Source organism: Cupriavidus campinensis (genome assembly GCF_905397395.1).
Classification (GTDB): Bacteria; Pseudomonadota; Gammaproteobacteria; order Burkholderiales; family Burkholderiaceae; genus Cupriavidus; species Cupriavidus campinensis.
The window spans coordinates 111,005-168,675 of the sequence record NZ_CAJPVH010000004.1; the positions used below are offsets into that span (position 1 = coordinate 111,005).

Consider the following 57,671-nt stretch of genomic DNA (forward strand, 5'->3'; position numbering starts at 1 on the left):
TCGGTGCTGGTCATGGCGGCGCGTTCGCGGCTCGCGCTTCGGGATGGCAGACCCATCATGTTGATCGCTTCTCCTGATTAATGCGACGCAAACGCGTCCACGTGATTGAGTTCCGACGCCACGCGGGCGTGCCAGAGCGTGCGCCGCGCGGCGCGCTCGTCCTCGCCGATGGCCGGGGTAAACACGGCGTCCGGCGCAGTGGTGGTGCGGGCTTGCTGCAGGGAGTCCCACAGCAGGCCCGACGCGCCGGCCAGATAGGCGATGCCGCGCAGGCTGGCGCGGTCCGTCTCCTGCATGCGATGGATCGGCAGGCCGGTGAGGTCGGCCTGCATCTGGAGCAGCGCGTCGCTGCCGGAGAGGCCGCCGCCCACTACGAGGCCGGAGACGGCCACGCCGGCGATGTCGCGGTTGGCCTCGATGCAGGAGGCCACGGAATGGGCGATGCCGGCGAGGATGGCGTGGGCGATCTCCGCCTGCGTGGTGGCCATCGACACGCCGTTCAGCGCGGCGCGGGCCTCGGGCTGCATCTGCGGCACGCGCAGGCCGGTGAGCGCCGGGATGAACGTGACGCCGCCCGACGAGGGCACCGTGGCCGCCAGCGCGCTGATCTGCCGGGCGTCCTGGAACCAGTGCAGTTTGTTGCAGACCCAGTTGAGCGCGGAGCCGGTGGTGGCCACGAAGGTCTCCACCGAGTAGTGGGAGACGCCCTGATGGCGCCGCGCGGTCATCGTCAGCGTGCTGTCCGATTCGCCGCTGCGCGCGGGCAGGGCGGGGCCGACCATCAGGTCCACGAAGCTGCCGGTGCCGTGCAGGCACATCGACTGCCCGGCGTCGAGGCAGCCCAGCCCGATGGCGCCGGCAAGCTGGTCGCCGGCGCAGGCGAGGATGGGCACGTCGATGCCGAGCAGGTCGGTGCGCGTGCGGCCGAAGTCATCGGCGTCCTGCCGCAACTCGGGCAGCAGCTCACGCGGAAAGTCGAGTGCATCGATCCAATCCGTGAGGTAGCGGTGCTCGCCGAGCATGTAGGCGCTGCATGACGTGGCATTCGTCGGCGTGGTCACGCAGGCGCGCTCGGTGGAGAGGTGCCAGAGCAGCCAGCTGTCCACGGTGCCAAACGCCAGGCGGCGCGCGGCCCATGCCTCGGCCACGACGGGCGTCTCGCGCAGGTGCCGTGCCGCCCACAGGTAGGGCGACCGCACGCCGGCAGGCCGGCCGACGGCGGGGCGCAGGCGCGCATCCCATGTGCCCGCCAACGCGTGCAGGTCCGGCGCGTAGCGCGTGTCCTGCCAGACCATGGCCGGCACCAGCGCGCGGCCGGTTTGCGTGTCCCACAGCACGGCCGTGGCGCGCTGCGTGGCGATGGCGAGCGCCACCACGTTGAGGTTATCGCGCGCGGCCTGCGCCAACGTGGCCCGGCACACGGCCAGCGTCTTCTCCAGCAGGACGTTGGCGTCCTGCTCGACCACGCCGGGGCGCGGTGAATCCACTTGCAGCGTGGTGTATTCCAGGCATGAGACGTGGCCATCGGCGGCCACCACGGCGGCGCGGGTGCCGGACGTGCCCTCGTCGATGGCGAGGATGACGTTCCTGTTCTGGGTCATGACTGCGATTTCTCGATCACGGGTTGCAGGAAGCCGGCCGCCTCGCGCGCATCGCGTGCGAACTGCGGGGCATCGGCTTCGTTGTCAGGGTTGATGGTGGTGCGCGTGGGGTCCCAGCGGATCGTGAAGCAGATGATGCTGGCGATGAGGGGCACCACGGAGAGGATCAGGAAGGTGGTTTCCAGCCCGTACTGGGCGCGGAACAGCGGAAACACCAGCAGGCCCAGCGCCGCGCCGATGGAGCCGAGCGCGCCGATGATGCCGTTGGCGCCCGCGCGCAGTTCGCTGCGGAACGACAGCGAGGACAGGCTCTTGCCGTTCGCGCCGGGGCCGCCCGAGTGGAACAGGATGAACAGCGACGGCACGACCACGGCGACCCACATCGGCATCTTGCCGTTGAACAGGCCGAGCACCAGCAGCATCACGAAGACGGCGGCGAAGCCGAACGCCGAGGCGCGGCGCAGCCCAAGCTTGCGGCCGATCAGCGGGGACAGGAAGCCGCCGAAGATGCCGCACACATTGAACACCAGCGCGCCGATGGTGGCGTAGACAAAGTCCTTGCCGAACAGTGCGGCGCTGATCAGCGGCAGGTACCAGCCAATCGCGAAGTACTGGATCGACTGGCCGATCTGCACCGTGGAGGCGAGGATGGTGCGGGGCAGGTAGACGCCACGGAAGATCAGCAGCACGTTGGCCAGGCCGCGACGGGCCTGGTTGGTCACGGGAACGCGCTCGGACGGCGGGGCGGCCATGAAGGCGCGGCCATAGATGCGCGTCATGGCGCGCGCGGCGGCGTCCAGCCGCTCCTTGCGGGCCAGCCAGATCGGGCTTTCGACCAGGAACAGCAGTTGCAGGACGAGGATGACGACGCCGAAGATGGCCGTGGCGGCCACCGAGTAGCGCCAGATCGTATCGCCCACATGCCACGAGTGGAACAGCAGCGCCAGCAGCAGGTTGGAACAGACTGCCGTGTACCACATGCCCTGCCAGGTATTGAGGCGGCTCTTGAGCTTGACCGGCGTGAATTCGGCCAGCACGGCCATGGCGATGGCGAAGTCGATGCCGTACGCTGCGCCGACGAAGAAGCGGCCGACCAGGATCACATCGAAGCCGGGCGCGAACACCACCAGCAGCGCGCCGACCACGGCCAGCACCTTGGCCAGGATCAGCGGGCGCACGCGGCCCCAACGGTCGGCCATCCAGCCGCCCAGCGGGTTGAAGACGATGGCGACCCACGAGGCGAACGAGGTCAGCAGCGCCACCTGCGCGGGGGCAAGCTGCAAATTGCGCGTCATCGGCCCAAGGCCGGCGCTCAGTGCGGAATTGGAGAAAGCGTCAAGGAAGAGTCCGCCGAGGGCGAGCCACCACACCACGCCGGCGCGGCCACGTATGCCAGGACAGGAATCTATGAAGGCGATGACATCGTCGATGCCACGAAGCTTGATGGCAGAGGTTTGCACGGCGGTCTCCTTTTTTTTGGTTCTGTAAGAGGCCGCAGCAAACTGCACGCGCTAAGAGACCATCTTACAGATGGTCTCTTATCTAGATCTGCCCGGCCAATGTATGTCGCCGGGCAGGGCATGTCAACGGGGAAAACCCGATAGGTGGGGCGAAGCCGGGTGCGACTAGCGCGCGTCGCGCGGCTTGAAGATCAGCCCCTGCTGCGCGACGCCGATGACGCCCTGCTCGTCATGCAGCGTGGTACGGGCCAGGCCGATGCCGCTTTCCTGCACCGTGGTCGTCGATTCAGCCGCGACCCATTCCCCGCGTGGCAGCCGGTGCAGGTACATCGTCAGGTCGGCATTCGCAAACGCGAAGCGATCCAGCGGCACGGCCCAGCTGATGCCATTGCCGAAGTCCGCTGCGGCCACTGCGCGTGCCGCCGCGGTCACCGGCCAGTCGGCCACCAGCGGCACCGCCAGGCGGAACCACACGGCCGCGGGGCCGGGTGCCGTGACCGTGCCGGTCGCCACGCGGCTCTCCATGGCGGTGTAGTGGAACGAGGTCTGCGGCTCCATGCCCGGGATGAGGATCGGCGTGTGGCACGCATCGGGTGGGGGGAGGGACGGGGACTGGGGGGAGGACTGGAGATCGAGCGCGCGCTCGCGGATGTAGACCGCCGTCCCGTAGACGACCGGCACGCCTTCGTGGGACAGCTCCAGGCGCACGCGCCGTACCGATCCCCCCGGCTGCGGTTCGACCACCGCGCGCAACGGTGCCACGGGCACCGGCCGCACGAATTCGAGGGTGAGGCGAACCATCGACCAACCCGGCTCATGTGCCATGGCGCGGTCCGCCATCGAGGCCAGCAAGCCGCCGGGCGCGCCGCCGTGCTGGGCGCCGGGATGCCAGGGGCCGCGTGACAGCTCGGTGGGGATGACGGTATCGCCCGAGACTTCGAAAATGCTGTGGGGAATGGGCACAGAAGCAGTAGCCAAGACGGTCTCCGTGAGGCGCGGTGCGCGCCCCGGACGCCGGGGCGCTATGGCCGCCAACGATACACCACGACATGGCTGGCCCGCAGGCCGCACCGTTCTGTGCGGATACCGGCCATGAACCTTTCAGCCGTGAAAGTCGGTTGGTGCATTGCAATAAGCGAAGCGGCTTCGCGCAGGCCGCAACGGCCTGCCAATCGGCAATGCGGATCTGCTGCGTTGCAATATCGAATTGTTGCAAGATGAGGTGGTAATTGACGCCTTCATTGCGTTGACATTGCCGAAGGCAAGGTCTTACCCTCCGATCCACGCTAACTAGACGTTCGCATATAGAACGCAAGTTCGATATGTGGTCATTTCGGATTTCAGGAGACTTGCCTTGAACAAGGTTGCTGGGTTCTTTACGGAACTGATGCGCCGGTATTTGCCGGACCCCTTCGTGTTTGCCATTGGCCTGACGCTGCTCTCCATGGTGATGGCGATGCTGGTCGAGGGGCAGGCCGCCAACACGATCATCCTGAACTGGGGCAAGGGGTTCTGGAACCTGCTCGCGTTCACCACGCAAATGGCCGTGATCCTGGCGATGGGCTATGTGCTGGCCACCGCGCCACTGGTCGATCGTTTCCTGAACAGCATCGTCGCGCGTGTGCATTCGCCGCGCGGGGCCATCATCGTGGCGACGCTGGTCGGTGGTATCGGCAGCTATCTGAACTGGGGCTTCGGCCTCGTGATCGGTGGCATCATCGCCCGCAAGCTGGCGATGAAGGTGAAGGGCGTGCACTACCCGCTGATCATCGCATCTGCCTATAGCGGCTTCACGATGTACGGGCTGGGCCTGTCCGCCAGCATTCCCGTGCTGATCTCCACGCCGGGCCACCCGATGGAAAAGCTCATGGGCGTGGTGGCGCTCAAGGACACGATCTTCTCCCTGCCGATGCTGCTCACCAGCCTGGCCGTGATCGTCACGCTGCCGCTGCTCAACGCCATGCTGCATCCGCGCGATGCCAAGGATGTGGTGGAGATCAAGGAAGAAGCGGAGGAGGGCCGCGCCGCCGCCGGTGGCCATAGCATGGGCATCGAGAACACGCTGGCCGCGCGCATGAACAACAGCCGCCTGCTGAGCCTGCTCATCGGCCTGTGCGGCTTGGCCTACGCGGTGCTGTACTTCACGCAGGGCGGCACGCTGGATCTGAACCTGATCAACTTCCTGATCCTGTTTATCGGGGTGCTGCTCCTGGGCACGCCGGCTCAGTACGTGGCTAAGCTCAACGAGGGCATCAAGACGATTTCAGGCATCATCCTGCAATATCCGTTCTATGCCGGCATCATGGCGATCATGGCGGGCTCGGGGCTGGTGGATACCATTTCGCGCGTGTTCGTGGATATCGCCACGCCGCAGACGCTGCCGTTCTGGGGCCTGGTGAGCTCGTTCGTGATCAATTTCTTCGCGCCGTCGGGTGGTGGCCACTGGGTGATTCAGGGGCCATTCATGATCGAAGCGGCGAAAGCCATCGGCAGCTCGGTGGCGCAGACCTCGATGTCGGTGATGCTGGGCAACGCGTGGAATGACCTCGTGCAGCCGTTCTGGATCCTGCCGGCGCTGGCGCTGTCCAAGCTCAAGCTCAAGGACGTGATGGGTTATACGGTGATCATGATGTTCTGGGTTGGCGCCATCTATATCGTGGCGTTGCTGGCCTGGGGCATGCTGACGCACTGATGCTGTACTGACCGATGTACTGACAACCAACGCGGAGACAATCGCATGCCGTTCCTGATCGAGACGTTCGACAAGCCGAATCACCAGCACGTGCGGCAGGCCAACCGGCCCGAGCACCTGGATTACCTGGAAGCCAACAAGGCGCTGCTGCTGGCCTGCGGCGCCAAGCTCAACGATGACGGCAGCGATGGCGGTGGCGGCCTGTATATCGTCGACGTGGACTCGCGCGAGGCGGCGCAGGCATTTATCGAAGCCGATCCGTTCCACAAGGCGGCGCTGTTCGCCGAGGTGAAGATCGTGCGGTGGCGCAAGGCCTATCTGGACGGCGTCCGTCATATCTGAGCGAAGGCGTAGGCATGAAGCGATGGAAGCAACGGCCCGAAGGCGCCAACTGGGGCGACTTCGGCGAGGACGACCAGCTCGGCCGCCTGAACCTGATCACGCCGGCGCGCGTGCGAGCCGCCGCGCAGGAGATTCAAAGCGGCCGGACGTTCTGCCTGTCCCTGCCGCTGGACCTGCCCGGCGGGAACGTGCTGAACCCGCGCAGGCATCCGCCCGTGCTGCGTCCCACCTTCCGTGACGACGTGGCGTATGTGAACTTCCCGCTGGCCAAGGTCGATCCGCGCGCGCTGGACGTGCTCAGCGACGACCAGGTGCTGCTATCCATGCAGTACTCCACGCAGTGGGATTCACTGGCCCACGTTGGCGCGCTGTTCGACGCCGATGGCGATGGAGTTGCCGAACGCGTCTACTACAACGGTTTCCGACCGAATGCCGATATCGTCGGTCCGGTCGACTATGCCGAGGCCGACCACTTCGCGGCCCATTCCTGCGGGCACGACCACAGCCATGCCGACGCGCTGGGTATCGAGACCTTTGCTGCCCACGGGATTCAGGCGCGTGGCGTGCTGGTGGATCTGGCGGAGCACTATGGCCGCGAATGCCGCACGGTGGGTTACGACGACCTGATGCGCGTGGTTGACGCCGACGGCATCGAAGTTGGCAGTGGCGACATCCTCGTGCTCCGCACCGGCTTTGCCGAGATGCTGGTCGAGATGGCCGGCGAGCCCGATGCCGAACGGCTGCATCACAGCTGCTGCGCGCTGGACGGGCGCGACGACAGGCTGTTGCAGTGGATCACCGATTCCGGCATCGCCGCCATCGCCGCCGACAACTACGCCGTCGAACGTTATCCGGCCCGGCCCGTACCGGCGGAGCAGGGCCCCGTGCCGATGCTGCCACTGCATCATCACTGCCTGTTCAAGCTCGGCTTGCCGCTCGGCGAACTCTGGTACCTGCGCGACCTGGCCGCCTGGCTGCGCGCCGGGGGCCGCCATCGGTTTTTCCTGTCGGCGCCGCCGTTGCGGCTGCCCGGCGCCATGGGGTCGCCCGTGACGCCCGTTGCCACGACCTGATTCCTCTCTCTTCTCTAGGAGCCCACCATGCTGTTCATGGTTGAAATGACTGTTCGCATTCCCCAAACGCTCGACCCGGTCGTCGCCGACAAGATCAAGGCGGAAGAGAAGGCGTACTCCCAGCAGCTGCAACGCGACGGCAAGTGGCGCCACCTCTGGCGCGTGGCCGGCCTCTACGCGAACGTGAGCGTCTTTGACGTCAAGGATGCCGACGAACTGCACACGCTGCTGACCGCGCTGCCGCTGTATCCGTACCTGGATCTGAAGGTGACCGCGCTGGCGCAGCACGCCTCGGCCATCGCCCAGAACTGAGCCCCGGAGACCGCCATGCCTTTTGCTGAACTTGCGGACGTGAAGCTCCATTACCGGTTCGACGGGGATGAGAGCCTGCCCGTGCTGGTGCTGTCGAACTCCCTGGGCACCAGCCTCGACATGTGGCAGCCGCAGATCCCGGCGCTGACGCAGCGTTTCCGCGTGCTGCGCTACGACACGCGCGGCCACGGGCAGTCGTCCGTCACCGAGGGGCCGTACAGCATCGCGCAACTGGGCGGGGACGTGATCGCACTGCTAGACCATCTCGGCCTGCAACGCGTGCATTTCTGCGGGCTGTCGATGGGCGGCATCACTGGCATGTGGCTGGGCGTCCACCATGGTGACCGCCTTGACAAGCTGATCCTGTGCAATACGGCGGCTTATATCGGGCCGCCCGAGAACTGGACCAACCGTGCTGCCGCGGTAGAGCGCGACGGTGTGGCCTCGATTGCCACTGCCGTGGTCGACAAATGGCTCACGCCGGATTTCGCGGCGCAGCAGGCGGATCTGGTGCAGACGTTGCGGACGATGCTGGGCGCGACGGACGCGCGTGGTTACGCCGCGAACTGCAGGGCCGTGCGCGATTCGGATCTGCGCAACGACGTGCAGCGCATTGCCACGCCCACGCTGGTGATTGCCGGCACCGGCGACATCCCGACCCCGCCTGCGGATGGTCGATACCTGGCGGAGACCATTCCTGACGCCAAGTACGTGGAACTGTACGCCGCGCATCTCTCGAACCTGCAGCAGGTGGAGGGATTCAATCAGGCTGTGCTGGCGTTTCTGGATCGCTGATGCGTGACGCGGGCTCCCGCCGGGAGCCCGGCGGGCAGCGCTGGCAAGACATCACCGGATCTTGCCGAATCCCCCAGTGGCCCACTGCAAGCCGCTTTCCCGCGTCAGGCGGAAGTCCGGCCGCACTTTGACAGTAGCGAGCACGTCTCCGAACTGACCGACCGCCGTGAGCGTGCCGAACGGCTCGTACTCGTCCGGCGTGATAACAAGCTGGACAGTGACCGCGTCCGATCCGACTTCAACGGTCACCTGCTTGTTCAGTTGCGCGTGTAACTGCTGCTCGTGTCGGCGGATGACTTCCGCAGCGGTCTTCACCAGGGTCTGGTGCGCGGTCGCATCCAGCGGTTTCGGATCGACCTTGTTTCGGCCCATTGTCCACGGGCCGACCAGTGCGGGCTCCGTGCTGCCCTCCCTGATCATCTCGACCGCCCACCCATCTCCATCCTCGTTCTTGAGGACCCGGGCGGTCCAGCCCTTGTCTCGCCAAAGTCTGGGCTCATGGATGGGGGAGGATTCACCCTCTGAAGGGACTGTGTCGCTGTGATTCATGGATCTCGTATTCAATGCATGCGGACGTCGCCGCTGGCGCGCGGCAGCCGCTGCCATGGTGGCTGCTAAACGCCGCATTGTAATGGGATCAGTGTCTCGCCGAAATGGCGCCCACTGCCTTTGATGGCCGGCAGGGTAGCCCATGGTCCAATACCCGCGATTTCCTGAGTTGAATATCTTTGTGGAGTAAGCGAACGTCCTATGGAGCCAACAACATGAAATACTCCCTGCTCGTTGTGTTGGTCGCAGCCGCCGGATGCGCCACGCCGCCGCCGCCGGCACCTCTTCCCCCGCCGCCGCCGGCCAATGCCAGCAAGGTGGGCCAGAGCCAGATGCCGCCCAAGGCGGCAGCACAGTGCATCGGATCGAAATGGACGCAATCTTCCGGACAGCCGGCCATGATCCAGTACGTGTACGCCAACGACACGGCATTCGATGTCTTTGTCCCGGGCCAGACCCCGCCCGCCGGCACTGCCGCGATGGTGAGGCCAGCGCCGACAGGGACGGGTTCAACGCTGTACTTCCGCGGCAACGACGCCGCGGCGTCCAGTGTCTTGAGCCAGTGCCCCTAAGCGTGGCAATGTCGGCGTAGCGAAGCGCGTCAGGGGTGGCCGATGGCTGGCTTTCCCCTGGCACGCCTTTGACCGTATGTCATCGGTTTCCCGAATCATTCGTAAGTTTGGTTGACCTGCCCGGGTATGGCCTGTATAAGAATCCTTGCAGGATCATCAAGCAGACCGCAGAGTTCTTTGGCGAATCGCCACCTTCCTTGTTTCTTCCTTGACTATCGTGCCTCGCCGGTATTTTCGTCGTGCGAGAATTTTTTGGGAATGTGACATGGCAACAGGTACAGTAAAGTGGTTTAACGACGCCAAGGGCTTTGGTTTCATCACGCCGGAAGCGGGTGGAAATGATCTTTTCGCGCATTTCTCCGAAATCCAGGGCGATGGCTTCAAGTCGCTGCAAGAGGGACAGAAGGTGAATTACGTTGAAGGCAGTGGCCCGAAGGGTCCGACTGCGACGAAGATTCAGCCTTCCTGAACTGACTCGGCTGGCAACAGCTGTAAAGTTGTAAAAAAGCTCCGCAAATGCGGAGCTTTTTTATTGTGGCGGGTTTTTCCCTAGGGGAAATAGCCCCGCCGCGAGTTGAGCGGAAGGAGTAGAGTCGATGAGTAGTCGCAAAAATCCGATACCTTCCCTCTCTAAGGCGATTCAAGTATGCACGGTGCCTCCCCGCCCTTCAGCTTTCTCTGCACATTAAACGCCGAGGTCGAGCGCCTGGCCTACCATGTGGCGGTCAGTTTCCGGGACGGCAACCACCCAGCGGGTGTGCAATTCACAAGCTTCGTTGGCACCGGAAGACGTTCCTTTTCCGTGCGCAGCCCCGACAGCGATCTCCAGCCCGCGACCGGAGAGACTTGCGAACAGCTGTGCCGCATCGCCATTGGCCAGGTCCTGCGCGATCAGCTCTACAACAAGACGGTCGATGGCGATCACGTACTCGATCTTGACGTGTTGCCATGGGACGGCGAACTGAAGCCCGTGGGCGCAGGCAATATCGCAAGGCGCCCGGCACGCCGATATTCACCGGTCTAAGATGCCGGGCCCGATATATCCCTGAGGCAGGCAGTAAGAGCGTATGCTGGTGCTGCCAATCGGCAATCCATGCAACAGGAGCATCTCATGGCCAAGAGCCAACTACGCGGCAATCGCGAAGCAAAAAAACCCAAACAACCCAAGAAGCCGGCCGTGCCGGCAAGCCCGATCGGAGCGGTGCATTCGCGGATCGGCAACGACGGCGTCGGCAAACGGAAGTAAATCGGCGGAAGCCGACCGATGAGGGAGGCGCATCATGATCCATCAGGACTTTAGCCCGACATTCCAGGGGCTCCCACTTACCGCCGAGCAGGAATCGGAAGTTCGTCATTATTTGAACCGGAAGGCGCGGCTTGGCCGGCCGTGGGACACCCTGGCATTGCGGGGCATGCTGGAAGACATGCTGCTGCCGCCTGCGGCCGAGGATAGCGACGCAGGCGATACGCGGCTGGAGCGTGTCGCTGCGGCGGAACGCGCGGCGGCGTTCGTCGACGACGCGATGGAACCCATTGAAGCGTACGAGGAATGGAACGCAGCGATGGAAACCGAGGGCATGAAAGGCGGCCAGCGCTGACCTGGGCCATCGACGGCCCGAGCGCGGAGCCTGACCACCGCGAAGCTGGCACAGACGCGCTTGCCGGCGTCGCCATGACGGGTGCCTGCGGCACATCATTCGGCCCCGCCGAAAGCACTATCACCGCACTGGGGGTTGCCATGCTCGGCAGCGCTTGCCTCGCCGGGACGGCGTACCGCGGCTGGTGCCGTTGACGGAACGGAAACTCCAGGTCTTCCAGTCGGCTTGGCCGATATCAGCTCGGGCGGCGCAACGTCCTCCGTAGGTATCGGTGATTCAGGTCGCGGGTTTGTGGAGTTCCATCCCTCAACGAAGGAAATAGATGCTAGAGGCCCTTCGCCGCGCTATCTCGTTTCTGCCTACGCCGTCGCCATGGCACGACAAAGCGCCGGTCCGGGGCGAACTGTTTGGTATCGAACGGCTGGAGCAGCATGCACAAAGCCTGGCGGCCGCGCAATCCGTGACCGCCAGGCCGCCCGGGGTCCCTACGCTGCAGAGCCGCCTCAAGGACAATGCCGCGGTCTTGCTGCGCGCCTACCGGGCCAGTGCGTCCGAATTGGAGCAGGGGCGCAGCGTGGTGCCCGCCGCAGAGTGGCTGCTCGACAACTACCACCTCGTCGAAGCGCAGGTCCGTGAGATTCGCGACGCCTTGCCGGCGGGCTACTATCGCCAGCTGCCGAAACTGAGCAGCGGACCGTTTGCTGGTTATCCGCGCGTATTTGGCATTGCCTGGGCGTTTGTCGCCCACACCGACAGTCACGTCGACGCCATCGCACTGCGGCGCTTCATCGTGGCCTATCAGCGCGTGACACCGTTGACCATCGGGGAGCTGTGGGCGGTTGCCATCACGCTGCGCATCGTTTTGATCGAGAACCTGCGACGGCTGGCTGACCAGATGACGGCGGGCCGCACCGCCCGTGCGGATGCCGATGGCCTGGCGCGTCGTGTGCTGGTGGCCGGTTGCGGCCGTTCGGCGCTGGACGCCGATATTGCAGCGCGTTCCGTTTTGCCTTTGTCGGAGCTGTTTGCCGCGCAACTGGCCAAGCGGCTCCGTGACCAGGACCCCGTGACCACGCCGATCCTTGGCTGGCTGGAGGCGCGGCTCGGGCGGCAGGGCGTCTCCGTCGAGGACGTGGTACTGCATGCCCAGCAGCGGCAAGGTGCGTCCAATGTCACGGTCCGCAACGTCATCACCAGCCTGCGGTTGATATCAGATCTCGACTGGACCGAGTTGTTCGAGGATGTGAGCCTCGTCAACCAGGTGTTGTGTGCGAACAGCACGTTCGCGCTCATGGATTTTCCGTCGCGCAACCTCTACCGCAGCGCCATCGAACGCCTGGCGCGCGGCGCCGCGCTATCCGAACTGGAGATCGCCGACCGCGCCGTGGTGGCCGCACGTTCCGCCGCTGGAGCCGGGGCCGATGCCGGTCGCGTGGAATGCGCGACAGACGCCGGCTACCACCTGATCGGCGAAGGGCTCGGTGCCTTCGAGGCGTCGATAGGCTACCGACCCACCGTCGCGCAGCAGCTCAGTCGCTTTCATCTCCGGCTCGGCATCGGCGGCTACCTTGGTGCGACGTTGCTGGTCACCGTCATGCTGCTCGTCATCTCGCTGTGGTGGCTGGGCGTGCCAGTGCTGGCAGCGGCGGGCGGGTGGCCCATGCTGCTCTCGCTCATCGCGCTGATCTGGCTGATTCCCGCCAGTGAAGTCGCCTTTGCACTGATCAACCGGGCCATCGCGTGGCACTTCGGGGCGGTCATCCTGCCCGGTCTGGAGCTCTCTGCCGGCGTGCCCCGATCCCTGCGGACCCTGGTCGCCGTGCCGACGCTGTTGTCCGGCGAGCCCGAGCTGCGCGCGCAGATCGAGGGGCTGGAAGTGCACCATCTCTCCGGCGCCGGGGGAGACCTGAGTTTCGCCCTGCTGACCGACGGCGTGGACGCCGATCAGGAGGTCATGCCGGGCGATGCGCATCTGCTCGAAGTCGCCGCCGATGCCATAGCCCTACTGAACCAGCGCCATGGCCCAGGGCCAGCCGGAGACCGCTTCCTCCTGCTTCATCGGCGCCGCATCTTCAATGCGGGCGAGGGCGTCTGGATGGGGTGGGAGCGCAAGCGCGGCAAGTTGCACGAGCTGAACCGCCTGCTGCGGGGTGCCACCGACACGAGCCATGTGCCGGTGGGCGGCGTAGCGCCGCACGTACCGGCGGACGTCCGCTATGTCATTACGCTGGACGCGGACACGCGCCTGCCGCGAGACGCCGCACTGCGGCTGATCGGCAAGATCGCGCATCCGCTGAACCGGCCCCGGTTCGACACCGCGCTGCAGCGGGTCACTGGTGGCTATGCGGTCCTCCAGCCTCGGGTGACGCCGTCGCTGCCGGTGGGTCGGGAAGGGTCGTTGTTCCAGCGGGTCTTTTCCGCGCCAGGCGGCATCGATTCCTATGCCACCGCGGCTTCGGATGTCTATCAGGACCTGTTCAACGAAGGTTCGTACGTCGGCAAGGGCATCTATGACGTCGACGCCTTCGAGGCCGCACTGTCCGGCCGCATCGCCGATAACACCGTGCTCAGTCACGACCTGCTCGAAGGCATGTTCGCGCGGACGGGCCTGGCGTCGGATATCGAGGTCGTGGAGGAGTTTCCCGCGCGCCATGACGTGGCCGCCAAGCGGCAGCACCGCTGGACGCGCGGCGACTGGCAACTCCTCGGCTGGATCTTCGGACGCCATGCCGGACGCCATGCGGTGCCTGCCGTGGGCCGCATGAAGATGTTCGACAACCTGCGCCGGTCGGTCCTGCCGATATGCCAGTTGGCCGCGCTGGCGACGAGCTGGCTCGCGCCAGCGCCGCTTAACCTGCACGCCACGCTGCTGGTGCTGGCCGCCATCAGCATCCCGATCCTGCTGCCGGGCCTGCTCTCGCTGCGACGCCATCACACGGCGGTTCGATGGCTCAGCCACGCGGCAATGTGGCTGGCTGATTTGCGCACTTCGGCCATGCGGATCCTGTTCACCGTGGCATTCCTGCCGGACCAGGCGTGGAGCACCGGCGATGCCATCGTCCGGACGCTTACGCGGCTGCTCCGTACGCGGCGCCACCTGCTCGAATGGACGACTGCCGCGCAGTCGAAGCGCAATCCCCGGCTCGATCTCGTGGGGTTCTACCGTCGAATGCTGGGCGGGGTCCTGCTTGCCGTGGCGGTGGCGGCCATCGCGATCGGCGTCGCGCCGTCCGGGTGGCCGCTGGTGGCGCCATTTGCCTTGTTGTGGCTCGCCGCGCCGGCTCTCGCACTGTGGGCCAGCCGGGCGACCCGGGCAGCGCCCCGGCTCACACTGTCCGAGGCGGAAGCCGGGGAGCTGCGCCGGTTCGCGCGCCGCACGTGGCGCTACTTCGAGGTTTTCGTCACGCCGGCGGACAACATGCTGCCCCCGGACAACGTACAGGAGAGCCCCCGGCAGGTGGTGGCAAACCGGACTTCCCCGACTAATATCGGCTTGTATTTGCTGTCCGCCGTGGCCGCGCACGACTTTGGCTGGGCGGGGATGACCGAAACGGTGGAGCGGCTCGAGGCCACCTTCGATTCGCTGCGTCGGCTGTCGCGCTACCGTGGGCATTTTTTCAACTGGTATGACACCCGGGACCTGCGGGCGCTCCCGCCCGACTATGTGTCGTCCGTGGACAGCGGCAACATGGCCGGCCACCTCATCGTGCTTGCCAACGCCTGCGAGGGCTGGGCCCGCCTGCCAGCCGCCGCAGCGGAGGCCCCGGAGGCACGCGACGGCATGCAGGACAGCGTTGCGCTGGCCCATGAGGCGCTACGGAGCCTGCTTCAGGCAGGCAGCGAGCAAGGACGCGAAGTCGAGGCGTTGCTGAACGAGATCGACGATCATCTGCACGGCGCGCAACGGATGGCCACATTGATGCCCACGTTGCGGCGACTGGCCGATCACGCCACACGGTTATGCGCGGACATGCGCCCGGCCGCCGGCAATGACGCGCTGGGTGACCTCTCGTTCTGGCTTGGCGCACTGTCCAGGCGGGCTGTGGAGCACGAACGCGATGACGGCGCCCATGCCGCTGCGTCGCCGGGTCTGGGCGTCCGGCTTTCCGCGCTCGCGGCCGAGGCCCGCGAGATGGCGATGTCAATGGACTTCTCCTTCCTGTTCAACGGGGAACGCAAGCTGCTTTCGATTGGCTTTGCGATGGACGATAACCGGCTCGACACCAGTTGCTACGACCTGCTCGCCTCGGAGGCGCGACTGGCCAGCCTGTTCGCCATCGCCAAGGGTGACGTGCCCACGCGGCACTGGTTCCGCCTGGGGCGTGCCGCCACCCCGCTAGGCAGCGGTTCGGCGCTGATCTCGTGGTCGGGCTCCATGTTCGAATACCTGATGCCGTCATTGGTGATGCGTGCGCCGAAAGGCAGCCTGCTCGAGCAGACCAGCTGGCTGGTGGTGGAGCGCCAGCGCGCCTACGGCCGCTCGTTGAGTATTCCCTGGGGCATTTCGGAGTCCGCGTACAACGCGCGCGATCTCGAGTTCACGTACCAGTATTCGAACTTCGGCGTGCCCGGCCTCGGCCTGAAGCGGGGCCTCGCCGAGAACGTGGTGATCGCGCCATACGCCGCCGCGCTCGCCGCCATGGTCGACCCGCCGGAAGCGCTGCGCAACTTCAGGCACCTCGTGCGCACCGGCGCGCTGGCCCGCTACGGCTTTTATGAAGCCATCGACTTCACGCGTTCGCGCTTGCCGGAGAACCAGGACTACGCCATCGTCCGGGCATTCATGGCCCACCATCAGGGCATGTCGATTGTCGCCATCGCCAACACGCTGCTGCACGGCATCATGCGCGAGCGCTTCCATCAGGAGCCGATGATCCAGGCGACCGAACTGCTGCTGCAGGAGCGTATTCCGCGCAATGTTGCCATCGCACCCCCGCGTGCCGAAGACGTCAGGGCCTCGGCGATCGCCCCCACAGTCCAGGATTCGACGGCCAGGCGGATGTCTGGCGCGGTCGTCGGGCCACCCGTCACTCATCTGCTCTCGAACGGGCGCTACACCGTCATGCTGACGGCGGCGGGAGCAGGCTACAGCCATTGGCGCGATCTCTCGGTCACCCGGTGGCGGGAGGATGCCACCTGCGACGAAGCAGGGTCTTTCATTTTCCTGCGCGACAACGAAGACGGAAGGGTCTGGTGCGCCGGCGCGTGGATTCCCGGCAGCGATGACGTGGATGAGGACAACGAGGTGCTGTTCGTGGAGGATCGCGCTGCGTTCCATCGGCGCGATGGCGCGCTGACCACCACGCTGGACGTATTGGTATCGGGCGAGGACGACGGCGAGGTGCGGCGCGCGTCGCTGTCCAACAGCGGTCGCCGGACCCGCGAGATCACGCTGACCTCCTACGCCGGGCTGGCCCTCTCGGCGCAGGCGGCCGATGTTGCGCATCCGGCGTTCTCCCGGCTGTTCATCCAGACCGAGTACCTGGCCGAGTTCGGCGCGCTGATCGCAACCCGCCGGCCGCGTTCGCAAGCCGATCCGCAGATCTGGGCCGCGCATTTCGCGGTGGTGGAGGGCGATGTCTGCGCCGACCCGGAGTATGAATCCGACCGGGCGCGCTTCCTTGGGCGCGGTCGGACCGTCATGACGGCGAGCGCAGTGCAAGACGGCGGTCCGCTCTCGAATACGACCGGCACGGTGCTGGACCCCATCTTTGCGCTGCGGCAGCAGGTGCGCATCACGCCGGGCGGCGTGGCGCGCGTGGCGTTCTGGACCGTCGTGGCGGCGTCGCGCGCCGAGTTGCTCGATCTGATCGATAAACACCACGACCGCAGCGCCTTCGACCGCGCCCGGACCCTGGCATGGACCCAGGCCCAGGTCCAGTTGCGTCATCTGGACATCAAGTCGAACGAGGCCGCGGATTTCCAGCGGCTGGCGGCGGCCATCCTGTACGCGGACCGCCGCCTCAGGGCGCCATCCGGGGCGATCGCGCGCGGCGCGGGTCTCCAGTCCGGGCTGTGGCCGCATGCTATCTCCGGCGACCTGCCGATCGTCCTGTTGCGTATCGACGAAATCGACGATATTGCCCAGGTGCGCCAGTTGCTGCGTGCGCATGAGTACTGGCGCATGAAGCGGCTGGGCGTCGATCTGGTCATCGTGAACGAGCACGCCTCGTCGTACGTGCAGGACCTGCAGGTCGCCATCGACACGGCGGTACGCAGCAGCCAGTCGCGGCCGCGTCTGGGCGAGGAGTTCGCCCAAGGGGCGGTGTACGCGCTGCGCGCGGACCTGATGACAGCCGAAGCGCGCGCGTTGCTGCAATCCGTCGCACGCGTGGCGCTGATTGCGCGCCGGGGCTCGATTGCCGACCAGCTGGCACGGATACCCGATCCGGCGTGGGCACCGCCGGCGCCGCCGCCCCCGTTTGGGCGGGCTACAGCCATCGCGCGTTCGTCCCAGGCTCCGGCAGCGCTCGAGTTCTTCAACGGCCTGGGTGGCTTCGATCGGGACGGCCGGGAGTACGTGGTGGTGCTGGCGGACGGCGCCACCACGCCGGCGCCGTGGATCAATGTCATCGCCAACGATGGCTTTGGCTTCCAGGTCTCGGCCGAGGGCAGCGGCTATACGTGGTCCGTCAACAGTCGGGAGAACCAGTTGACGCCATGGTCCAACGATCCGGTCTCGGACCCGGCGGGGGAGGCCGTCTACGTGCGCGATCTGGTGTCGGGCGAGGTCTGGACGGCTACCGCGCAGCCCGTGCGCGATGGTGGCGAGTACATCGCCCGTCATGGCTTTGGATACAGTCGCTTTTCACACGTGGCGCACGGTATCGGGCTTGAGCTGTTGCAGCATGTGCCGGTCGATGATCCGGTGAAGATCACGCGGATGACGCTGCGCAATCTCTCCGGGGAGCATCGGCAGCTGTCCGTGACGGCCTACGTGGATTGGGTCCTCGGCCTGTCGCGAGGGGCCTCGGGCCCTTACATCGTGACCGAGTTCGACGCCGAAATCGGCGCAATGCTGGTGCGCAACCCCTGGAATCTCGCGTTTCCCGGCCGGGTCGCGTTTGCCTGCCTGGCGGGGACCACGACCAGCTGGACCGCCGATCGAAGCGAGTTCATTGGCTATCGCGGCACGCTCGCCCGACCGGCGGCGCTGGCCGGCCCGGGCGGCCCGGGCGGTGCAGCGTCGCTTTCCGGCACGGCCGGCGCGGGGATCGATCCCTGCGCGGCCCTGCAGTGCCTTGTGTCGCTCGCGCCGGGTGAATCCACCGAGGTGACCGTGCTGCTCGGGCAATGCGCCAGCGCCGATGAGGCCCGTACCATGATCGCCCGCTATCGCGGTGCGGACCTCGACGGCGTGCTCGCGGCCGTGACGGCGCAATGGACGGATCTGCTAGGCGCCGTTCAGGTCAGGACCCCGGACCGCGCGATGGACATCATGCTCAATGGCTGGCTGCTCTACCAGACGCTTGCCTGTCGCATCCGGGCCCGCTCGGCGTTCTATCAGGCCAGCGGTGCCTACGGGTTTCGCGACCAGTTGCAGGACACCATGGCGCTCACCTTCGCCCGCCCCGCCGAGACGCGGCGCCATCTGCTGCGCGCCGCCGCGCGGCAGTTCGAGCCGGGCGACGTTCAGCACTGGTGGCTGCCACACTCAGGGCAGGGCGTGCGCACGCGGATTTCGGACGATTGCGTCTGGCTGGCGTTCGCCACGGCGACCTATGTGATGGCTGCGGATGACGCCGGGGTGCTTGACGAGTGCATCCCCTTTCTCGACGGGCCGACGCTCGCTGCCGGGGACCACGACCTGTTCTTCCAACCCATGGTGGCTGAGGTCAGCGCATCGCTGTTCGAGCACTGTGCGCGCGGCATCGACCGTTGCATCGGCCTGACGGGTGAACACGGCCTGCCGTTGATCGGCGGTGGTGACTGGAACGACGGGATGAACCTGGTGGGCGCTCGCGGCAAGGGGGAGAGCGTCTGGCTGGGATGGCTTCTCGCCCGCACCCTTGCATTGTTCGCCCCGCTGGCGGACTCGCGCGATACCGTCCGCGCCGCCAACTGGCGCGCGCATGGCCTGGCATTGCGCGAGGCGCTGGAGCGGCATGGCTGGGATGGCGCGTGGTACCGCCGGGCCACCTACGATGACGGCACGCTGCTGGGCTCGACGCACAGCGAGGCCTGCCAGATCGATGCCATCGCCCAGTCCTGGTCAGTGCTGTCTGGCGTGGGCGACCCTGCCCGAAGCACGATGGCGATGGCGTCGCTCGACCGTCTGCTTGTTCGCCGCAAGGAAGGGCTCGTGCTGCTGTTCTCGCCGCCGTTCGACAGCGGCGTGGATGACCCCGGCTATCTCAAGGCCTACCCGCCCGGTGTCCGGGAGAACGGCGGCCAGTACAGTCACGCCGCGATGTGGAGCATGCTGGCCTTTGCGGAACTGGGCGACGCGGACACTGCCGTCGAACTGTTCTCGATGCTCAACCCCATCCACCACGCGCTGACGCCGGCGGCGGCGGATCGCTACAAGGTGGAGCCCTATGTGGTGGCGGCCGACGTCTATTCGGTGGCCCCCCACGTCGGCCGCGGCGGCTGGACGTGGTACACCGGGGCGGCGGGATGGATGGTGCGGGCAGGCATCGAAGGCATCCTCGGCATCCGGCGGGAGGGTGCCTGGCTGCTTGTTGCGCCACGGATTCCGGCAAGCTGGCCGGGGTTCCAGGCCACCGTCACGCTCGGTGCCGCCCATTTCGACATTCGCGTCGAGCGGGGGGGGGCCGGCGATGCGGTGTGTACCGCGATGCTCGATGACTTGTCCGTCCCCTGTGTCAACGGCGCGGTGCGCGTGCGTGTTGAGGACGGGGAGCATCGTCTGGTTCTGCGTCTCGCTGCCTGACCCCCGCTTACGCGTAGAATGCACACTGCGGCACTTTCCTGGTGCCGACCGTGATTGCAGGTGCCCGCGATTTTCGTGGGTTAAACGGGAAACAGGTGCGTCGCCCAGCCGCGACCAAGCCTGTGCTGCCCCCGCAACGGTAAGCAGGTTCGGGAACTGTCATGCCAATCCATCGGATCGGCGGCCACTGCGCGATGTTCATGGCGTGGGAAGGCGACGGATTCCCGGGTGCGCACGCTCCCACCTGTCAGCCCGGATACCGGCCTGTTGTCATCATCGAAATCTCTTGCACGGGCGGGGTCGTCCGGCTTCACGATGAAATACAACATGTTCGCGCATTCCGCTGGCCGCCCGCGTCCGGCCCAGCCTTCGTCACGTTCCGCACGGGGGCGTCGGCCACGTGTCCTGGCTGTGTCGCTCGGTGCCATGGCCGGCCTGAATCTTCCCTGCGCATTCGCCCAGGAAACCTCCGAATCGCATGACAGGTCACTGCCGCCGGTGGTTGTCAGCGACGCCGCCTATCCCGGCATGGCGCTCTCGAAACCCGAGTACACGGGCAGCCGCATGGGTCTGACGCCGCTGGAGACACCGGCCAGCGTAGAAGTGCTCGACGGCGAGACCATCCGCGCGCGGGGCGACCAGAGCGTGCGCGAGGCGGTGACCCGCGCCACCGGCATCACCGGCAATCCGTCCCCGGGCAACGGCGGCACCGCGCTGACCGCGCGCGGCTTCGCCGGCCAGGGCTCGGTCATGCAGCTGCTGGACGGCACGCGCATGTACGTGGCCTCCGGCACGGTGACCTTCCCGTTCGATACGTGGTCGGTAGACCGCATCGAGGTGCTGCGCGGCCCCGCATCGGTCATGTATGGCGAGGGGGCCATCGGCGGCGTGGTGAACGTGGTGCAGAAGAAGCCGATCCGCGGCCCGATCGAGAACGAACTCCAGATCACGGGCGGCACGGAGAAGACCGCGCGCGTGGCCTTCGACAGTGGCGGCAAGGTCAACGACAACCTGTCGTACCGCTTTGCCACGGCCTACAACCGGACGGCTGGCTGGGTGGATCGGGGCGATGCCAACAACCTGATGGTGTCGGTGTCGGTGCGGCTGGACGTGAATCCAGACTTCAACCTGACGCTGTCCTATGACGATGGCACCCAGCATCCGCAGCAATACCTCGGCACGCCGCTGGTCAATGGCAGCCTGGACCGCTCGCTGCGCAAGAAGAACTACAACGTTGGCGACGCCCAGATCAGCTACCGGGACCGCTGGACGCGCCTGAATGCCGAATGGACGCCGAATGACCGGGTGACGGTGCGCAACCAGTTCTATTACCTGACCAGCCACCGCCACTGGCGGAACAGCGAGACCTATACCTTTCTGCCGGCCACCTCGCAGGTGCGGCGCGGGGACTATCTGGAGATCCTGCACGACCAGGAGCAGGTGGGCAACCGCGCCGACCTGACGGTGCGCAGCAAGCTGTTCGGGCTCGACAACACCACGACGGTCGGCTTTGACGTCAACAAGATCCACTTCACCCACTCGAACAACTCGCCCTACGGCGGCACGTCCACCGTGCCGGCGCGCGATTTCGATCCGGGCCTGTTCTTCAGCCCGCCGGGCATCGTCACGTCGCCACGCTTCCGCAGCAACACCACGCAGTACGCGCTGTTCGGCGAGCACCGTATCGCCTTCACGCCGCAGTGGTCGGTGATCGGCGGCGTGCGTTTCGACCATGCCGACCTGACGCGCATTGACCTGGTGGCCGGTTCGGCCTGGGACAAGACCTTTGCCAACACCACATGGCGCGTGGGCACTGTCTACCAGTTCAGCCCGAGCCTGGCCGTCTATGCCCAGTACGCCACGGCCACCGACCCGTTGGGGGCGCTGATCACCACCTCCGACGCCCAGCGCAATTTCAACCTCGCCACTGGCAAGCAGGTGGAAGTGGGCGTGAAGCAGGCGTTCTGGGGCAATCGCGGCGAATGGACCTTCGCGGCCTACGAGATCCGCAAGAACGACCTGCTCTCGCGCGATCCCGTCAACCCGACGATCACGCAGCAGGTGGGCGAGCAGTCGTCGCGCGGGCTGGAGGCATCGGCCAGCGTGGAGGTGCTGCGCGGGCTGCGGTTCGACGTCAACGGTACCGTGCTGCGCGCGCGCTATGACGACTTCAACGAATCGGTGGGCGGCGTGCTGGTCTCCCGTGCCGGCAACGTGCCTACCAGCGTGCCGCAGCAGGCCGCCAATGCCTGGCTGACGTGGAACTTCATCGCGCAATGGACGTTCGGCGCGGGCCTGCGCTATGTCGGGGGGCGTTACGCGGACACGGCCAACCGCGTGCGCGTGCCGAGCTATACGACGGTCGATACGGCCCTGTCGTGGCGCGTCTCGAAGCAGGCGGCGCTGACGCTGCGCGTCTACAACCTGTTCAACAAGGACTATGCCGAATCGGTCTCGAACGGAGGCCAGCAATGGTTGCTGGGCCGACCACGCTCGGCGGAACTGTCGGCCAACTTCTACTTCTGAGGCCGGGAAATGTGGCGCAAGGTGCGGCGCTGGCTCTACCTGATCCATCGCTGGATGGGGATCGCCGGCTGCCTGTTGATCGCGATGTGGTTCGGCTCGGGGCTGGTGATGATGTACATCGGCTTTCCCGTGCTGACCGAGGCGGAGCGGCTGGCTGGCCTGCCGCCGCTTGATGTGCGCGCGGTGGCTACGACGCCGGATGCCGCCATGGCGGCGGCCGGGCTGTCCAGTTTCCCGCGCAGCCTGCGGCTTGAGATGGCGGGTGACCTGCCCGTTTATCGCATGGTCGATGACAAGGGGCGACCTCATACCGTGGCGGCAACTGATGGTCGCGTCATCGGGGCCGTCGATGCGGCCACGGCGCAGGGCACTGCCCAGCGGTTCGCCGGCAAGCCCGCGCGCTGGATCGAGACCGCCGAACGCGACCAGTGGACCGTGCCGAACGGCCTCAACGCGTGGCGCCCGCTGCACCGCATCGCCATCGATGATGGACGCGGCACCGAGCTATATGTCTCGGCCAAGACCGGCGAGGTCATGCGCGATACCCATCGCACCGAGCGGTTCTGGAACTGGCTCGGCGCGGTGCCGCACTGGTTGTATTTCACGCCAATCCGCAAGGACCCGCCGCTGTGGCGCCAGGTTGTGTTGTGGACGTCCGGTCCCTGTGTGGTGGTGGCCATCACCGGCGTCTGGATCGGCTGGCTGCGGCTGCGCGTGCGGCGGCGCTTCGCGCACGGCAGCACGGCGGGTGTATCGCCATACCATGGCTGGATGGCGTGGCATCACGTGGCCGGGCTTGCCGGCGCGTTGTTCCTGCTGGGTTGGCTGATCTCGGGATGGCTCTCCGTCAATCCGAACCAGTGGTTCAACGGGCGCGGCTTCGACGGCGCGGCCTTGCAGCGCTACGCCGGGCATGCCAGGGCCTCGTTCCCCGCGCCGGACTGGCTCGGCATGCTGGCAGACGGCGGCGCCCGGGAGATCCGCATGACCTGGGTGGGCAACGTCCCCGCGTTGCAGGTGGCCTCTGGCCAGGGCGAGATCACGGTCCTCGATCCGCGCAGCGGTGCGCCGGTGCACTGGGACCGGGCCATGCTGACGCGAACTGCCGGCACCCTGATGCCAGACGCCAAGGTCGTGGCCAGCTTCCTGCAAACGGACGCCGATACCTACTGGTATAGCCACCACAACGCGCGCAGGTTGCCCGTATTGCGGTTGACCTTCGACGACGCCGACCACACCTGGGCCTATGTCGATCCATCGACGGGTCAGGTCATTGGCCGGAGTGACGATAGCCGCCGCCTCTACCGCTGGGTGTTCAATGCTGCACACCGCTATGACTTCGCTTCGCTCACGCAGCAGCGCCCGGCGTGGGATGTGGTGATGTGGGTGCTGTCGATGGCAGGGCTGGTGATGTCGGTCAGCGGGGTCGTGGTGGGCTGGAGGCGGCTGCGACGCTGACGGGATAATCCGTCCACAAGCTAGGGTTACCACGGATCGGTTCTCTATCCTCTTGATTCGCCTGGTTTTTCCTACGTTAAGTGATTTTCGCCTAACTCCTGCACGCCCCACGCGGCTTGCCACGCGCTTGGAATCGCGCATAATGCAAACGTTTGCATAAGGAGACGGTATGGAAACACCACAGTCCAACCCAGCCCAGAAGCCTGTCAGCGCATCGAGCCTGATCGAGAACGAATGGTCAGTCACGGAAGTGGTCAGGCGGGCGATGGCGCAGACGGAAGACCCCCGCCTGCGCACGGTGATGGCAGCGCTGGTCAAGCACCTGCACGACTTCCTGCGCGAAGTCCGGCCGACCGACGAGGAGTTCGAGATGGGGCTCGAATTTATCGCCGCGCTTGGGCACGCCACACACGCCACGAATAACGAAGTTGTGCTTGCGGCCGATGTGCTTGGCCTGTCCACGCTGGTCACCACCATGAACAACGGCACAAGCGAAGGGCGCACGCCCGGCGCATTGCTGGGGCCGTTCTATCGCGCCCATGCGCCGCATTACGCGTGCGGCGACTGCGTGGTGCAAGATGACGCACCGGGATTGCCGCTGTTCGTCAGTGGCACGGTTCGCGGTACCGATGGCGCGCCGATACCGGGTGCGGTCGTGGAGGTCTGGCAAGCGTCGCCGGTTGGCCTCTATGACAACCAGGACCCGAAACAGCCCGACCGCAACTTGCGCGGCCTGTTCCACACCCATGCCGATGGCGGCTATTACTTCCGTACAGTGCGGCCCGCGGGCTATCCCGTGCCCACGGACGGCCCTGTAGGCAAGCTGCTGGCCGCCCAGAACCGGCATCCCTACCGTCCCGCGCATATTCATTTCATCGTGGCCGCACCAGGCTATCGCACGCTGGTGACGCAGGTGTTTGCCGATGATTCCGACATCCTCGAAACCGATGTCACGTTCGGCGTGCACCGCCAGCTCGTGGGCGCGTTCCGGCTGGTTGAAGCTGGCCGCAGCCCCTGGGGCGACCTGCCGGCGCCGTTCTACACCATGGCGTTCGATTTCGCGCTCGAACCCGGGGAGCAAACCTTCCCGAAGCCGCCCATCGACTGACGATCCAATCCTCTTCCACTCATCAACAGACCATGACTCCTTCCCCTCTCTCCGGCAAGGTTGCCGTGATTATCGGCGGCACTGGCGGCATCGGCTTCGCCACGGGCAGGGCGCTGGCCGATATCGGCGCCAGTGTCGTGCTGACCGGGCGCGATGCGGACCGCACGGCAAGTGCCGTGAACGCGTTGCCAGCGGGCAACCATCTGGCGGCACGCGCGGAAGTCGGCGACAGCGCCACATTGCGTCAGCTTGCCGACGACGTGCATCACCACTATGGCCGCGCGGATATTCTCGTCAACACGTCAGGCTTCACGCGTGCAATTCCGCATGGGGATCTAGACGCCCTAGACGATGCCCTGATCGACGAGATGTTCGCCATTAACTGGCGCGGCCAGTTCGCGGCAATTCGGGCGTTCGCGCCGTTGCTGCGCGCCAATGGCGACGGCCTGGTCGTCAACGTGGGATCCATTGCGGGGCGCACCGGACAGGGCAGCAACGTGGCGTACTGCGCCGTAAAGGCCGGGCTGGATGTCATGGCGATGTCGCTCGGTCGCGCATTGGCACCGGCCATCCGAGTGCTCAACGTCTCTCCGGGCGTCGTCGACACGGGCTTCGTGCCGGGCCGCGACAGCAGCTTCAATGACCGCGCGGCGAGCACCACGCCGCTGCGCCGTATCGGCCAAGCACAGGACGTGGCGGACGCCATCATCGCGTGCGCCACCTCGCTGCGCTTTGCCACAGGCACCACCATCGTCGTCGACGGTGGCCGCCAGCTCGGCTGAGCTCCTGATCTTCTTTTCCCATCCCTCGCTCAACTGACCATGCACGCACGCAAGACGATCATCACCTGTGCTGTGACCGGCAACATCGTCACGCCTGAACAGCATCCGGGGCTTCCCGTCACGCCCGCCCAGATTGCCGATGCCGCGCTCGAAGCGGCGGAAGCCGGCGCCGCAGCCGCCCATATCCATGTGCGAGATCCGGAAACGGGCCGGCCGTCGATGTCGCTCGACTACTACGCCGATGTCATCGACAGGATTCGCGCGAAGCACCGCAGCCTGATCATCAACCTGACCACGGGGCCCGGCGGACGCTTTGTGCCCGATGAAGACGAGCCACGCGTGGCGGCCCCTGGTACCACGTTATTGCATCCGCTCAAGCGGGTGGAACATATCGCGGCGCTGCGACCCGATGTCTGTTCCCTCGATCTGAATACGATGAACTCGGGCGGCGACGTTGTCATCAATACGCCCGCCAACGTGCGCAAGATGGCAGGCGTCATCCGCAGCGCAGGCGTGATGCCGGAGCTGGAGATCTTCGATTCCGGTGACCTGAACATGGCGCTCGATTTCATGCGCGAGGGGGTGCTGGACGGCCCCGGCCTGTGGACCTTCGTGCTGGGCGTGAAGTACGGATTCGCCCCGAGCCCGGAGACCATCTTCTACGCCAGCAGTATGCTGCCGCAGGGTGCGCACTGGTCCGCATTCGGCATTGGCCGCGCCGAGTTCCCGATCGTCGCCCAGGCCTGGCTCGCGGGCGGCCATGTGCGGGTAGGACTCGAAGACAACATCTATCTGGAGAAGGGCGTACTCGCCCCGAACAATGCCGCGCTGGTGGCCAAGGCGCGCGACATCGTCAAGTCGCTGGGAGGAGACATCGCTTCGTCATCGGAGGCCCGCACCGTGCTGGGCCTGCGCAACGCCTGACATTTTCATTCATCGCACACCGCATTCGATATCACCATGAATACCATCCAGGTTCATCAGAAAGCCTCCAGTATCGACACGCTCGAACTCGCATTGACCGGCATGCCGCGTCCCGAGGCCGGCACGGGCCAGTGCATCATCGAAGTCGCCAGCGCGGGCGTGAACCCCAGCGACGTGAAGGCGACGCTCGGCATGATGCCGCATGCCGTATGGCCGCGCACGCCGGGGCGCGACTACGCAGGCGTCGTGATCGACGGCCCCTCGCAGTGGATCGGCCGGCAGGTCTGGGGCAGTGGCGGCGAGCTTGGCATTCGTCGCGACGGCACGCATGGCAAGTATCTGCGTATTGGCGTGGACGCAGTGCGCGAGAAGCCGGCGACGCTGTCGCTGCTGGAAGCCGGTGCCGTCGGGGTGCCGTTCATCACCGCGTATGAGGGCTTGCGCCGCGCCGGCATGCCGGGCGCCGGCAGCACGGTGCTCGTTTGCGGCGGCAATGGCAAGGTAGGCCAGGCCACGATCCAGATCGCGACCGCACTGGGCGCACGCGTGTTCGCCGTGGAGCGCGGTGCCGAGCCCTACCGTGGTCACGCCAGCGGAACGGTGCGCATGATCGATGCCAGCCGGGAGACGCTCTCCGACGTCGTGCGGGAGGAAACCGGCGGGCATGGTGCGGATATCGTCTACAACACGGTGGGCAGCCCCTATTTCGAGCAGGCGAATCTGGCCATGGCGATTGGCGCCACGCAGGTCTTCATCTCCACGATTGAAAAGCCGGTGCGGTTCGACATCTTCGCGTTCTACCGTGGCCAGCACACCTACGTGGGCGTCGATACGCTTGCCATGGACAGCGAAGCCGGCGCAAAGATCCTCGATGCGCTGGCGCCGATGTTCACATCAGGCGCCCTGAAGGCGTTCCCGGTGCTTCCGGACTACACGTACGCGCTGTCCAATGCACGGGACGCCTATCGCGCCGTGCTGCAAGGCGCCACCGAGCGCGTGGTGCTGACGCCATGAATACGACCCGATTCGCACAGGCGCGGGCCTACCATCCCGCCAATCATGAAGGCATGCACTGCCTGCGTCTGCAAGGCCACGAGGCGGGCCCCTCCGACGCCCTGTGGCTGGGTGTGTCGATCATCCTGCCGGGCGGCCATACCTCGCTCGACGCCTCGCCGATGGAGAAGCACTACGTCGTGCTGGAGGGCGAGGTCTGCATCCGCACGCCGGATGAGTCCGTGACGCTCGGGCAGTTCGATTCCGTTCGGCTGGCGCCCGGGGAGGCACGGCAGGTGAGCAATTCCTCCAACCGGCCCGCGATGCTGCTGCTGGCCATGCCCTATCCGGCCACGACCACGGCCACCGCCAAGCCCTGATTTTTTTGTTGCTCTGCTGCAAACGTTTGCAAAGATCCACTTCATCACAACACGAGGAGACCCAGATGCAGAGAGTTTTCAGGCGACGTCATGTGATTCCACTGGCGCTGATGTCCACTGTCATCGCCCGGGAAGCGATGGCGGAAGACAGCGTGACGATCTACGGCCGGCTCAACACGGCCATCGAGTACTCGCGGGCCAGCACGGCAACGGACGGGACGAAGCTGGGCAGCACCGTGCGGCAGACCAACAATCGGTCGGTATTCGGCTTCCGGGGCGTGGAGCACCTTGGCGGCTCGCTCCAGGCCGTGTGGCAGATCGAGAGCAACGTCTCGCTGGACACCGGACAGGGCCAGATTGCGGGCCGCAATACGCGCGTGGGCCTGCAGGGCGACTACGGGCTGCTGTTCATGGGCCACTGGCAGACGCCCTATACCGAGTCGACGGCGGGCTACGATCCGTACTACCCGACCACCGCCGGCTACATGGCGTTGATCGGCAATGGCTCGACGTCGAGTTCTGACAACGTGCAGGACACGAGTTCGTTCGATCGGCGCCAGAAGAACATCATCCAGTACCGCTCGCCGCAACTGGGCGGCGCCAGCCTCTGGCTCGGCTGGGGATTGCCGGAAGAGAAGACGACGGTGCCACGCAATCCGGCGCTGTACTCCGCCGCGTTGGTCTACGAGCGAGGCCCGCTCGGCGCCACGATTGCCTATGAAGTCCACTCGCACTACCAGGCAGCCGGACGCAATGACGATGCGCTGAAGGTAGCCTTGGCCTACCAGCTGTTCCCGGGTACGCGCCTGGCCGCGCTCTATGAACACCTGCACTACCGCACGGATACGGGCGATCTGCAGCGCAATGGGTACTACGCATCGCTGGTGCAGAAGCTTGGGACCGGCAGCGTGCGGGTGGGGGTGGCCTATGCCGCCAACGGCACGGGGTCGTCCACGGACACGATCGGCTTCTTCCGTAGCGGCTCGGAGACCAATGCCATGCAGTTCACGGTGGGCTACGACTACCCGCTATCGAAGCGCACCGCGCTCTACGCCTACTACAGCCGCATCCATAACAAGAAAAACGCGATCTACGACTTCGCCATCAACGAGCTCGGTGTCAGCGCCGGTGCCGATCCGCAGACCCTTGCGCTCGGCATGCGGCACTTTTTCTGACGTCCGCGCACGCCATTTGCACCGTGAGGAGACAACCATGAGACGACAGTTTTTCCGCCCCATCACCGCCTTTGGGCTGATCGCGGCGCTTTGGCTGCCGCACGCGGCCATCGCGCAATCCCAGTATCCCGCGAAGCCGATCCGGCTGATCGTGCCGTTCTCGGCAGGCAGCGCCACCGATATCCTGGCGCGCATCATTGGCGGCAAGCTGGGGGAGGGCGGCCAATGGCAGGTGGTGGTGGACAACCGGCCTGGCGCCGGCGGCACCCTCGGCGCCAGCACGGTTGCCAAGTCGCCGCCTGACGGCTACACGCTGATCCTGGTCTCCGTGGGCCATGCCATCAACGCCACGCTCTATCCGAAGCTGGGCTACGACACGCTCAAGGACTTCGCGCCGGTGTCGCTGGTCGCTTCGGTGCCCAACGTGCTGGTGGTCAATGCCGCCAGTCCGTACAAGTCGATGCGCGACATCGTGGCCGCCGCCAAGGCCAAGCCAGGCACCCTGAATTTCGATTCCGCCGGTTCGGGCAGCTCCACGCACCTGAGCGGTGAGATGTTCAAGATGCAGGCAGGCATCGACATCGTGCACATTCCGTACAAGGGCACCGGCGAAGCGCTGACGGACGTGATGGCGGGGCGCGGCGACATGATGTTCGCGCCGACCGTATCGGCCATGCCGTTCGTCAGGCAAGGCAAGTTGCGCGCGCTGGCCGTGACCACGCCAGCCCGCGCCGGCGCATTGCCCGATGTGCCAACCGTGGCGGAGGCGGGGCTGCCCGGGTATGCGTTCGATTCGTGGTTCGGCGTACTGGCGCCGGCCGGCACGCCGAAGGAGGTGATCCAGGCGCTCAACACCGAGATCGGCAAGGCGCTGGCGTCGCCCGATGTGCGCGAGAGGCTGGCCGCGCAGGGGGCCGAGGCACGCGGCAGCACGCCGCAGGAGTTTGCCAGCTATATCCAGGCCGAAATCGGCAAGCTGGCGCCCGTGGTGAAACAGTCCGGCGTGCGGGCAGGGGAATAGCCGGCGCGGCGGCGGCAGGCGCTAGAATGGCGCATTCCAATAGCCAACGTGGCGTCTGCCTGCCCATGTCCGAGCGCAAACGCGTGACCATCAAGGACCTCGCCGCCGAGGTCGATGTCCACTATTCGACGGTGTCTCGCGTGATGAACCCCGCCACGCGCCATCTTGTGGCCGAAGAGGTGGCCACGCGAATCCTGAAGCTGGCCGAATTGCGCGGGTTCCGTCCGAACCGCATCGCGGCGGGGCTGCGTACGCAACGCTCGGGGCTGATCGGCGTGGTGTTGCCGGACATCGCGAATCCGGTGTTCCCGCCCATCCTGGCGGGGATCGAGGCCGTTCTCGGCAGGCACGGCTATGTGCCCATCGTCGTCAATGCTGGCGTGGAGCGCGCCAGGCAGCGTTTCGTGATCGACCAGTTACTGGCCCGGCAGGTGGAAGGGCTGGTGCTGGCCACGGCGGAACGCGACGATCCCTTGCTCGACTACTGCTTCCAGCTCGGCATTCCGGTGGTGATGGTGAATCGCGGCGAGCATACCGGCCGGGCGTCCTGCGTGGTCAGCGACAGCCAGCTGGCGATGGCGCTGACCGTCGATCATCTGGTATCGCTCGGCCACCGCAGCATCGGTCACATCGCCGGTCCCGCGAGTACCTCCACGGGCGAACTGCGGCGGGAAGGCTTCATGCAGGCGGTCAAACGTCATCGATTGCGGCGCGGTGCGTATGCCGTCGTCGAGGCCGAGAGCTATACCCGGGAGGCCGGCCGCAGGGCCTGTGCCCAGTTGTTCGAAGCGCTGCCCGGCCTGACCGCCATTGCCGCAGGCAATGATCTCGTGGCCATGGGTTGCTACGACTTTCTGCGCGAGCGCGGCTTGCGCTGTCCGGAAGACGTCTCCGTGGTGGGCCACAACGATATGCCTTTCGTCGATGCACTGACGCCGCCGCTGACGACCATTCGCATCCCGGTGCATGACATGGGCGAACAGGCGGCCGAACTGCTGCTGCGCAGGATCGAGAAGCCACAGACTGCCACCGTCGTCATCGAATTGCGGCCGGAACTGGTGGTACGCGGCTCCACGGGGGCGCCGCCTGGGCAGGGTTGATCGATGCTTTCCTAGGAGAGCGCCGGACGATTGCCCAGGAACGCATCGCGCAGCAGGGTGCGGATGCCAGACGCTTCCAATGGACGCGGATTCGGGTACTGATCCTGTCGTGCCAGTTCGCATGCCCGCTCCAGATCCTCTTCTTTCAGGCCGATATCGCGCAACGCGGTAGGGGCGCCGAGCGAGGCGGCGAGGTCGAAGACCGCCGCCGGTGCATTGCCATCGGTGGCACCCAGCGCACGGGCGATGGCTTCCATGGCGGCCGGCGCGGCAGCGGCGTTGTAGGCAAGCGCGTGCGGCAGCACAATCGTATGGACCTCCGCGTGCGGCAGATTGAAGGTGCCACCCAGCGTATGACACAGCTTGTGGTGCAACCCTGCCGTGACGCTGCCGAGCACGGCGCCGCACAGCCACGCCCCGTAGAGCGCATCGCCGCGTGCGGCGAGCGTTTCGGCACCGTCCTCGCCACCTCCCCGGGCAATGACCGGCAACGCACGACCCAGCGCCGCGATGCCTTCGCGCGACATCCAGTCGCTGACCGGGTTGCGATCGCCCGCGTACAGGCCCTCGGCCGCATGGGCGATGGCATTGATGCCGCTGGTCACACTGACCATGCGCGGCAGACGCAGGGATAACTCCGGATCGTAGATGACAGTGCGTGGCAGGACACGGGCATCGCGTCCGGTGCGCTTGAGGCCGGCGTCGGTCAGGCCGTAGATCGGCGTCGCTTCCGAGCCGGCGTAAGTGGTGGGCACAGCGATGACGGGCAGCGCGGACTCCAGCGCAATCGCCTTGCCGAGACCGATCGTCGACCCCCCGCCGATGGCCAGCGCGCAGTCGGCCCCGCGCTCTGCCGCCACGGTGCGCGCCTTGCGGGCCTGTTCCACGGGCACGTGCATGACGGCGCCATCGAAAATGCCTGCGCTGCGGTCGCCCAGCAACGCGCTGGCGCGCTCCGCGAGCGCACGTTGGCCGGGCGTGCAAAGCACGAGCACGCGCTTGACGCCGAGCGCATCGGCTTCATCGGCCAGTCGGGCCAGCGCGCCCGCGCCGAAGACCACGCGTTGGGGGCGGGACTGATAGACGAAAGTGTTCATGACGGCGGCATCTATTCGAGTGTGATGTTGCGGGCCTTGATCAGGCGGCCCCAGCGCGCGGACTCGTCCTGGATCAGCTTGTTGGTCTGGGTGGCGTTCCCTGCCACGATCTCGAAGCCGCCAGCGCTCAGCTGCTTCGCGATGGCAGGGTCGCGCAGGGTGGCGGTCACCGCCGCTGACAGTTTCTCCAGCACGGCCGGCGGGATCTTGGCCGGCGCGATCATGGCCACCCACGAGTATGCTTCGAAGCCCTTGTAGCGTTCCGCCACGGCGGGCACCTCGGGCAGACGGGCGTCGCGCTGCGGGGACGTCACCGCCAGCGCGCGCAGCTTGCCGGCCTGTACATAAGGCAGGATCAGCGGCAGGCTGGCGATCATCGAGTCCACGTGGGCGCCCAGTAGGTCGTTGATCGCGGGTCCGCCACCCTTGTAGGGGGTGTGGATACCGCTGGTGCCAGCGGCTTCGAAAAACGCTTCCGCCACAAGCTGGTTGGAACTCCCGGCGCCTACCGATGCGTACGAGACCTTCTTCGGCGTGCGCGTGGCACTGACGTAATCCTGGAGGGTCTGGTAAGGCGAACTGGCCGGCACCACGAGCACCATGGGCGAGCGGACCATGTACGACACACCCGTCAGGTCGCGCTTCCCGACATAGGGCAGTTTCGGATAAATGTGGGACTCGGTGGCGAAGGAATCGAACACCATGCCGAGCGTGTAGCCATCGGCGGGGCTCCGGGCAATCTGGCCGGTGCCTATGGTGCCGCCGGCGCCCGCGCGGTTATCTACCACCACGGTCTGCGCCAGGCGGGTGTGCAGGCCATCCTGCACCTGCCGTGCGACCTTGTCGACGGTGCCGCCTGCTGCATACGGTACGACGATCGTGACCGTCCTGGCGGGCCAGTCGTCGGCCATGACGTGGCCGGTTGCGCACATGAGGAGCGCGGTGGCCAGCATGCGGCGGGGGCGCCCGCGCATCGAGCGCAGGGCGGCTGAGAGGTAGGTTGTCTCCATTGCGGTGCCTTCCAGTAGGGTTTCGACAATCCGGATGACGGAGGCTGCATGCTTTGCGATTTTCGCAAAGACTTGCCTCTCTGGGCTGAGGTGTTGATACTATTCCCGTCGGTTTGCCGTGGAAAGCCAATCCGGGCGCGTAATGCCTTTGCGGAGAGCGCACAAATGGAATTCATTCGCTTTGCTGAGAATCTGGCTGTCTTCGTCGATGTGGCACGTGAAGGGAGCTTCTCGGCCGTTGCGCGGCGGCGCGGGCAGGTCGCATCGTCAGTGTCGCGCCAGATCGACGTGCTGGAGCGGGAAATGGGCGTGGCGCTGTTCACCCGCTCCACGCGGGCGCTGGTCTGCACCGAGGCGGGCGATCTTCTCTACCAGCGGGCCGCGCGCATCCTCCAGGAACTCAATGAAACGCGCGACGCGGTGACGGCGCTGGAGCAGGGTGTCAGCGGCCGATTGCGCGTGGCGTGCCTGCCGGCGTTCGCGCGGCGGCACGTCGTACCCCACCTCGGTTCCCTCTACGCGCAGTATCCGGACCTGACCGTTGAGCTGGAGTTGACCGAGCGTGTGGTCGATCCGGTGCTCGAAAGGTTTGATGTCGTGGTGCGCGTCGGGCAACAGGCCGACAGCAGCCTGATCGCCCAGCGAGTGGCCAGCCAGCGATACGTGATCTGCGCCACGCCAGACTACCTGCGCGCTCACGGCAGACCCGTGCACGCGGATGAACTATCGCGCCACCGCCTTATCGACCGGGGCCACAGCACGAGCATGCGCGGCTGGCGCGAACTCCTGGAATCCACCCACGCCGCGCAGGCGCTGTTCGCGGTGGAGTGCGACGATTGCGATGCACGGCGGCTGTCGGTACTGCAAGGGCTGGGCATCGCCCTGATGCCGGACTGGTCGGTCGGCGAGGATATCGGGGCGGGGCGGCTGGAGGAATTGCTGCTGGATGGCCTCCGCCCGCAGGCACAAGGCGGCATCTATTTGCTGCGCGCCCAGCCGCGCGCATCGGCAAAGCTCCGGGCCTTCACATCGCACCTGAACCAATGCATTGGCGCCCCACCTTCATGGCAGCTGGCGATGACGCGCACCGAGACCTGCCCCCGGTGATTCTGACGCCTCTCTCATCGTGAAGGGGATGGCTATTCCGGCAACACGGCTACGGCCTCTATCTCGAACAGCATGCCGTCGATCGCCAGCCTTGGCACGGGAATCAGCGTGCAGGCGGGTGCCGGCCAGTCGCCCAGCAAGGCCTGCCAGGCGCGGCTGAAGATGGCCAGCCGTTCCATTGAATGATCGACGACCAGCACCGTGATCTTGGCTATGTCGGGGATGTCTGCGCCGCCGGCCTGCAGCGCCACGCGCAGGTTGGACAGTGCGCGGTTGACCTGCGCCGTGAAGTCGGCCCGCAGGCCGCCGCACATGTCCTCGCCACCCTGGCCCGCCGCGAAGATGAGCTTCGCAGGGCGGATCGCTACCGCGACATGTGAATAGCCGTTCAGGCGCGGATCGTAGAGATCGGGCGGGTTCATGAACTGGAGGTACGGGGCGCGAGGCGATTCGAGCTGCATGGCAGGGTCCTGGGTGGAAAGGGATGCCAGTGTCAAACCTCAAGTGCGATTGAGGTCAAGCTCGAGTGCGATACCATGCGCGCTGCAAGGGCTTTCCTTGTCCGCTATGGTCCTGTCATGAGCCGCCCCCCGAAAATCGACAAAATCGACCCGTTGGAACCACCCGTGCGCCCGATGCGCGCCCGCGACCCGCTGACCATTGGGCAGGTGGTCGAACGCAGCGGCGTGGCCGCTTCCGCGCTCCATTTCTATGAATCGAAGGGCTTGATTTCGAGCACGCGCAGCGCTGGCAACCAGCGCCGCTATCCACGCGGCATCCTGCGTCGGCTGGCTGTGTTACGCATTGCCCAGCGCATGGGCGTGCCGCTTGCGGTCATCGCCGAGGCGTTCGCGCGTTTGCCGGCGGGCAAGGCACCGACCGTGGCCGACTGGCGCCGGCTGTCTGCTTCCTGGCGGGAGGATCTCGACGCCCGCATCCGCGCGCTGACGATGCTCCGCGATCAACTCGACGGCTGCATTGGCTGCGGCTGCCTGTCGCTGAAGGCGTGTCCGTTGCGCAATCCACAGGACGTGATGGCGGGGCGGGGGCCAGGTGCCCATGTGGGCGAGGGGACGCCTTGACACGCATATCCATGCGTTTGCCAGCCATGTCCGGCATAGTTGTCTGCCAGACATCTCCCTGTGATGCTCATCGCCTGGTGTTCACCATGAATCTTCCCCACCTGGAGCGGCAGCTCGCCTTCCTTAGAGAAATTGACCGACTGAAGAGCGTCGTGCGGATGTCGCCGCCTATCGATCGATCGCGTCGAGAAAATAGTGCCGAGCATTCCTGGCATCTCGCCATGTATGCGCTCGTGCTATCGGAGCATGCGGCAGCGCCGGTCGATGTGGTCCGCGTTGTGAAGATGCTGCCGGGATCAGCGTAGAGTGACTCATAAGGCCGTCCCGTTGCTTCCGCGCATACGTACTATCACCTAATGCTGCATTGCGACAATCCTTCTGCTACAATTAGTGAAAACCCCATAAGGGTAATCCCTCAAGGAAGGACGCCATGAACACCCAATCCGACATCAAGATGACCGATCAACTCGAACGCGACCTGATCGAGCGCGAACTGGGCACGCAAAGCCTGGGTTTTGCCAACGACGTGAAGCGCGTCGTGGCTGCCGTGCAGAACGTTTTCTCCCGTCTGCAATCGGAAGCGCGCAAGGCCAAGGTCGTCTACGCGAACGGTTAATCCGGTCAGAACACCCGTAGTGCCTGCGGCGCCTTCCCGGCGCCGCCATTGAAAAACCGACCCGCCGCACACCCCTTCGAGGTGTGCGGCGGGTCGGTTTTTTGGCTTATATGGGTGCTTAGCGAGTCACTTCGATGCGATCGACGCGATCCGGGTAGAAGGCCAGATGGCCGGCGATCTGGGCGACCGCCTGATGGGGCGATTCATAGGTCCACCCCGCGTTGCCTGAGCGGGTGCCGCCGGCGGGAATGCTGTAGTACGCCGCATTGCCCTTATACGGGCAGTGGCTGGTGTGCTGGGTGCGCGTCAGTTGCGACATGTCCACGTCTTCGCGCGGAATGTACTGGACCGGCGGGTACGAGGCCTCGGCGAGTGTCAGGGCCCGGCGGGTGTCGGCAATCACGCGGCCCGCTACGCTCACCACCACGCGGCCGGCCTGGGGCGTGATCGTGATCGGATGATCCGGGCCGGGAATCCGGACTAACTTGTCAGCGGATTTGTCGGTCATGGCAGACCTCCCTAAGAAAGGAGGCGCGGCGATCAGGCCGCGCCTCAAAGAAAAAGCCGCCACGGAGGTGACGTGAGGCCGAAAGGGAGAGAAGAGCCTCGGCCTCGGTATGGACGATAGCAAGCGCGATCGGCGCGGCATAGCGCGCGCAGGGGAACACACTCTTGTAGTCCCTAGAACAATCCAGGCCAACATTCCAAAACAAAGCCCCGCACGGGGCGGGGCTGCTGGGGCTGCTGGGGTTTGGGAGGCTCAAAAACTATCGGCAAATCAAAGCGATAGTGACTGGCCGCCAGCCGATTGTTCCTCGATCCACAGCGACAGCCGCACTTTGTACGCCTGCTGGATATGCCGCCGGGCAATCTGCTCGGCCTGCGCCGGGTTACGGGCCTCGAGTGCCTCCACCAGCGCCAGATGTTCCTCGTACGACCCCCGGGCGCGGCCCGGCACGGCCAGTGTGGAGCGGCCAAGCAGCGCCATCGACTCATGCAGCGAGCGCAAGGTTTTCAGAAGATATCGATTGTGCGCGCAGCGGTGCAGCGTCTCGTGGAACAGGCGATTGTTGACGGCCAGCTTGTCGGGGTCTTCAGCGAAGGCCAGATCGCGCTCGACAATATCGCGCAACAACGAGATTTCCACGTCGGTGGCATGGCGGGCGGCCAGGGCGGCCGCGGTGGATTCAAGCACCTCGCGCATGACATACAGCTCGCTCACCATGCTGGCGTCGAGCCGCGTGACCATCATGCCGCGATTGGGCTCGTTGACGACGAGCCCTTCGGACTCGAGCCGCGAGAGCGCCTCGCGCACCGGCGTGCGCGACAGCCCTAGCGATTCGGCGAGTTCCACCTCGCGCAGGCGCGTGCCGGGTGGCAGGTGGCCGGCCTGGATCGCGCCCCGGAGTTGTTGGTAGGCCCGTTCGGAACGCGGCAGCGACGCGCTCTGGTCGCCATCGGCGCCGGCAAGATCCGCAGGAAGCATGGATGCGTGTGAGTGGGGATGACAGCAAAGACAGCCATCATACCCGCTCGGGCAGGCCACTCGCCAGCCACCAGGCCCGAATACCCGATATCAGGCCGGCGGCGGCTCCGTGCGCCGGCTGCGCCGCCGCCGCGCCAGCATGTTCAATCCCTCCACGCCGGTCGAGAAGGCCATCGCCGCATAGATATAGCCCTTCGGCACGTGGTGGCCCAGCCCGTCGGCAATCAGTGTCATGCCGATCATGATCAGGAAGGCCAGCGCCAACATGATGATGGTGGGATTCGCGTTGATGAAGTTGGCCAGCGGCGCGGCTGCGAACAGCATCACGGTCACGGCGGCGATCACGGCAACGAACATGATCGGGACGTGGTCGGTCATGCCCACGGCGGTGATGATGCTATCGATCGAGAACACGAGGTCGAGCACGAGGATCTGGCCGATGGCCACCGCGAAACTTGGCGCGGCGCGGGCGACGATGCCTTCCTCGCCATGCCCGGGTTCGGGCGAGACGTGCTGATGGATCTCGCGCGTGGCCTTCCAGACCAGGAACGCGCCCCCGGCAATCAGGATGATGTCGCGCCAGGAAATGCCTTTGCCAAGGATCGTGAAGACCGGCTCGGTCAGCGCCACGATCCAGGCAATCGTCGCCAGCAAGCCCAGGCGCATCACCAGCGCAAGAGTGATCCCCAGCCGCCGCGCCTTCTCGCGCATGGCTTCGGGCAGCTTGTTGGTCAGGATGGAGATGAAAATCAGGTTGTCGATGCCGAGCACGACCTCCATGGCCACCAGTGTGGCCAGGGCGGCCCAGGCGGCCGGATCGCGCGCCAGCGCGAGTAGCGATTCCATGCGAACTCCTTGGTTGGGGTGGGCTGGGGCAGGGCTACCCGAAAGCGGACTACCAGGATCATGGTAGCGCACGCCGGCGGCGCAGGGGAGAGCAGTTAGGGTGAGATTGAGGTTGTGAAACGCCAAGACTGGAATATAGTATGTGATATATCAAAACAATACCGGTCATCACAACCATCGAGGAGACAACCCATGAAGATCTGTATCTATGGGGCAGGGGCGATTGGCGGCTACATGGGCGCGCAGTTGGCGCTCGCGGGCGCCGACGTGAGTTTCATCGCACGCGGGCCGCACCTGGCGGCCATGCAGGCCAACGGCGTGCGCCTTCATATCGAGGGCGAGGAGCGCGTGGCGCGCGTGCGCTGCACCAGCGATCCGCGTGAGCTGGGGCCGCAGGACTACGTGTTCATCACGCTCAAGGCGCACCAGGTGCCCGGCGTGGTGGACTTGATGCAACCGCTGCTCGGGCCGGAAACGGCCGTGGTGACCGGTGTCAACGGCATTCCCTACTGGTACTTCCACAAGCACGGTGGCGAGTTTGCCGGGCGCACGCTGGAGAGCGTGGACCCGGGCGGCAAGCAGTGGCGCGGCCTCGGGCCGGAGCGGGCCATCGGCTGCGTGCTGTATCCGGCGGCGGAGATCGAGTCGCCGGGCGTGATCCGCCATGTCTACGGTAAGAAGTTTCCTATCGGCGAGCCGGACGGCAGCCGTTCCTCGCGCGTGACGCAACTGGCCGAGCTGATGGTCAAGGCGGATCTCGACGCGCCCGTGCGCGACAACATCCGCGATGAGATCTGGCTCAAGCTGTGGGGCAACCTCTGCTTCAACCCGATCAGCGCGCTGACGCATGCCACGCTGGACATCATCACCGCCGACCCCGCCACGCGCGCGCTGTCCCGCCAGATGATGCTGGAGGCCAAGGCGATTGCCGAGCGCTTTGGCGTGCACTTCCGCGTGGATGTGGAGCGCCGCATCGACGGCGCCGGCGCGGTGGGGGCGCACAAGACCTCGATGCTGCAGGACCTGGAGGCCGGCCGGGCGATGGAAATCGACCCCTTGCTGACCGTGGTGCAGGAGATGGGGCGGATGATCGGCCAGCCCACACCGATGGTCGATGCCGTGCTTGGCCTGATCAAGCAGCGCGACAGGATGGCGCAGGGCGGCCAGACTGCGCCGCCCGGGCCGGTAGCGCGCGCGGCATGACGCGGGAGAAATCCCCGGCGATGTGGTGATCTTGATATACCATATACGAAAGGCCGGACCCGCCCTTTTCTCACCCGTTCGGGTTCTTGACGCGCGATCATCGACGAAATTGATGAGCAAACCGCATGGCGCCATGCCAAACTGGTCACCATGCGTCCGCGCGTCAGGCCCCGGCAGAGAAGCAGGGCGGGACGCCGCCGGAGGCCGCCTCGGCCCCCGGGGCGCCGGTCATAGACGAGTGCATTCATGTCCGCCCAAACACCCGAAGTCCAGCCCGCCGGCCTGACCCTGTCGCTGCAGCCGATCAACGCGGGCGCCAGCCTGCGCGACCAGGCCTATGCGATGCTGCGCCAGGCCATTGCCGATGCCGATATCTATCAGTCGCGGGAGGAAGTGCGACTGGACGAGCGCGTGCTGTCCGAGGCGCTGGGCGTGAGCCGCACGCCGATCCGCGAGGCGATGACGCTGCTCGAGCAGGAAGGCTTCCTGCGCACGGTGCCGCGCCGCGGCATCTACATCATGCGCAAGACCAAGCGCGAGATCGTGGAGATGATCCAGGTCTGGGCCGCGCTGGAAAGCATGGCGGCCCGCCTGGCCACGCTCCATGCCACTGACGAGGAAATCGGCAAACTGCGACACATGTTCGACAGCTTCCGAGACTCCACGCCGGCCGAGCACATCGAAGAGTATTCCGACGCCAACATCGTCTTTCACCAGGCGATCGTGCAGCTATCGAAGTCGCAGATCATCATGGACGCGATCAAGAACATCTTCGTCCATGTGCGTGCAATTCGGAAAATGACGATCTCGCAGAGCGACCGGGCCGCGCGGTCGATCGTCGATCATCTGCGGATTATCGAGGCGCTGGAGAAGCGCGATACGGAGCTGGCCGAGAAGCTGGTGCGCCAGCATTCGCTCGATCTGGCCGACTACGTGGAAAAGAACTGCGACTTCCTGGACTGACTGCCGGCCACGTCATGCACGCCCCGTCGCCCGGCCCATGACGGGGCGCGGGCATTGTTCCGCGATGTGGCCGAATCTTCTAGCGCCCCAACAGCTTTACGGCACGTTGGGGCTTTTTCTTTGGCACGTTTCTTTGGCACTTTTCCTTGGTTATTTGCCGATCTCGCAGGGGCGAGGGGCTGTCCTTGGAACGGCCTCTGCGTCATCCGCAACACCTCCCCGGTTCACACAGCCTCTGCCAGCGTAGGCACCGCAAGGCTTTATGCGCATTTGCTGCGATGCAGCGTCGAAACTTCCATGATTCGGGTTTAAACTCTCTTGCATCTTGCTGATATACCACATACTGTATGTCAAAAGAGCGAGACACATATCAGGAGACGAGCATGGCCGAGGCTACCAACCAAAGTCAGACCAGCACCATGGCGCAACGCAAAGCCCTGGACGGCATTCGCGTCCTGGACCTGACGCACGTTCAGGCCGGCCCCTCGGCTACGCAGTTGATGGCCTGGATGGGCGCCGACGTGATCAAGGTCGAATTGCCCGGACGCGGTGACATCACGCGCAGCCAGCTGCGTGACGTGCCCAACGCTGACAGCCTGTACTTCACCATGCTGAACAGCAACAAGCGTAGCCTGACGCTCAATATGAAAACGCCGGAAGGCAAGGCACTGCTGGAAGACCTGATTCAGCAGAGCGATGTGCTGATCGAGAACTTCGGTCCGGGCGTGCTGGCCCGCGCCGGATTCGACTGGGAACATATCCAGGACCTGAATCCGCGCATGGTCTATGCGTCGATCAAGGGCTTCGGTCCCGGCCCCTACCAGGACTGCAAGGCGTATGAAAACGTGGCTCAGTGCATGGGCGGTGCCGCATCGACGACAGGCGAAGCCAGCGGCATGCCATTGGTGACGGGCGCGCAGATCGGCGATTCGGGTACGGGCGTGCACTGCGTGGTCGGGATCCTGGGCGCACTGCTGCAGCGCGAGCATTCGGGGCGCGGCCAGCGCGTGGAAGTCGCCATGCAGGACGCCGTACTGAACCTGTGCCGCGTGAAACTGCGCGACCAACAGCGCCTGGATGCCGGCCCGCTGCGCGAGTACCCCAACGATCAGTTCGACGACCACGTGCCGCGCGCGGGCAATGCGTCGGGCGGCGGCCAGCCGGGCGCTGCGCTGCGCTGCGCGCCGGGCGGTGCCAACGACTATGTCTACGTCATCATCCAGCCGCAGGGCTGGGAGCCGCTGATGCGCCTGTGCGGCCGCGAAGATCTGATCACCGATCCGGAATTCGCCACGCCTGAAGTGCGTCTGAAAAAGCTCGCCGCGTGCTTCGGCATCATCGAGCAATGGACCCTGGGCCACACCAAGTTCGAGGTGATGAACGCGCTCAACAAGGTGGATGTGCCGTGTGGCCCGATATTGTCGATGAAGGACCTGATCGGGGACCAGTCGATGTACGAGCGCGGCTTCCTGATCGAGCTGGAGCACCCGGTGCGCGGCAAATACGTGCAGCTCGGCTCGCCGATCACACTGTCCGACTCGCCGGTGAACGTCGAGCGCTCGCCGCTGCTGGGGGAGCACACCAACGAGATCCTCGAATCGCTGGGGCGGTCGCCGGCCCAGATTGCTGCGCTGCGCCTGGCGGGAGCGATCTGACCCGAGGCGTCCGGCCCCGGCCGGTGCCTCGTCTCCACAGCCCCTGACGGGGGTCTCTCCATTCTCTGCTGAAAGAGCAGGCGCGGCACGCTCGCGCCTGTCAGAGGAGTTCTGCCGTGCAAACCTGGATTCGCTTCCGCCGTCCTGATGGCGACGCCGCTTATGGCCGGCTTGACGAGGGTGATGCCGACCGCGTCATCGAATGCGATGGCCCTGGCTATACCGATCCTCGCCCCACGGGCAATAGCTACAGCTACGCCTCGCTGGACCTGCTGGCCCCGTGCCAGCCGGGCAAGATCGTGGCGCTGTGGAACAACTTTCACGCCCTCGCGGCCCGGCTGGAGAAAGCGGTGCCCGTGCATCCGCTGTTCCTGCTGAAGCCGGCAAGTTCGCTGGCCGGCCCCGGCGACGGCATCCTGCGTCCGAGCGGGTATACCGGCAAGATCGCCTACGAAGGCGAACTCGGCATCGTCATTGGCCGCGAATGCCGGAATGTGCCGCTCGCCGAAGCTGCCTCGCACATCTTCGGCTACACCATCGTCAATGACGTCACGGCGAGCGAGCTGCTCAATGCCGATCCCAACTTCCCGCAGTGGACGCGCGCCAAGGGTTCCGACACCTTCGGTTGCGTCGGTCCGGCCATTGTCTCCGGCTTTGACTGGCGAAGCGCCAGCGTGGTAACGCGTCTGGACGGCGTCGAGCGCCAGAACTACCCGTTGTCCGACATTGTTTTTTCGCCCGAGGAGCAGGTCAGCCTGCTGTCGCGGGACATGACGTTGATGCCGGGCGACGTGATCGCCGTCGGCACCTCGATCGGGGTCGGGTCGATGAAGGAGGGTTCTGTGGTGGAGGTGTCGATCCGCGGGATCGGCTCGCTGGTCAACCATGTGCGCGGCTGAACGAGCCAGTTTGCGAAGGCGGGAAGCTCGGTAGTTTCCCTTATCTGGTTGCGTAATTTCGGGGAAATGCTGCGGCGCATCGACGAAAGTTCGCATCAGTGCTTGCTGAATACTGATATATCACATACCGTATTTGCCAAAGGTCGCTGCCTGTAGCGAATCGTCAAGGAGGAGACATCGTGAAGTCCGAAGTAGCCAGGCGGGCGCGAGAACGACCGCTGAAGACACCTTGAAGCAGAAGTTTTCCAATCCCCGTCAATTTGTATAGAAGGATGCAACCATGGCAGAAGTCGGAAACGAGCTGCAGCGTCAGGCTGGCGAAGAACATCAGGCACAAACCGATGGTTTTCATCTGGTCATCGAAGCGCTGAAGCTGAACGGCATCGAGAACATCTACGGCCTGCCCGGTATTCCGGTCACGGATCTGGCCCGTCTGGCGCAGGCCAACGGCATGCGCGTTATCAGCTTTCGTCATGAGCAGAATGCCGGCAACGCCGCAGCGATTGCCGGCTTTCTCACGCAGAAGCCGGGCGTTTGCCTGACCGTGTCTGCGCCCGGCTTCCTGAACGGGCTGACGGCGCTGGCGAATGCGACCACCAACTGCTTCCCGATGATTCTGATCAGCGGCTCGAGCGAGCGCGAGATCGTCGATCTGCAGCAGGGTGACTACGAAGAGATGGACCAGCTGGCTATAGCCCGTCCGCACGCCAAGGCTGCCTTCCGCGTGCTGCACGCTGAAGACATTGGTGTCGGTATCGCGCGTGCCATCCGCGCCGCCGTGTCGGGCCGTCCCGGCGGTGTGTACCTGGACCTGCCGGCCAATCTGCTGGGCCAGTCGATGGAAGCCGAGCGTGGCCGCAAGTCGTTGATCAAGGTGGTGGACCCGGCCCCGCGCCAACTCCCTGCACCGGACTCGATCGACCGTGCCGTCGCGCTGCTGAAGAGCGCCAAGCGCCCGCTGATCCTGTTGGGCAAGGGTGCCGCGTACGCTCGCGCCGATGCGGATATCCGCGCGCTGGTCGAGAAGACTGGCATTCCGTACCTGCCGATGTCGATGGCCAAGGGCCTGCTGCCCGATACACACCCGCAATCGGCCTCGGCCGCACGTTCGTACGTGCTGGCGGAAGCTGACGTGGTGATGCTGGTCGGCGCCCGCCTGAACTGGCTGCTGTCGCACGGCAAAGGCAAGACCTGGGGCAAGCCGAAGCAGTTCATCCAGATCGACATCTCGCCGACCGAGATGGACAGTAACGTGGCCATCGCCGCGCCCGTAGTGGGTGACATTGGTTCGTGCGTATCGGCAATGCTCGACAAGATCGGCAACGGCTTTGCCAAGCCGGACGCCGATTGGCTGAACGCGGTGGACGAACGCAAGGACAAGAACCTGGCGAAGATGGCCGAGACCTTGTCCAAGGATGTGTCGCCGATGAACTTCCATAGCGCGCTGCGCGCGCTGAAGGACGTCGTCAAAGCCAATCCGGGCATCTCGTTTGTCAACGAAGGCGCCAACACGCTGGACTACGCCCGTGCCGTGATCGACATGTACGAGCCGCGCAAGCGCCTGGACGTGGGCACCTGGGGCGTGATGGGTGTGGGTATGGGCTACGCGGTCGCTGCGGCGGTCGAAACCAGCAAGCCGGTCCTCGCGCTGTGCGGTGACAGTGCGTTCGGCTTCTCGGGCATGGAGGTGGAAACTATCTGCCGCTACAACCTGCCGATCTGCATCGTCATTTTCAACAATAACGGCGTCTACAAGGGTATCGACGTGAATCCGACCGGCGGCAACGATCCGGCGGTCACGATGTTCGTCAAGGGGGCGCGCTACGACAAGATGATGGAAGCGTTCGGTGGGGTTGGTCACAACGTCACCACACCGGCGGAACTCGAAGCCGCGGTGAACGAAGCCTTGCGGTCGGGCAAGCCCACGCTGGTCAACGCCGTCATCGATCCGGCTGCCGGCACCGAAAGCGGTCGTCTGACCAATCTGAATCCGCAGAGCGCGGCCAAGAAGTAATCCACCCCAGTTTCACCCTCTATTCCATCAGGAGAGCGATTGTGAACCTCCCACTCAACGGCATCAAGATCATCGACTTTACGCACGTGCAAGCCGGCCCCGCCTGCACGCAGCTTCTCGCATGGTTCGGCGCAGACGTCATCAAGGTGGAACGCCCCGGCTCCGGCGACGTCACCCGCACGCAATTGCGCGACATTCCCGACGCGGACGCGCTGTACTTCACCATGCTGAACAGCAACAAGCGCTCGCTGACGCTGGACACCAAAAAGCCGGAAGGCAAGAAGATCCTGGAGCAGTTGATCCGCGAATCGGATGTGCTGGTCGAGAACTTCGGCCCCGGTGCGCTTGACCGCATGGGGTTCTCCTGGGAGCGCATCAAGGAACTGAACCCGAAGATGATCGTGGCATCGGTCAAGGGCTTCAGCGACGGCCACCACTATGAAGACCTGAAGGTCTACGAGAACGTGGCACAGTGCGCTGGCGGTGCCGCGTCGACCACCGGTTTCTGGGACGGCCCGCCGACCGTGTCGGCCGCCGCCCTGGGTGACTCGAACACCGGCATGCACCTGGCCATCGGCATCCTGACCGCGATCATCGGCCGCCAGCAGACCGGCCAGGGTCAGAAGGTTGCCGTATCGATGCAGGACGCCGTGCTGAATCTGTGCCGCGTGAAGCTGCGCGACCAGCAGCGACTGGACCGCCAGGGCTATCTGGAAGAGTATCCCCAGTATCCGCACGGCACGTTCAGCGACGTGGTGCCCCGTGGTGGCAACGCCGGCGGTGGCGGCCAGCCGGGCTGGGTGCTGAAGTGCAAGGGTTGGGAGACCGATCCCAACGCCTATATCTACTTCACCATCCAGGGCCACGCCTGGGAGCCGATCTGCAAGGCACTGGGCAAGGAAGAGTGGATCAGCGATCCGAACTACAACACGCCCAAGGGCCGTCAGCCGCATATCTTCGAAATCTTCAAGACCATCGAAGAATGGCTTGCCGACAAGACCAAGTACGAGGCGGTGGACATCCTGCGCAAGTTCGATATTCCCTGCTCGCCGGTGCTGTCAATGAAGGAAATCGCGGCGGATGAATCGCTGCGCAAGAGCGGTTCGATCGTGGAAGTCCCGCACAAGGAACGTGGCACCTACCTGACCGTGGGCAGCCCGATCAAGTTCTCGGCCATGAAGCCGGAAATCACCGGTTCGCCGCTGCTGGGCGAGCACAGCGAGGAAGTGCTGGCCAGCCTGGGCTATGCCGCCGAGGAGATCTCCCGTCTGCGTGAGTCGCAGGTGATCTGAGCCAGGCGCCAGCACTGCCAGCGCCCAATGTGACAGCGGGTCACACCTGGAGCGCCGGGGAATGCGTAGACGGGACGTAACGCACCCTGGCGCTTCATGGTTTGGACGCCAAGCTGAGGGACCGGCATGGCCGACGGTGCCACAATGACAGCCCGGACCCCTGGTGGCGAACCTCGCCACCCTCCCATTCGCCTGGAAAGCTCAGGAAAGACCAAGACCATGCAGACCGCGATCGACTATGAACAGCTGGTGTCGGCCATCGGCGACGCCGTGATCATCTCCGGCGCCGACGGTGCCATCACGTTATGGAACCCGGCCGCCGAGTACATGTTCGGCTACACCCGGGAGGAGGCCCTGGGCAAGTCGCTGGATCTGATTATTCCCGAGCGCCTGCGTGCGCGCCACTGGGAGGGCTACGACAAGACCATGGCAACGGGCCAGACCCGCTACGGCCATGACTTGCTCAAGGTCCCGGCGATCAACAAGAACGGCGAAGCGATGTCGATCGCTTTTACCGTGGCGCTGCTGCACGGGCAGGGCGGGGAAATCACCGGCATCGTGGCGGTGATCCGTGACGAGACCGTGCGCTTCCAGGAAGAGCGGGCGCTGCGCAAGCGCATCACGGAACTGGAAGCCAGGACGGGCGCCGAGGCCGGAGCCGGCTGACTCACCGGACGCAGTTGCAGCATGGCGCAGGAACGATAAGGCCGGGCGATTCTCCCGGCCTTTTCCGTTTCTACGTTCACGCGCTGGCCAACGCCAGGTTTCGTGTGAGCGGGGCGCGTTCCGATGCCTGCTTCATTGCCGCCGCCATGGTCGCACCCAGCTCCGCTGGCGACCCGGCGACATGGATGCCGGCTTCGCGCATGGCGTTGACCTTCGCTTCCGCCGTGCCCGTCCCGCCCGAGATGATCGCGCCGGCGTGCCCCATGCGGCGTCCCGGCGGCGCCGTGGTGCCGGCGATAAAGCCCACCACCGGTTTGCGCCTGTGCGCATCGCGCAGAAACTGGGCTGCCTCTTCCTCCGCCGATCCGCCAATCTCGCCGATCATGATGATGCCTTCGGTCCTGTCGTCGGCCAGGAACATCTCCAGGCAGTCGATGAAGTCGGTGCCGTTCACCGGATCGCCGCCGATGCCGATGCAGGTCGATTGCCCCAGTCCGGCCGCCGTGGTCTGCGCCACGGCCTCATAAGTCAGCGTGCCCGAGCGCGACACCACGCCGATCTTGCCCGGTGTATGGATGTGGCCGGGCATGATGCCGATCTTGCATTGCCCCGGCGTGATTATCCCCGGACAATTCGGGCCAACCAGGCGGCTGCCGGACCCCGACAGCGCACGCTTGACCCGCACCATGTCCATCACGGGAATGCCTTCGGTGATGCAGACGATCAGCGCGATGCCGGCATCGACCGCTTCCAGGATGGCATCGGCGGCGAACGGTGGCGGCACATAGATGACCGAGGCGTCGGCGCCTGTGGCATTGGCGGCAGCGGCCACGGTATCGAAGACCGGGAGGCCCAGGTGCGATTCACCGCCCTTGCCGGGCGTGACGCCGCCCACCATCTTCGTGCCATAGGCCAGTGCCTGTGCCGAATGGAATGTGCCTTGTGCGCCGGTAAAGCCCTGGCAGATCACGCGGGTGTCTTTGTCGATCAGCACGGCCATTTCACTTTCCTCCCTTCTTCGATTGGTGCGTGCGCACGGCGGCCACGACTTTCTCGGCCGCATCGGCAAGATCCTTGGCGGAGACGACCGGCAGGCCCGAATCTCGCAGGATCTTCTTGCCGAGGTCGACGTTGGTGCCTTCCAGCCGCACCACCAGCGGCACGGTCAGGTCCACTTCGCGCGCGGCGGCCACCACGCCTTCGGCAATCACGTCGCAGCGCATGATGCCGCCGAAGATATTGACGAGAATCCCTTCGACCTCGGGATCGGCCAGGATCAGCCGGAACGCCGCGGTGACGCGCTCCGTCGTGGCACCGCCGCCTACATCGAGGAAGTTGGCCGGCTCGCCGCCATGGAGCTTGATGATGTCCATCGTGGCCATCGCCAGGCCTGCGCCATTCACCATGCAGCCGATGTTGCCGTCCAGCCGCACGTAGTTCAGGGCGTGCCGGGCGGCTTCGGTCTCGGCCGGGTCTTCCTCGCTCTCGTCGCGCATGGCATCGATGTCGGGATGGCGGAAGAGGGCGTTATCGTCGAAACTGAACTTGGCGTCGAGCGCCATCACGTCGCCGCTGCCGGTGACCACAAGCGGATTGATCTCGACGATCGACGCGTCGAGTTCGGTGAACGCGCGGTAGGTCGAGAGGATAAAACGGGTAGCCGCGCCCACCTGCTTGCCCGACAGCCCCAGGCCGAATGCCAGCCGGCGTGCATGAAACGGCTGGATGCCGCTGGCCGGATCGATTGCCACCTTCAGGATTTTCTCGGGCGTGCGTGCGGCAACCTCCTCGATCTCCATGCCGCCTTCGGTGGACGCCATGATCGTGATGCGCGACGTGGCGCGGTCGATCAGGATGCCCAGGTAGAGCTCGCGCGCGATGTCGCAGCCTTCCTCGACGTAGAGGCGCCGCACTACCCGGCCGGCCGGGCCGGTCTGCCTGGTGACCAGGGTCTTGCCCAGCATCTGCGCGGCGCTCGAGCGGACGTCATCGATCGACTTCACCACGCGCACGCCGCCCTTGCCCGAGCTGTCATCCGCGAAGCGGCCGGCACCGCGGCCGCCAGCGTGGATCTGCGACTTCACCACCCAGACCGGGCCGCCCAGCTTGCGGGCGGCATGGGCGGCCTCGTCTGGCGTAAAGGCCACGCGGCCATGCGGTACAAGCACGTCATAGCGCCTGAGCAACTCCTTGGCCTGATATTCGTGAATGTTCACGTGTCTCCTCGGTTGAAAAGCGCCGCGGGCCGCAGGTCGGGACCCGCCTGTTCAGTTTTTCGCAGCGTAAAATATGATATGTAATATATCAGTAATAAAATCAAGCCGAAACGGGTGCGAGCTGAATTGCGCAAAAGGGATGTCCGCGCTGACAAGGCCATCGCATCAATAGAGCAAGATTGATCGCAAAGCCTTCTATGTTGCGGGTTAACGCTGGTGTATGCCGCAGGATCTATTGCGATGCGGAATGAAAAGTCTGAACCGCGCTGCATTTTCTTCTTGTTGTGGCGTGATATATCACATACGTTATCCAGCAAGCGCGCAAGAGAATCTTCAAGGAGACAACGCCATGAATAACAAAGCACTGGATGGTGTCCGCATCCTGGACATGACGCACGTGCAGGCCGGCCCCTCGGCCACCCAGCTGATGGCCTGGCTGGGCGCCGACGTGATCAAGGTGGAACTGCCCGGCCGGGGCGACATCACGCGCAGCCAGCTGCGCGACGTGCCGAACGCCGACAGCCTCTACTTCACGATGCTGAACTCCAACAAGCGCAGCCTGACGCTGAACATGAAGACGCCCGAGGGCAAGGCGCTGCTGGAAGACCTGGTGCAGCGCTGCGACGTGCTGGTGGAGAACTTCGGCCCCGGCGTGCTCGATCGCGCTGGTTTCGACTGGGACCGCCTGCAGGAGTTGAACCCGCGCCTGATCTACGCGTCGATCAAGGGCTTCGGCCCGGGGCCGTACGCGGACTGCAAGGCGTACGAAAACGTGGCCCAGTGCATGGGCGGCTCGGCCAGCACGACGGGTACCGAGGACGGTGCGCCCACGGTGACCGGCGCCCAGATCGGCGACTCGGGTACCGGCGTGCACTGCGTGGTCGGCATCCTGGCCGCACTGCTGCACCGCGAGCATTCGGGCCGTGGCCAGCGCGTGGAAGTGGCGATGCAGGACTCGGTGCTGAACCTCTGCCGCGTGAAACTGCGCGACCAGCAGCGCCTCGCGGCCGGTCCGCTTAAGGAATTTCCGAACGAAACCTTCGGCGACTACGTGCCGCGTGCCGGCAATGCGTCGGGCGGCGGCCAGCCGGGCGCCGCGCTGCGCTGCTCGCCGGGCGGGGCCAACGACTACGTCTACGTGATCATCCAGCCGCAAGGCTGGGAGCCGCTGATGCGCCTGTGCGGCCGGGAGGACCTGATCACCCATCCGCAATTCGCCACGCCGGAGGCGCGCCTGAAATGCCTGGGCGAGTGCTTCTCCATCATCGAGAAGTGGACCAAGACCAAGACGAAATTCGAGGTCATGGACGCCCTGAACGAGGTCGACGTGCCGTGCGGCCCGATTCTCTCGATGAAGGACCTGATCGAGGACAAGTCGATGTTCGACCGCGGCTATCTGGTCGAGCTGGACCACCCGGAGCGCGGCAAGTACGTGCAGCTGGGCTGCCCGATCACGCTCTCGGCCTCGCCGGTGGAAGTGGAGCGTTCGCCGCTGCTGGGCGAGCACACCGAGGAAATCCTCGACTGGCTCGGCCGCTCGCCGGCCCAGATCGCGGCGTTGAAGGCGGCCGGCGCGGTCTGAGCCGCGCCACCTCTCGAATGCATGTCTGCAATGCCTGAACAGATGGAGACCTGACATGGCACATGACAAGGATGCGGTACGCAAGATTCTGGCGACCGTGAAGCAAGAGGGGCGCGCTGCGCTGACGGCGCCCGAGGGCAAGCTGGTCTGCGACGCCTATGGCATCTCGGTGCCGGGCGAGGGCGTGGCCAAGTCGCCGTCGAACGCGGTGGAACTGGCGACGAAGATGGGCTTCCCGGTGGTGATGAAGATCGTCTCGCCGGACATCCTGCACAAGACGGAGGCTGGCGGCGTGCTGGTGGGCCTGAAGTCGGCGGCGGATGTGGAGCAGGGCTACCGCACCATCGTCGAGAACGCCAGGAAGTACAACGCCAATGCCGAAATCATCGGCGTGCAAGTGCAACAAATGATCACGGGCGGCCAGGAAGTCATCATCGGCGCCGTGACCGACCCGTCGTTCGGCAAGCTGGTGGCCTTCGGCCTGGGCGGCGTGCTGGTGGAAGTGCTCAAGGACATCACCTTCCGCATGGCGCCGGCCACCAATGAGGATGCGCTGTCGATGCTGGACGGCATTGCCGCCGCCGAGGTGCTCAAGGGCGTGCGCGGCGCCGACCCGGCCAACCGCGAGGCGCTGGCCGGCATGATCGAGCGCGTGTCGCAGCTGGTCACCGATTTTCCGGAGATTTCCGAGCTGGACCTGAACCCGGTGTTCGCCAGCAAGGACGGCGCCATCGCCGCCGACGTGCGGATTGTGGTGGACTTCTCGCCGCAGCCGGAGAAGTACCGTCCCACGCAGGAACAGATCGTCAAGCAGATGAACCGCATCATGCGCCCGGACACGGTGGCGGTGATCGGCGCATCGGCCGAGGACGGCAAGATCGGCAATTCGGTGATGAAGAACCTGATCAACGGCGGCTACCAGGGCAAGATCTACCCGATCCACCCGAAGGCCGAAGAGATCATGGGCATGACGGCCTACAAGAGCGTGCTCGATGTGCCGGGCAACATCGATGTGGCCGTGTTTGCCATCCCGGCCAAGTTCGTGGCCCAGGCGCTTGAAGAAGTCGGCAAGAAGGGCATTCCCGGCGCCGTGCTGATTCCGTCCGGGTTTGCCGAAACCGGCAACGTGGAAGGGCAGGACGAGATCGTCGCGATTGCCCGCAAGCACGACATCCGCCTGATGGGACCGAATATCTACGGTTTCTACTACACGCCGAAGAACCTGTGCGCCACGTTCTGCACGCCGTATGACGTGAAGGGCAAGGCGGCGCTGTCGTCGCAGTCGGGCGGCATCGGCATGGCCATCATTGGCTTCTCGCGCTCGGCCAAGATGGGCGTGTCGGCGATTGTCGGCCTGGGCAACAAGTCGGATATCGACGAAGACGATCTGCTCACCTTCTTCGAGCAGGACGACAACACCGAGATCATCGCCCAGCACTGCGAGGACCTGAAGGATGGCCGCGCCTTTGCCGAGGCGGCGCGCCGGGTGTCCAAGAAGAAGCCGGTGGTGGTGCTCAAGGCGGGCCGTACCAGCATGGGCGCGCGGGCAGCCAGCTCGCACACCGGGGCGCTGGCCGGCAACGACCGCATCTACGAGGACGTGTTCAAGCAGTCCGGCGTGATCCGGGCGCGCTCGCTGCGCGACCTGCTCGAGTTCGCGCGGGGCATTCCCAAGCTGCCGACGCCGAAGGGCGAGAACGTGGTCATCATCACGGGCGCGGGTGGCTCGGGCGTGCTGTTGTCCGATGCGTGCGTGGACAACAACCTGTCCCTGATGACCATGCCGGACGACCTCGACGCGGCGTTCCGCAAGTTCATCCCGCCGTTCGGCGCGGCCGGCAACCCGGTGGATATCACCGGCGGCGAGCCGCCCACGACGTACAAGAACACGCTGCGCCTTGGCATGGAAGACCCGCGCATCCACGCGATCATCCTTGGCTACTGGCACACGATCATCACCCCGCCGATGGTGTTCGCCAAGCTGGTCATCGAGGTGAAGGAAGAGATGGCGGCGAAGGGCATCGAAAAGCCGATCGTGGCATCGCTGGCCGGCGACGTGCAGGTAGAGGAAGCCGCTGAATACCTCTACGAGCACGGTGTGCCGTCCTATGCGTACTCCACCGAAATCCCGGTGGCAGTGCTCGGCGCGAAGTACAAGTGGGCGAGGGGAGCGGGCAAGATCTGATGCGGTCCGCCCCGCCGGCATAGCCAGATTTGCCGGCATCTCCAGCACAACCAGCCCCCAACGAGACAGCAACCGTTAGGGGCATTTTTTTAGAACCTGAGGAGAGCCCGATGTCGCAAACGCAAGATAGCGGGGCAGCCGCATCTCGCAGGACGTGACGCTGATATTGCGCGACGAATCGTCAAAGAAGGTCGTAAATCGCCTAGTTCATGCCCGTGCCGGACATCGCACGCAGGTATTCGTTCTTCTTGTTGAAGATCAGCTGGCTCAGGAACGGCGCGTCATAGGCGTTGAGCAGGTGCGCGTGGTGTTCCTCGATATAGCGGGTCACGCGGGTCTTCTCGCATTCGATGCCGCAGAGCCACTCGAACATCGGCATGTCCCAGCGGAAGCGCAGGCCCAGTTCGGCGAAGGCGGCGTTGAAGGCGGCGAGTTGCACCGCACGATCAGGGCCCGTGTCGCCGGCGGCGGGCGACGTAACGGACGCGGAAGACGCGGCGGGATACAGTGGGTTCATGATCGTCTCCTGTGTTTGCACGTACACGAGCTTGGTACAAGTGCAGAGTAGGCGTGACGAACGATTTACGATAATTAAAGTTTCATCGAGAAATAATAAGGCATCGTTTATATATTGGGGTGACTACACCTGACGGGCGATGCGCGGCCGGATCAGCCCCTCCACGCCGGTGATCTGCTGGATCAGCGTGGCACCTTCCTCCATCAGGAAATGCTTGAATGCCAGCGCCACCGGCGGCAGCCGCTTGTTCTTGCGGTGCACCACATACCAGTTCAGCATAACTGGGAAGCCTTCGATATCGAGCACGGCCAGCTTGCCCGCCTGTAGCTCCAGTCCCACCGTGTGCGCGGACAGGAAGGCGATGCCCATATTGGCGATGACCGCCTGCTTGATCGTCTCGGTGCTCTTGATCTCCATGGCGATACGCAGGTTCGAGAGCCGCCCGGCAAAGCCTTCCTGCATCGAATTCCAGGTATCGGAGCCTTTCTCGCGTGAAACGAACGCCTCTTCGGCCAGCCCGGCCAGGGGGATGTCGCGGCGCCCGACCAGCGGATGGTTCGGCGCGGCCACGATGACGTAGGGGTGGGGTGCGAACGACTCGGCGATGGTGTCCATGCCCTCGGGCGGGCGCACCATGACGGCGAGGTCGGTGAGGTTGCCGGCCAGCTGGTGCAACAGTTCCTCACGATTGTGCACCGCGAGATTCAGCGTCACCCCATCATGCCGATTCATGAATTCGGCCAGCAGGCGGGGAAAGAAATAATCGCCGGCGCTGATTACCGCCACGTTGAGACGGCCTCCGGAAATACCCTTGAGTTGCGCCATCGCGTCCCCGGCCTCGCGGAATTGCTGGATGATGCTGCGGCTGTAATGCAGCATCTCCGTGCCGGCCGGCGTGAGGTAGATCCGCTTGCCCAACTGCTCGAACAGCGGCAGGCCCACGTGATGCTCGAGCTGCCGAACCTGTGTGGAAACAGCGGGTTGCGTGAGATGCAGTTCCTCCGCCGCGCGCGAAAAGCTCAGATGGCGGGCCACCGTTTCGAACACTTTCAGCTGGCGCAGCGTGGCGTTCTTCATTGGTCGATATCCTGCAATATATAAAGGATCGTCAATGATCATAATAAAAAACTTTATGCTGTGCGTATCTAAGTTTGAAGTAGCATCAATCAGCGATGCAACGTGCCGCAATGTCAGGCGCGCTCATTCAGTAGTGAAGTAGGGCGTCCCCACGCAGGTCTGCCCACCAGTCGCGCCGCCAGAGCGCGAGACACACTAATGCAAGGAGACACGACATGGCGCACCCGCACGCGGCAGGCCCCGCCTTTGGCAATGGCAATCTGGACGGGCAGGGCGGCCTGCTCCGCAATCGCTGGTTCCAGCTCTTCATCGGCGTCCTTTGCATGGGGCTCGTGGCGAACCTCCAGTACGGCTGGACGCTGTTCGTGACGCCCATGAATGCGCGTCATCACTGGGGCGAGTCCCCCATCCAGGTCGCCTTCTCCATTTTCATCGTCACCGAAACCTGGCTCGTCCCGGTCGAGGGCTGGCTCGTGGACAAGTTCGGCCCGCGCCCCGTGGTGGCCGTGGGCGCGCTGTGCGCCGGGGCGGCCTGGGTCATGAACTCGTTCGCCACCTCGCTGCCGATGCTCTACGCGGCCGCCGTCGTGGCCGGCATTGGCGCGGGCGGCGTCTATGGCACGTGCGTGGGCAATGCGCTGAAGTGGTTCCCGGACAAGCGCGGCCTGGCCGCCGGGCTCACGGCCGCCGGCTTCGGTGCGGGCTCGGCGCTGACCGTGATCCCCATCGCCAACATGATCCAGAAATCGGGCTACGAGCACGCGTTCTTCACGTTCGGCATCCTGCAGGGCGTGCTGATCTTCATCCTGGCGATGTTGCTGGTCAAGCCGAAGCCGCCCAGGGGGCTCGTCGCCGGCAAGGCCAACCTGACCAACCCCGTGGCGCTGACGCCGGGCCAGATGGTGCGCACGCCGGTGTTCTGGGTGATCTACGCATCCTTCGTGGCGGTGGCGGCGGGCGGCATCATGGCCACCGCGCAGCTCGGCCCCATCGCCAAGGACTTTGGCTTCGCGGCAATGCCGATCACGCTGCTGGGCATGACGCTGCCGCTGCTGACCATGACGCTGTCCATCGACAACCTCTGCAACGGGCTGACGCGCCCGCTGTGCGGCCTGATCTCCGACCGCATCGGCCGCGAGAACACCATGTTCTTCATCTTCATCGGCGAGGGGCTGTCGCTGATCGGGCTGATGGAGTTCGGGCACAACCCGTACTGGTTCATGTTCTTCGCCGCGCTCACCTTCCTGTTCTGGGGCGAGATCTTCTCGATTTTTCCGGCGCTCTGTGCCGATACGTTCGGCAGCGAGTACGCCGCAGCCAATGCGGGCACGCTCTATACGGCCAAGGGCACGGCAGCGATGCTGGTGCCGCTGGCCTCGGTGTTGTCGCATCAAGGTGGCTGGAGCCTGGTCTTCACGGTGGCGGCCGTGCTGACCGTGGCAGCGGGGCTGTCCGCCAAGTTCCTGTTGCAGCCGATGCGCCGGCGCTTCATCACCGGCCACGCGGCGGCCCATCCCACCATGCAAGGACAAGGAGCGGCACCATGAATGTTTCGCTTCCCCAATTGAAGGCCTTTGCTGCGGTTGCGCGCCAGAAGAGCTTTACGCGCGCGGCGGCGGAACTTGGCCTGACCCAGTCGGCCATCAGTCGTAGCGTGCGTGAGCTGGAGGAGGAGATCGACCAGCGGCTGTTCGACCGCACCACGCGCCAGGTGGAGCTGACCGACGCCGGCGAGCATCTCTCGCAACGGATCTGCCATCTGATCGAGGAAGTCGAGCAGACGCTGCGCGAGAGCCATGGCACCGGCAAGCCCAGCCAGGGCACCGTGCATATCGCCACCGATCCGGTGTTGTCGTCGATGTCCGTGCCGATGTGGGTGGCCGGCTGCCGCACCGCGTGGCCCGGCATCGGCATCACGCTGCGCGACCGCTCGCACGAATGCGTGCTGCAAAGCGTGCGCAGCGGCGAGGTTGACTTCGGCATCGCCAGCAACCCGGTGGCCTGCGACGACCTCTATTGCGAACCGCTCTATATGGACCCGCTGCACGCGGTGCTGCCCGCCGGGCATCCGCTGGCCGCGCGCGAGTCCCTTGGCTGGGGCGAACTGGCCGATGCCTCGGTGCTCGTGCTCGACCACAACTCGGGCGTGCAGCCCGCCGTGGAGCGCGCGCTGGCCACCTATCACGTACGCCCCGGCGCCCTGCAGCTGCTCGGCCATTTCTCGGCGATCTTCGGCATGGTGGCGATGGGGCTCGGCATTGGCGTGGTGCCGTCGCGCACGCAGGCCGCCGGCCTGGCGCCCGCGGCCGTGCTGCGGCCCTTGCGGCCACAGGTCAACAACAACGTGATGCTGGTCCGAAGGAAGGCCCGCTCGCTCAAGCCCAATGCGGCGGCGGTGTGGGACAACCTGCGTGGCCAGGAGTACGAACAGGGCCAGATGAAGAAAGCGGGGTAGGGCCGTGAATCGGATTCATCTGATGCAGCGCCGCAACGGCTTTTGCGCAGAATAAGGCGCTATTTGACGGCGTTTCGGCAGCAATCTTCGGCAGAAGCGACCCACAACGCACCCCCAGGGGTGCGTTGTTGTTTTTAGTGCCAATCTTCCATTGATATATCACATACAGGATATTTACAGACCTCGCGGTGCAGCATATACTGAAGACTCATTGACCTACCTCATTCAGGAGTTTTCATGAACGCCGCACAGCTTTCCGTCATCGCCCTCGGTCTGATTGCCTCGGGTGTTTCCGTAACCTGGCTGATTGCCACGCGCCTGCCGATGGGTCTGCTGACCACCGCCGGCG

51 protein-coding genes, 1 pseudogene and 1 riboswitch (2 of these 53 running past the window's edge) are annotated in these 57,671 nt (G+C 65.2%); of the genes and pseudogenes, 37 read left to right on the top strand and 15 right to left on the bottom strand.

What is annotated here, in order from left to right; all coding sequences use genetic code 11:
- The 4 genes from KHO18_RS04195 to KHO18_RS04210 all read right to left on the bottom strand — a co-directional run.
- On the bottom strand, positions 1-59 hold the beginning of the coding sequence (locus tag KHO18_RS04195; RefSeq protein ID WP_144197040.1) for a glycerol-3-phosphate dehydrogenase/oxidase. It extends 1,621 nt beyond the left edge of the window; 59 of the gene's 1,680 nt are visible here — the first part of the coding sequence; its start codon is at positions 57-59; its stop codon lies off the left edge, out of view.
- A gap of 18 nt (positions 60-77) precedes the next feature.
- Positions 78-1,601: an FGGY family carbohydrate kinase gene (locus tag KHO18_RS04200; protein WP_144197041.1), complete on the bottom strand. Its 1,524-nt coding sequence runs from the start codon at positions 1,599-1,601 to the stop codon at positions 78-80.
- Positions 1,598-3,061 (bottom strand): MFS transporter, encoded by a 1,464-nt coding sequence (locus KHO18_RS04205; protein WP_144197042.1) that lies wholly within the window; start codon positions 3,059-3,061, stop codon positions 1,598-1,600. The genes KHO18_RS04200 and KHO18_RS04205 overlap by 4 nt, the downstream gene beginning before the upstream one ends.
- 165 nt (positions 3,062-3,226) lie before the next feature.
- The gene (locus tag KHO18_RS04210) at positions 3,227-4,039 is read right to left on the bottom strand and encodes a thioesterase family protein (RefSeq protein WP_186296806.1); all 813 of its coding nucleotides are present in this window, start codon (positions 4,037-4,039) and stop codon (positions 3,227-3,229) included.
- 376 nt (positions 4,040-4,415) lie between these two features.
- Here KHO18_RS04210 and KHO18_RS04215 point away from each other — a divergent pair, with 376 nt between their 5' ends.
- Genes KHO18_RS04215 through pcaD form a run of 5 tightly spaced genes read left to right on the top strand, consistent with a single transcriptional unit; the run spans position 4,416 to position 8,275 of the window.
- The gene (locus tag KHO18_RS04215; RefSeq protein ID WP_211942815.1) at positions 4,416-5,753 is read left to right on the top strand and encodes a short-chain fatty acid transporter; all 1,338 of its coding nucleotides are present in this window, start codon (positions 4,416-4,418) and stop codon (positions 5,751-5,753) included.
- A 45-nt stretch (positions 5,754-5,798) separates the two neighbouring features.
- A complete protein-coding gene (locus tag KHO18_RS04220) occupies positions 5,799-6,095 on the top strand; it encodes a YciI family protein (protein WP_144197045.1) in 297 nt (98 codons plus the stop codon).
- Between the two features lie 14 nt (positions 6,096-6,109).
- Positions 6,110-7,168: a cyclase family protein gene (locus tag KHO18_RS04225; RefSeq protein ID WP_144197046.1), complete on the top strand. Its 1,059-nt coding sequence runs from the start codon at positions 6,110-6,112 to the stop codon at positions 7,166-7,168.
- Between the two features lie 27 nt (positions 7,169-7,195).
- A complete protein-coding gene (catC, locus tag KHO18_RS04230; protein ID WP_144197047.1) occupies positions 7,196-7,480 on the top strand; it encodes a muconolactone Delta-isomerase in 285 nt (94 codons plus the stop codon).
- A gap of 15 nt (positions 7,481-7,495) precedes the next feature.
- Positions 7,496-8,275, top strand: a complete 780-nt coding sequence (pcaD, locus tag KHO18_RS04235; protein ID WP_211942816.1) for a 3-oxoadipate enol-lactonase — start codon at positions 7,496-7,498, stop codon at positions 8,273-8,275.
- A gap of 51 nt (positions 8,276-8,326) precedes the next feature.
- Here the strand turns inward: pcaD and KHO18_RS04240 are convergent, their stop codons facing one another.
- On the bottom strand, positions 8,327-8,824 hold the full coding sequence (locus tag KHO18_RS04240; RefSeq protein ID WP_144197049.1) for a hypothetical protein: 498 nt from the start codon (positions 8,822-8,824) through the stop codon (positions 8,327-8,329).
- Positions 8,825-9,039: 215 nt separating this feature from the next.
- On the opposite strand from KHO18_RS04240, the gene KHO18_RS04245 reads away from it, so the two are divergent.
- The 16 genes from KHO18_RS04245 (at position 9,040) to KHO18_RS04315 (ending at position 31,354) form a co-directional block, all read left to right on the top strand.
- The gene (locus tag KHO18_RS04245; RefSeq protein ID WP_144197050.1) at positions 9,040-9,396 is read left to right on the top strand and encodes a hypothetical protein; all 357 of its coding nucleotides are present in this window, start codon (positions 9,040-9,042) and stop codon (positions 9,394-9,396) included.
- 265 nt (positions 9,397-9,661) lie between these two features.
- Positions 9,662-9,865 (top strand): cold-shock protein, encoded by a 204-nt coding sequence (locus KHO18_RS04250; RefSeq protein ID WP_144197051.1) that lies wholly within the window; start codon positions 9,662-9,664, stop codon positions 9,863-9,865.
- Positions 9,866-10,042: 177 nt separating this feature from the next.
- Entirely contained in the window at positions 10,043-10,420 is a 378-nt protein-coding gene (locus KHO18_RS28370) for a hypothetical protein (protein ID WP_244844524.1), read from the top strand.
- Between the two features lie 87 nt (positions 10,421-10,507).
- Positions 10,508-10,642 carry a hypothetical protein gene (locus KHO18_RS28615; protein WP_280527751.1) on the top strand — a complete coding sequence of 45 codons (135 nt, stop codon included), beginning with the start codon at positions 10,508-10,510 and terminating at the stop codon, positions 10,640-10,642.
- 34 nt (positions 10,643-10,676) lie between these two features.
- Entirely contained in the window at positions 10,677-10,994 is a 318-nt protein-coding gene (locus KHO18_RS04260; RefSeq protein WP_144197053.1) for a hypothetical protein, read from the top strand.
- Between the two features lie 322 nt (positions 10,995-11,316).
- Entirely contained in the window at positions 11,317-19,887 is an 8,571-nt protein-coding gene (locus KHO18_RS04265) for a GH36-type glycosyl hydrolase domain-containing protein (RefSeq protein WP_211942817.1), read from the top strand.
- 41 nt (positions 19,888-19,928) lie between these two features.
- Positions 19,929-20,169: riboswitch (cobalamin riboswitch) on the top strand.
- Between the two features lie 144 nt (positions 20,170-20,313).
- A complete protein-coding gene (locus KHO18_RS04270; RefSeq protein ID WP_377731615.1) occupies positions 20,314-22,413 on the top strand; it encodes a TonB-dependent receptor in 2,100 nt (699 codons plus the stop codon).
- A 9-nt stretch (positions 22,414-22,422) separates the two neighbouring features.
- Positions 22,423-23,871, top strand: coding sequence for a PepSY domain-containing protein (locus KHO18_RS04275; RefSeq protein ID WP_211942819.1), 1,449 nt, complete (start codon positions 22,423-22,425; stop codon positions 23,869-23,871).
- Positions 23,872-24,040: 169 nt separating this feature from the next.
- Positions 24,041-24,979, top strand: a complete 939-nt coding sequence (locus KHO18_RS04280; RefSeq protein WP_211942820.1) for an intradiol ring-cleavage dioxygenase — start codon at positions 24,041-24,043, stop codon at positions 24,977-24,979.
- Between the two features lie 32 nt (positions 24,980-25,011).
- A complete protein-coding gene (locus tag KHO18_RS04285) occupies positions 25,012-25,761 on the top strand; it encodes an SDR family NAD(P)-dependent oxidoreductase (RefSeq protein WP_144197058.1) in 750 nt (249 codons plus the stop codon).
- Between the two features lie 39 nt (positions 25,762-25,800).
- Positions 25,801-26,685, top strand: coding sequence for a beta-keto acid cleavage family enzyme (locus KHO18_RS04290; protein ID WP_211942821.1), 885 nt, complete (start codon positions 25,801-25,803; stop codon positions 26,683-26,685).
- A gap of 36 nt (positions 26,686-26,721) precedes the next feature.
- Positions 26,722-27,699 carry a quinone oxidoreductase family protein gene (locus tag KHO18_RS04295; protein ID WP_211942822.1) on the top strand — a complete coding sequence of 326 codons (978 nt, stop codon included), beginning with the start codon at positions 26,722-26,724 and terminating at the stop codon, positions 27,697-27,699.
- The gene (locus KHO18_RS04300; protein WP_211942823.1) at positions 27,696-28,058 is read left to right on the top strand and encodes a cupin domain-containing protein; all 363 of its coding nucleotides are present in this window, start codon (positions 27,696-27,698) and stop codon (positions 28,056-28,058) included. The genes KHO18_RS04295 and KHO18_RS04300 overlap by 4 nt, the downstream gene beginning before the upstream one ends.
- 110 nt (positions 28,059-28,168) lie before the next feature.
- Positions 28,169-29,233 (top strand): porin, encoded by a 1,065-nt coding sequence (locus KHO18_RS04305; RefSeq protein WP_377731613.1) that lies wholly within the window; start codon positions 28,169-28,171, stop codon positions 29,231-29,233.
- 37 nt (positions 29,234-29,270) lie between these two features.
- Positions 29,271-30,254 carry a tripartite tricarboxylate transporter substrate binding protein gene (locus KHO18_RS04310; protein WP_144197063.1) on the top strand — a complete coding sequence of 328 codons (984 nt, stop codon included), beginning with the start codon at positions 29,271-29,273 and terminating at the stop codon, positions 30,252-30,254.
- A gap of 65 nt (positions 30,255-30,319) precedes the next feature.
- Positions 30,320-31,354, top strand: a complete 1,035-nt coding sequence (locus KHO18_RS04315) for a LacI family DNA-binding transcriptional regulator (RefSeq protein WP_244844529.1) — start codon at positions 30,320-30,322, stop codon at positions 31,352-31,354.
- 11 nt (positions 31,355-31,365) lie between these two features.
- Here the strand turns inward: KHO18_RS04315 and KHO18_RS04320 are convergent, their stop codons facing one another.
- On the bottom strand, positions 31,366-32,451 hold the full coding sequence (locus tag KHO18_RS04320) for a maleylacetate reductase (RefSeq protein WP_211942825.1): 1,086 nt from the start codon (positions 32,449-32,451) through the stop codon (positions 31,366-31,368).
- A gap of 11 nt (positions 32,452-32,462) precedes the next feature.
- The gene (locus KHO18_RS04325) at positions 32,463-33,461 is read right to left on the bottom strand and encodes a tripartite tricarboxylate transporter substrate binding protein (protein WP_211942826.1); all 999 of its coding nucleotides are present in this window, start codon (positions 33,459-33,461) and stop codon (positions 32,463-32,465) included.
- 165 nt (positions 33,462-33,626) lie between these two features.
- Here KHO18_RS04325 and KHO18_RS04330 point away from each other — a divergent pair, with 165 nt between their 5' ends.
- Positions 33,627-34,568 (top strand): LysR family transcriptional regulator, encoded by a 942-nt coding sequence (locus tag KHO18_RS04330; protein WP_211942827.1) that lies wholly within the window; start codon positions 33,627-33,629, stop codon positions 34,566-34,568.
- 32 nt (positions 34,569-34,600) lie between these two features.
- Here KHO18_RS04330 and KHO18_RS04335 read toward each other — a convergent pair whose 3' ends face one another.
- Positions 34,601-35,029, bottom strand: a complete 429-nt coding sequence (locus KHO18_RS04335; protein ID WP_144197068.1) for a RidA family protein — start codon at positions 35,027-35,029, stop codon at positions 34,601-34,603.
- Positions 35,030-35,203: 174 nt separating this feature from the next.
- Here KHO18_RS04335 and soxR point away from each other — a divergent pair, with 174 nt between their 5' ends.
- The 3 genes and pseudogenes from soxR (at position 35,204) to KHO18_RS04350 (ending at position 36,266) form a co-directional block, all read left to right on the top strand.
- On the top strand, positions 35,204-35,650 hold the full coding sequence (gene soxR, locus KHO18_RS04340) for a redox-sensitive transcriptional activator SoxR (RefSeq protein WP_144197170.1): 447 nt from the start codon (positions 35,204-35,206) through the stop codon (positions 35,648-35,650).
- A gap of 86 nt (positions 35,651-35,736) precedes the next feature.
- Positions 35,737-35,940 (top strand): annotated as a pseudogene (locus tag KHO18_RS04345) (HD domain-containing protein); the annotation flags it as partial.
- Between the two features lie 140 nt (positions 35,941-36,080).
- A complete protein-coding gene (locus KHO18_RS04350) occupies positions 36,081-36,266 on the top strand; it encodes a hypothetical protein (RefSeq protein ID WP_144197069.1) in 186 nt (61 codons plus the stop codon).
- Between the two features lie 118 nt (positions 36,267-36,384).
- Here the strand turns inward: KHO18_RS04350 and KHO18_RS04355 are convergent, their stop codons facing one another.
- The 3 genes from KHO18_RS04355 to KHO18_RS04365 form a co-directional block, all read right to left on the bottom strand.
- Positions 36,385-36,774, bottom strand: a complete 390-nt coding sequence (locus KHO18_RS04355) for a DUF427 domain-containing protein (protein ID WP_144197070.1) — start codon at positions 36,772-36,774, stop codon at positions 36,385-36,387.
- A 270-nt stretch (positions 36,775-37,044) separates the two neighbouring features.
- On the bottom strand, positions 37,045-37,752 hold the full coding sequence (locus tag KHO18_RS04360) for a GntR family transcriptional regulator (RefSeq protein ID WP_144197071.1): 708 nt from the start codon (positions 37,750-37,752) through the stop codon (positions 37,045-37,047).
- A 90-nt stretch (positions 37,753-37,842) separates the two neighbouring features.
- Complete coding sequence (locus KHO18_RS04365; RefSeq protein ID WP_144197072.1) at positions 37,843-38,598, bottom strand: TerC family protein; 756 nt, start codon at positions 38,596-38,598, stop codon at positions 37,843-37,845.
- Between the two features lie 192 nt (positions 38,599-38,790).
- Here KHO18_RS04365 and KHO18_RS04370 point away from each other — a divergent pair, with 192 nt between their 5' ends.
- The 7 genes from KHO18_RS04370 (at position 38,791) to KHO18_RS04400 (ending at position 47,290) form a co-directional block, all read left to right on the top strand.
- Positions 38,791-39,801: a 2-dehydropantoate 2-reductase gene (locus KHO18_RS04370; protein WP_211942828.1), complete on the top strand. Its 1,011-nt coding sequence runs from the start codon at positions 38,791-38,793 to the stop codon at positions 39,799-39,801.
- Positions 39,802-40,047: 246 nt separating this feature from the next.
- Positions 40,048-40,764 (top strand): GntR family transcriptional regulator, encoded by a 717-nt coding sequence (locus KHO18_RS04375; protein WP_092299721.1) that lies wholly within the window; start codon positions 40,048-40,050, stop codon positions 40,762-40,764.
- 383 nt (positions 40,765-41,147) lie between these two features.
- Positions 41,148-42,419 (top strand): formyl-CoA transferase, encoded by a 1,272-nt coding sequence (gene frc / locus KHO18_RS04380; protein WP_244844530.1) that lies wholly within the window; start codon positions 41,148-41,150, stop codon positions 42,417-42,419.
- A 116-nt stretch (positions 42,420-42,535) separates the two neighbouring features.
- Positions 42,536-43,318 carry a fumarylacetoacetate hydrolase family protein gene (locus tag KHO18_RS04385; protein ID WP_144197074.1) on the top strand — a complete coding sequence of 261 codons (783 nt, stop codon included), beginning with the start codon at positions 42,536-42,538 and terminating at the stop codon, positions 43,316-43,318.
- Positions 43,319-43,598: 280 nt separating this feature from the next.
- Positions 43,599-45,332, top strand: coding sequence for an oxalyl-CoA decarboxylase (gene oxc / locus KHO18_RS04390; protein WP_144197075.1), 1,734 nt, complete (start codon positions 43,599-43,601; stop codon positions 45,330-45,332).
- A gap of 41 nt (positions 45,333-45,373) precedes the next feature.
- Entirely contained in the window at positions 45,374-46,624 is a 1,251-nt protein-coding gene (frc, locus tag KHO18_RS04395; RefSeq protein ID WP_144197076.1) for a formyl-CoA transferase, read from the top strand.
- A 219-nt stretch (positions 46,625-46,843) separates the two neighbouring features.
- Positions 46,844-47,290, top strand: coding sequence for a PAS domain-containing protein (locus tag KHO18_RS04400; RefSeq protein ID WP_144197077.1), 447 nt, complete (start codon positions 46,844-46,846; stop codon positions 47,288-47,290).
- 76 nt (positions 47,291-47,366) lie between these two features.
- On the opposite strand, the gene sucD is transcribed toward KHO18_RS04400, so the two are convergent.
- Both sucD and sucC read right to left on the bottom strand, forming a co-directional pair.
- A complete protein-coding gene (sucD, locus tag KHO18_RS04405) occupies positions 47,367-48,290 on the bottom strand; it encodes a succinate--CoA ligase subunit alpha (protein WP_144197078.1) in 924 nt (307 codons plus the stop codon).
- Between the two features lies 1 nt (position 48,291).
- Positions 48,292-49,506 carry an ADP-forming succinate--CoA ligase subunit beta gene (sucC, locus tag KHO18_RS04410; RefSeq protein ID WP_144197079.1) on the bottom strand — a complete coding sequence of 405 codons (1,215 nt, stop codon included), beginning with the start codon at positions 49,504-49,506 and terminating at the stop codon, positions 48,292-48,294.
- Positions 49,507-49,855: 349 nt separating this feature from the next.
- Between sucC and frc (KHO18_RS04415) the strand changes: the two genes are divergently transcribed.
- Both frc (KHO18_RS04415) and KHO18_RS04420 read left to right on the top strand, forming a co-directional pair.
- Complete coding sequence (gene frc / locus KHO18_RS04415; protein ID WP_144197080.1) at positions 49,856-51,088, top strand: formyl-CoA transferase; 1,233 nt, start codon at positions 49,856-49,858, stop codon at positions 51,086-51,088.
- Between the two features lie 55 nt (positions 51,089-51,143).
- Positions 51,144-53,273, top strand: a complete 2,130-nt coding sequence (locus tag KHO18_RS04420; protein ID WP_144197081.1) for an acetate--CoA ligase family protein — start codon at positions 51,144-51,146, stop codon at positions 53,271-53,273.
- A gap of 202 nt (positions 53,274-53,475) precedes the next feature.
- Here the strand turns inward: KHO18_RS04420 and KHO18_RS04425 are convergent, their stop codons facing one another.
- Positions 53,476-53,790, bottom strand: a complete 315-nt coding sequence (locus tag KHO18_RS04425) for an HAD family hydrolase (RefSeq protein ID WP_144197082.1) — start codon at positions 53,788-53,790, stop codon at positions 53,476-53,478.
- Between the two features lie 123 nt (positions 53,791-53,913).
- Positions 53,914-54,867: a LysR family transcriptional regulator gene (locus tag KHO18_RS04430; RefSeq protein WP_144197083.1), complete on the bottom strand. Its 954-nt coding sequence runs from the start codon at positions 54,865-54,867 to the stop codon at positions 53,914-53,916.
- Between the two features lie 215 nt (positions 54,868-55,082).
- Here KHO18_RS04430 and oxlT point away from each other — a divergent pair, with 215 nt between their 5' ends.
- The 3 genes from oxlT to KHO18_RS04445 all read left to right on the top strand — a co-directional run.
- A complete protein-coding gene (gene oxlT / locus KHO18_RS04435) occupies positions 55,083-56,414 on the top strand; it encodes an oxalate/formate MFS antiporter (RefSeq protein WP_144197084.1) in 1,332 nt (443 codons plus the stop codon).
- Positions 56,411-57,322, top strand: a complete 912-nt coding sequence (locus tag KHO18_RS04440; protein ID WP_144197085.1) for a LysR family transcriptional regulator — start codon at positions 56,411-56,413, stop codon at positions 57,320-57,322. The genes oxlT and KHO18_RS04440 overlap by 4 nt, the downstream gene beginning before the upstream one ends.
- A 237-nt stretch (positions 57,323-57,559) precedes the next feature.
- Positions 57,560-57,671, top strand: the 5' portion of a protein-coding gene (locus tag KHO18_RS04445; protein ID WP_144197086.1) for a hypothetical protein. Its footprint extends 101 nt past the window's final position; the window shows 112 of its 213 coding nt (coding positions 1-112); the start codon lies at positions 57,560-57,562; its stop codon lies off the right edge, out of view.

Bases quoted from the DNA above. Each gene is read 5' to 3' on its own strand.
- KHO18_RS04330 (WP_211942827.1), top strand. From the start codon at position 33,627: ATGGAATTCATTCGCTTTGCTGAGAATCTGGCTGTCTTCGTCGATGTG.
- KHO18_RS04305 (WP_377731613.1), top strand. From the start codon at position 28,169: ATGTCCACTGTCATCGCCCGGGAAGCGATGGCGGAAGACAGCGTGACG.
- oxc (WP_144197075.1), top strand. From the start codon at position 43,599: ATGGCAGAAGTCGGAAACGAGCTGCAGCGTCAGGCTGGCGAAGAACAT.
- KHO18_RS04200 (WP_144197041.1), bottom strand. From the start codon at position 1,601: ATGACCCAGAACAGGAACGTCATCCTCGCCATCGACGAGGGCACGTCC.
- KHO18_RS04365 (WP_144197072.1), bottom strand. From the start codon at position 38,598: ATGGAATCGCTACTCGCGCTGGCGCGCGATCCGGCCGCCTGGGCCGCC.
- KHO18_RS04420 (WP_144197081.1), top strand. From the start codon at position 51,144: ATGGCACATGACAAGGATGCGGTACGCAAGATTCTGGCGACCGTGAAG.
- KHO18_RS28615 (WP_280527751.1), top strand. From the start codon at position 10,508: ATGGCCAAGAGCCAACTACGCGGCAATCGCGAAGCAAAAAAACCCAAA.
- KHO18_RS04295 (WP_211942822.1), top strand. From the start codon at position 26,722: ATGAATACCATCCAGGTTCATCAGAAAGCCTCCAGTATCGACACGCTC.
- KHO18_RS04300 (WP_211942823.1), top strand. From the start codon at position 27,696: ATGAATACGACCCGATTCGCACAGGCGCGGGCCTACCATCCCGCCAAT.
- KHO18_RS04265 (WP_211942817.1), top strand. From the start codon at position 11,317: ATGCTAGAGGCCCTTCGCCGCGCTATCTCGTTTCTGCCTACGCCGTCG.
- oxlT (WP_144197084.1), top strand. From the start codon at position 55,083: ATGGCGCACCCGCACGCGGCAGGCCCCGCCTTTGGCAATGGCAATCTG.
- catC (WP_144197047.1), top strand. From the start codon at position 7,196: ATGCTGTTCATGGTTGAAATGACTGTTCGCATTCCCCAAACGCTCGAC.
- KHO18_RS28370 (WP_244844524.1), top strand. From the start codon at position 10,043: ATGCACGGTGCCTCCCCGCCCTTCAGCTTTCTCTGCACATTAAACGCC.
- KHO18_RS04360 (WP_144197071.1), bottom strand. From the start codon at position 37,752: ATGCTTCCTGCGGATCTTGCCGGCGCCGATGGCGACCAGAGCGCGTCG.
- soxR (WP_144197170.1), top strand. From the start codon at position 35,204: ATGCGCGCCCGCGACCCGCTGACCATTGGGCAGGTGGTCGAACGCAGC.
- KHO18_RS04440 (WP_144197085.1), top strand. From the start codon at position 56,411: ATGAATGTTTCGCTTCCCCAATTGAAGGCCTTTGCTGCGGTTGCGCGC.
- KHO18_RS04370 (WP_211942828.1), top strand. From the start codon at position 38,791: ATGAAGATCTGTATCTATGGGGCAGGGGCGATTGGCGGCTACATGGGC.
- KHO18_RS04400 (WP_144197077.1), top strand. From the start codon at position 46,844: ATGCAGACCGCGATCGACTATGAACAGCTGGTGTCGGCCATCGGCGAC.
- KHO18_RS04290 (WP_211942821.1), top strand. From the start codon at position 25,801: ATGCACGCACGCAAGACGATCATCACCTGTGCTGTGACCGGCAACATC.
- KHO18_RS04220 (WP_144197045.1), top strand. From the start codon at position 5,799: ATGCCGTTCCTGATCGAGACGTTCGACAAGCCGAATCACCAGCACGTG.
- KHO18_RS04280 (WP_211942820.1), top strand. From the start codon at position 24,041: ATGGAAACACCACAGTCCAACCCAGCCCAGAAGCCTGTCAGCGCATCG.
- KHO18_RS04275 (WP_211942819.1), top strand. From the start codon at position 22,423: ATGTGGCGCAAGGTGCGGCGCTGGCTCTACCTGATCCATCGCTGGATG.
- KHO18_RS04225 (WP_144197046.1), top strand. From the start codon at position 6,110: ATGAAGCGATGGAAGCAACGGCCCGAAGGCGCCAACTGGGGCGACTTC.
- KHO18_RS04335 (WP_144197068.1), bottom strand. From the start codon at position 35,029: ATGCAGCTCGAATCGCCTCGCGCCCCGTACCTCCAGTTCATGAACCCG.
- KHO18_RS04350 (WP_144197069.1), top strand. From the start codon at position 36,081: ATGAACACCCAATCCGACATCAAGATGACCGATCAACTCGAACGCGAC.
- KHO18_RS04310 (WP_144197063.1), top strand. From the start codon at position 29,271: ATGAGACGACAGTTTTTCCGCCCCATCACCGCCTTTGGGCTGATCGCG.
- KHO18_RS04320 (WP_211942825.1), bottom strand. From the start codon at position 32,451: ATGAACACTTTCGTCTATCAGTCCCGCCCCCAACGCGTGGTCTTCGGC.
- KHO18_RS04240 (WP_144197049.1), bottom strand. From the start codon at position 8,824: ATGAATCACAGCGACACAGTCCCTTCAGAGGGTGAATCCTCCCCCATC.
- KHO18_RS04325 (WP_211942826.1), bottom strand. From the start codon at position 33,461: ATGGAGACAACCTACCTCTCAGCCGCCCTGCGCTCGATGCGCGGGCGC.
- KHO18_RS04270 (WP_377731615.1), top strand. From the start codon at position 20,314: ATGGCCGGCCTGAATCTTCCCTGCGCATTCGCCCAGGAAACCTCCGAA.
- KHO18_RS04430 (WP_144197083.1), bottom strand. From the start codon at position 54,867: ATGAAGAACGCCACGCTGCGCCAGCTGAAAGTGTTCGAAACGGTGGCC.
- KHO18_RS04250 (WP_144197051.1), top strand. From the start codon at position 9,662: ATGGCAACAGGTACAGTAAAGTGGTTTAACGACGCCAAGGGCTTTGGT.
- KHO18_RS04425 (WP_144197082.1), bottom strand. From the start codon at position 53,790: ATGAACCCACTGTATCCCGCCGCGTCTTCCGCGTCCGTTACGTCGCCC.
- pcaD (WP_211942816.1), top strand. From the start codon at position 7,496: ATGCCTTTTGCTGAACTTGCGGACGTGAAGCTCCATTACCGGTTCGAC.
- KHO18_RS04245 (WP_144197050.1), top strand. From the start codon at position 9,040: ATGAAATACTCCCTGCTCGTTGTGTTGGTCGCAGCCGCCGGATGCGCC.
- frc (WP_144197080.1), top strand. From the start codon at position 49,856: ATGAATAACAAAGCACTGGATGGTGTCCGCATCCTGGACATGACGCAC.
- sucD (WP_144197078.1), bottom strand. From the start codon at position 48,290: ATGGCCGTGCTGATCGACAAAGACACCCGCGTGATCTGCCAGGGCTTT.
- KHO18_RS04375 (WP_092299721.1), top strand. From the start codon at position 40,048: ATGTCCGCCCAAACACCCGAAGTCCAGCCCGCCGGCCTGACCCTGTCG.
- KHO18_RS04355 (WP_144197070.1), bottom strand. From the start codon at position 36,774: ATGACCGACAAATCCGCTGACAAGTTAGTCCGGATTCCCGGCCCGGAT.
- KHO18_RS04285 (WP_144197058.1), top strand. From the start codon at position 25,012: ATGACTCCTTCCCCTCTCTCCGGCAAGGTTGCCGTGATTATCGGCGGC.
- KHO18_RS04260 (WP_144197053.1), top strand. From the start codon at position 10,677: ATGATCCATCAGGACTTTAGCCCGACATTCCAGGGGCTCCCACTTACC.
- frc (WP_244844530.1), top strand. From the start codon at position 41,148: ATGGCCGAGGCTACCAACCAAAGTCAGACCAGCACCATGGCGCAACGC.
- KHO18_RS04315 (WP_244844529.1), top strand. From the start codon at position 30,320: ATGTCCGAGCGCAAACGCGTGACCATCAAGGACCTCGCCGCCGAGGTC.